This window comes from Sporofaciens sp. SGI.106 (genome assembly GCF_050314255.1).
Lineage (GTDB): Bacteria > Bacillota > Clostridia > Lachnospirales > Lachnospiraceae > Claveliimonas.
This window is the reverse complement of sequence record NZ_JBNPMZ010000008.1, coordinates 57,112-114,782: the sequence shown is the minus strand read 5'-3', so window position 1 is coordinate 114,782 and position 57,671 is coordinate 57,112. Positions and strand designations below refer to the sequence as shown.

General features: G+C 44.4%; 60 protein-coding genes, 1 other RNA gene and 1 pseudogene (2 of these 62 only partly in view). 8 read left to right on the top strand and 54 right to left on the bottom strand.

Annotation, left to right across the window (positions count from 1 at the left end):
- A protein-coding gene (locus tag ACQRCC_RS08220) for a B12-binding domain-containing radical SAM protein (RefSeq protein WP_427850324.1) crosses the window boundary here: on the bottom strand, positions 1-1,646 show its 5' portion. It extends 127 nt beyond the left edge of the window; the window shows 1,646 of its 1,773 coding nt (coding positions 1-1,646); it begins with the start codon at positions 1,644-1,646; its stop codon lies beyond the left edge, outside the window.
- A gap of 91 nt (positions 1,647-1,737) precedes the next feature.
- Here ACQRCC_RS08220 and ffs point away from each other — a divergent pair.
- Positions 1,738-1,999, top strand: an RNA gene (gene ffs, locus ACQRCC_RS08215) — signal recognition particle sRNA large type.
- Between the two features lie 28 nt (positions 2,000-2,027).
- Here the strand turns inward: ffs and tadA are convergent.
- The 15 genes from tadA to ACQRCC_RS08140 all read right to left on the bottom strand — a co-directional run bounded on the left by tadA (position 2,028) and on the right by ACQRCC_RS08140 (position 17,002).
- Complete coding sequence (gene tadA / locus ACQRCC_RS08210; RefSeq protein WP_427850323.1) at positions 2,028-2,522, bottom strand: tRNA adenosine(34) deaminase TadA; 495 nt, start codon at positions 2,520-2,522, stop codon at positions 2,028-2,030.
- A 25-nt stretch (positions 2,523-2,547) separates the two neighbouring features.
- Positions 2,548-3,459: a hypothetical protein gene (locus ACQRCC_RS08205; RefSeq protein WP_427850322.1), complete on the bottom strand. Its 912-nt coding sequence runs from the start codon at positions 3,457-3,459 to the stop codon at positions 2,548-2,550.
- Positions 3,460-3,520: 61 nt separating this feature from the next.
- Positions 3,521-4,945, bottom strand: coding sequence for a deoxyguanosinetriphosphate triphosphohydrolase (locus ACQRCC_RS08200; RefSeq protein WP_427850321.1), 1,425 nt, complete (start codon positions 4,943-4,945; stop codon positions 3,521-3,523).
- A gap of 28 nt (positions 4,946-4,973) precedes the next feature.
- Positions 4,974-6,290, bottom strand: a complete 1,317-nt coding sequence (locus ACQRCC_RS08195; protein ID WP_427850320.1) for a hypothetical protein — start codon at positions 6,288-6,290, stop codon at positions 4,974-4,976.
- 154 nt (positions 6,291-6,444) lie between these two features.
- Positions 6,445-7,077, bottom strand: a complete 633-nt coding sequence (locus tag ACQRCC_RS08190) for a 4'-phosphopantetheinyl transferase family protein (RefSeq protein WP_427850319.1) — start codon at positions 7,075-7,077, stop codon at positions 6,445-6,447.
- 73 nt (positions 7,078-7,150) lie between these two features.
- Positions 7,151-8,950 (bottom strand): glycoside hydrolase family 2 protein, encoded by a 1,800-nt coding sequence (locus ACQRCC_RS08185; protein ID WP_427850318.1) that lies wholly within the window; start codon positions 8,948-8,950, stop codon positions 7,151-7,153.
- A 282-nt stretch (positions 8,951-9,232) separates the two neighbouring features.
- The gene (locus ACQRCC_RS08180) at positions 9,233-9,655 is read right to left on the bottom strand and encodes a hypothetical protein (protein ID WP_427850317.1); all 423 of its coding nucleotides are present in this window, start codon (positions 9,653-9,655) and stop codon (positions 9,233-9,235) included.
- Positions 9,642-10,337, bottom strand: coding sequence for a DUF3990 domain-containing protein (locus tag ACQRCC_RS08175; protein ID WP_427850316.1), 696 nt, complete (start codon positions 10,335-10,337; stop codon positions 9,642-9,644). The genes ACQRCC_RS08180 and ACQRCC_RS08175 overlap by 14 nt, the downstream gene beginning before the upstream one ends.
- A gap of 32 nt (positions 10,338-10,369) precedes the next feature.
- The gene (locus tag ACQRCC_RS08170; RefSeq protein ID WP_427850315.1) at positions 10,370-11,152 is read right to left on the bottom strand and encodes a tRNA1(Val) (adenine(37)-N6)-methyltransferase; all 783 of its coding nucleotides are present in this window, start codon (positions 11,150-11,152) and stop codon (positions 10,370-10,372) included.
- Positions 11,142-12,053 (bottom strand): PSP1 domain-containing protein, encoded by a 912-nt coding sequence (locus ACQRCC_RS08165; protein WP_427850314.1) that lies wholly within the window; start codon positions 12,051-12,053, stop codon positions 11,142-11,144. Before ACQRCC_RS08165 ends, ACQRCC_RS08170 begins: the two co-directional genes overlap by 11 nt.
- A gap of 4 nt (positions 12,054-12,057) precedes the next feature.
- Complete coding sequence (holB, locus tag ACQRCC_RS08160; protein WP_427850313.1) at positions 12,058-13,047, bottom strand: DNA polymerase III subunit delta'; 990 nt, start codon at positions 13,045-13,047, stop codon at positions 12,058-12,060.
- Complete coding sequence (locus tag ACQRCC_RS08155) at positions 13,034-13,621, bottom strand: guanylate kinase (protein ID WP_427850312.1); 588 nt, start codon at positions 13,619-13,621, stop codon at positions 13,034-13,036. The genes holB and ACQRCC_RS08155 overlap by 14 nt, the downstream gene beginning before the upstream one ends.
- Complete coding sequence (locus ACQRCC_RS08150) at positions 13,614-15,065, bottom strand: aminotransferase class I/II-fold pyridoxal phosphate-dependent enzyme (RefSeq protein WP_427850311.1); 1,452 nt, start codon at positions 15,063-15,065, stop codon at positions 13,614-13,616. Before ACQRCC_RS08150 ends, ACQRCC_RS08155 begins: the two co-directional genes overlap by 8 nt.
- Before the next feature lie 89 nt (positions 15,066-15,154).
- Complete coding sequence (locus ACQRCC_RS08145; protein ID WP_427850310.1) at positions 15,155-16,156, bottom strand: hypothetical protein; 1,002 nt, start codon at positions 16,154-16,156, stop codon at positions 15,155-15,157.
- 153 nt (positions 16,157-16,309) lie between these two features.
- Positions 16,310-17,002, bottom strand: coding sequence for a 5'-methylthioadenosine/adenosylhomocysteine nucleosidase (locus ACQRCC_RS08140; protein ID WP_427850309.1), 693 nt, complete (start codon positions 17,000-17,002; stop codon positions 16,310-16,312).
- 371 nt (positions 17,003-17,373) lie between these two features.
- Between ACQRCC_RS08140 and ACQRCC_RS08135 the strand changes: the two genes are divergently transcribed.
- Positions 17,374-17,616 carry a TIGR03905 family TSCPD domain-containing protein gene (locus ACQRCC_RS08135; RefSeq protein WP_427850308.1) on the top strand — a complete coding sequence of 81 codons (243 nt, stop codon included), beginning with the start codon at positions 17,374-17,376 and terminating at the stop codon, positions 17,614-17,616.
- Between the two features lie 240 nt (positions 17,617-17,856).
- Here the strand turns inward: ACQRCC_RS08135 and ACQRCC_RS08130 are convergent, their stop codons facing one another.
- Positions 17,857-18,357 (bottom strand): hypothetical protein, encoded by a 501-nt coding sequence (locus ACQRCC_RS08130; RefSeq protein ID WP_427850307.1) that lies wholly within the window; start codon positions 18,355-18,357, stop codon positions 17,857-17,859.
- Positions 18,358-18,429: 72 nt separating this feature from the next.
- Positions 18,430-19,293 carry a DUF4367 domain-containing protein gene (locus ACQRCC_RS08125; protein ID WP_427850306.1) on the bottom strand — a complete coding sequence of 288 codons (864 nt, stop codon included), beginning with the start codon at positions 19,291-19,293 and terminating at the stop codon, positions 18,430-18,432.
- Positions 19,294-19,391: 98 nt separating this feature from the next.
- On the opposite strand from ACQRCC_RS08125, the gene ACQRCC_RS08120 reads away from it, so the two are divergent.
- The gene (locus tag ACQRCC_RS08120) at positions 19,392-20,459 is read left to right on the top strand and encodes an undecaprenyldiphospho-muramoylpentapeptide beta-N-acetylglucosaminyltransferase (RefSeq protein WP_427850305.1); all 1,068 of its coding nucleotides are present in this window, start codon (positions 19,392-19,394) and stop codon (positions 20,457-20,459) included.
- Positions 20,460-20,497: 38 nt separating this feature from the next.
- Here the strand turns inward: ACQRCC_RS08120 and ACQRCC_RS08115 are convergent, their stop codons facing one another.
- Positions 20,498-21,046, bottom strand: a complete 549-nt coding sequence (locus tag ACQRCC_RS08115) for an RNA polymerase sigma factor (RefSeq protein WP_427850304.1) — start codon at positions 21,044-21,046, stop codon at positions 20,498-20,500.
- A gap of 54 nt (positions 21,047-21,100) precedes the next feature.
- On the bottom strand, positions 21,101-21,511 hold the full coding sequence (locus ACQRCC_RS08110) for an HIT family protein (RefSeq protein ID WP_427850303.1): 411 nt from the start codon (positions 21,509-21,511) through the stop codon (positions 21,101-21,103).
- A gap of 88 nt (positions 21,512-21,599) precedes the next feature.
- On the opposite strand from ACQRCC_RS08110, the gene ACQRCC_RS08105 reads away from it, so the two are divergent.
- A complete protein-coding gene (locus ACQRCC_RS08105) occupies positions 21,600-22,355 on the top strand; it encodes a sensor histidine kinase (protein WP_427850302.1) in 756 nt (251 codons plus the stop codon).
- On the opposite strand, the gene ACQRCC_RS08100 is transcribed toward ACQRCC_RS08105, so the two are convergent.
- The 23 genes and pseudogenes from ACQRCC_RS08100 to ACQRCC_RS07990 all read right to left on the bottom strand — a co-directional run bounded on the left by ACQRCC_RS08100 (position 22,336) and on the right by ACQRCC_RS07990 (position 41,292).
- Positions 22,336-22,941 (bottom strand): rhomboid family intramembrane serine protease, encoded by a 606-nt coding sequence (locus ACQRCC_RS08100; RefSeq protein ID WP_427850340.1) that lies wholly within the window; start codon positions 22,939-22,941, stop codon positions 22,336-22,338. The genes ACQRCC_RS08105 and ACQRCC_RS08100 overlap by 20 nt on opposite strands.
- A 93-nt stretch (positions 22,942-23,034) precedes the next feature.
- The gene (locus ACQRCC_RS08095) at positions 23,035-23,559 is read right to left on the bottom strand and encodes a hypothetical protein (RefSeq protein WP_427850301.1); all 525 of its coding nucleotides are present in this window, start codon (positions 23,557-23,559) and stop codon (positions 23,035-23,037) included.
- 17 nt (positions 23,560-23,576) lie between these two features.
- Complete coding sequence (locus tag ACQRCC_RS08090; RefSeq protein ID WP_427850300.1) at positions 23,577-24,368, bottom strand: DUF6382 domain-containing protein; 792 nt, start codon at positions 24,366-24,368, stop codon at positions 23,577-23,579.
- Entirely contained in the window at positions 24,368-24,769 is a 402-nt protein-coding gene (locus tag ACQRCC_RS08085; protein ID WP_427850299.1) for a TadE family protein, read from the bottom strand. The genes ACQRCC_RS08090 and ACQRCC_RS08085 overlap by 1 nt, the downstream gene beginning before the upstream one ends.
- A gap of 16 nt (positions 24,770-24,785) precedes the next feature.
- On the bottom strand, positions 24,786-25,226 hold the full coding sequence (locus ACQRCC_RS08080) for a prepilin peptidase (protein ID WP_427850298.1): 441 nt from the start codon (positions 25,224-25,226) through the stop codon (positions 24,786-24,788).
- Complete coding sequence (locus ACQRCC_RS08075; RefSeq protein WP_427850297.1) at positions 25,214-26,047, bottom strand: TadE/TadG family type IV pilus assembly protein; 834 nt, start codon at positions 26,045-26,047, stop codon at positions 25,214-25,216. The genes ACQRCC_RS08080 and ACQRCC_RS08075 overlap by 13 nt, the downstream gene beginning before the upstream one ends.
- A 69-nt stretch (positions 26,048-26,116) precedes the next feature.
- Positions 26,117-27,559 (bottom strand): DUF5702 domain-containing protein, encoded by a 1,443-nt coding sequence (locus ACQRCC_RS08070; protein WP_427850296.1) that lies wholly within the window; start codon positions 27,557-27,559, stop codon positions 26,117-26,119.
- Positions 27,525-27,701: a Flp1 family type IVb pilin gene (locus tag ACQRCC_RS08065; protein WP_427850339.1), complete on the bottom strand. Its 177-nt coding sequence runs from the start codon at positions 27,699-27,701 to the stop codon at positions 27,525-27,527. Before ACQRCC_RS08065 ends, ACQRCC_RS08070 begins: the two co-directional genes overlap by 35 nt.
- Positions 27,702-27,728: 27 nt before the next feature.
- Positions 27,729-29,003, bottom strand: a complete 1,275-nt coding sequence (locus ACQRCC_RS08060; RefSeq protein ID WP_427850295.1) for a hypothetical protein — start codon at positions 29,001-29,003, stop codon at positions 27,729-27,731.
- The gene (locus tag ACQRCC_RS08055; RefSeq protein WP_427850294.1) at positions 28,940-29,728 is read right to left on the bottom strand and encodes a type II secretion system F family protein; all 789 of its coding nucleotides are present in this window, start codon (positions 29,726-29,728) and stop codon (positions 28,940-28,942) included. Before ACQRCC_RS08055 ends, ACQRCC_RS08060 begins: the two co-directional genes overlap by 64 nt.
- The gene (locus ACQRCC_RS08050; RefSeq protein WP_427850293.1) at positions 29,643-30,854 is read right to left on the bottom strand and encodes a CpaF family protein; all 1,212 of its coding nucleotides are present in this window, start codon (positions 30,852-30,854) and stop codon (positions 29,643-29,645) included. The genes ACQRCC_RS08055 and ACQRCC_RS08050 overlap by 86 nt, the downstream gene beginning before the upstream one ends.
- Positions 30,784-31,767, bottom strand: a complete 984-nt coding sequence (locus tag ACQRCC_RS08045) for a hypothetical protein (protein WP_427850292.1) — start codon at positions 31,765-31,767, stop codon at positions 30,784-30,786. Before ACQRCC_RS08045 ends, ACQRCC_RS08050 begins: the two co-directional genes overlap by 71 nt.
- A gap of 281 nt (positions 31,768-32,048) precedes the next feature.
- Positions 32,049-32,249 (bottom strand): pro-sigmaK processing inhibitor BofA family protein, encoded by a 201-nt coding sequence (locus ACQRCC_RS08040; RefSeq protein ID WP_427850291.1) that lies wholly within the window; start codon positions 32,247-32,249, stop codon positions 32,049-32,051.
- 131 nt (positions 32,250-32,380) lie between these two features.
- Complete coding sequence (locus tag ACQRCC_RS08035) at positions 32,381-32,869, bottom strand: deoxycytidylate deaminase (RefSeq protein ID WP_427850338.1); 489 nt, start codon at positions 32,867-32,869, stop codon at positions 32,381-32,383.
- Positions 32,870-32,940: 71 nt separating this feature from the next.
- Positions 32,941-33,990: an L-threonylcarbamoyladenylate synthase gene (locus tag ACQRCC_RS08030; RefSeq protein WP_427850290.1), complete on the bottom strand. Its 1,050-nt coding sequence runs from the start codon at positions 33,988-33,990 to the stop codon at positions 32,941-32,943.
- Between the two features lie 273 nt (positions 33,991-34,263).
- The gene (locus tag ACQRCC_RS08025) at positions 34,264-34,833 is read right to left on the bottom strand and encodes an N-acetylmuramoyl-L-alanine amidase (RefSeq protein WP_427850337.1); all 570 of its coding nucleotides are present in this window, start codon (positions 34,831-34,833) and stop codon (positions 34,264-34,266) included.
- Between the two features lie 77 nt (positions 34,834-34,910).
- Entirely contained in the window at positions 34,911-35,564 is a 654-nt protein-coding gene (rbr, locus tag ACQRCC_RS08020) for a rubrerythrin (RefSeq protein WP_427850336.1), read from the bottom strand.
- 60 nt (positions 35,565-35,624) lie between these two features.
- Positions 35,625-37,007, bottom strand: a pseudogene (locus ACQRCC_RS08015) (glutamate synthase-related protein); the annotation flags it as partial.
- A 78-nt stretch (positions 37,008-37,085) separates the two neighbouring features.
- Positions 37,086-38,696: a recombinase family protein gene (locus tag ACQRCC_RS08010; RefSeq protein WP_427850289.1), complete on the bottom strand. Its 1,611-nt coding sequence runs from the start codon at positions 38,694-38,696 to the stop codon at positions 37,086-37,088.
- Entirely contained in the window at positions 38,665-38,808 is a 144-nt protein-coding gene (locus tag ACQRCC_RS08005) for a hypothetical protein (protein WP_427850288.1), read from the bottom strand. Before ACQRCC_RS08005 ends, ACQRCC_RS08010 begins: the two co-directional genes overlap by 32 nt.
- A gap of 45 nt (positions 38,809-38,853) precedes the next feature.
- Positions 38,854-39,003: a hypothetical protein gene (locus tag ACQRCC_RS08000; protein WP_427850287.1), complete on the bottom strand. Its 150-nt coding sequence runs from the start codon at positions 39,001-39,003 to the stop codon at positions 38,854-38,856.
- A 91-nt stretch (positions 39,004-39,094) separates the two neighbouring features.
- On the bottom strand, positions 39,095-40,891 hold the full coding sequence (locus ACQRCC_RS07995) for a glycosyl hydrolase family 18 protein (RefSeq protein WP_427850286.1): 1,797 nt from the start codon (positions 40,889-40,891) through the stop codon (positions 39,095-39,097).
- Between the two features lie 185 nt (positions 40,892-41,076).
- The gene (locus ACQRCC_RS07990; protein ID WP_427850285.1) at positions 41,077-41,292 is read right to left on the bottom strand and encodes a hypothetical protein; all 216 of its coding nucleotides are present in this window, start codon (positions 41,290-41,292) and stop codon (positions 41,077-41,079) included.
- Between the two features lie 413 nt (positions 41,293-41,705).
- Here ACQRCC_RS07990 and ACQRCC_RS07985 point away from each other — a divergent pair, with 413 nt between their 5' ends.
- Positions 41,706-42,452, top strand: coding sequence for an adaptor protein MecA (locus ACQRCC_RS07985; RefSeq protein WP_427850284.1), 747 nt, complete (start codon positions 41,706-41,708; stop codon positions 42,450-42,452).
- 59 nt (positions 42,453-42,511) lie between these two features.
- Here ACQRCC_RS07985 and ACQRCC_RS07980 read toward each other — a convergent pair whose 3' ends face one another.
- The gene (locus ACQRCC_RS07980) at positions 42,512-42,727 is read right to left on the bottom strand and encodes a DUF1858 domain-containing protein (RefSeq protein ID WP_427850283.1); all 216 of its coding nucleotides are present in this window, start codon (positions 42,725-42,727) and stop codon (positions 42,512-42,514) included.
- 492 nt (positions 42,728-43,219) lie between these two features.
- Positions 43,220-44,161 carry a C40 family peptidase gene (locus ACQRCC_RS07975; protein ID WP_427850282.1) on the bottom strand — a complete coding sequence of 314 codons (942 nt, stop codon included), beginning with the start codon at positions 44,159-44,161 and terminating at the stop codon, positions 43,220-43,222.
- 283 nt (positions 44,162-44,444) lie between these two features.
- Between ACQRCC_RS07975 and ACQRCC_RS07970 the strand changes: the two genes are divergently transcribed.
- Positions 44,445-44,843 (top strand): Fur family transcriptional regulator, encoded by a 399-nt coding sequence (locus tag ACQRCC_RS07970; RefSeq protein WP_427850281.1) that lies wholly within the window; start codon positions 44,445-44,447, stop codon positions 44,841-44,843.
- A gap of 126 nt (positions 44,844-44,969) precedes the next feature.
- A complete protein-coding gene (locus ACQRCC_RS07965; RefSeq protein WP_235397767.1) occupies positions 44,970-45,512 on the top strand; it encodes an NADH peroxidase in 543 nt (180 codons plus the stop codon).
- Here the strand turns inward: ACQRCC_RS07965 and ACQRCC_RS07960 are convergent.
- On the bottom strand, positions 45,509-45,940 hold the full coding sequence (locus ACQRCC_RS07960; RefSeq protein WP_427850280.1) for a hypothetical protein: 432 nt from the start codon (positions 45,938-45,940) through the stop codon (positions 45,509-45,511). The genes ACQRCC_RS07965 and ACQRCC_RS07960 overlap by 4 nt on opposite strands.
- Before the next feature lie 97 nt (positions 45,941-46,037).
- Here ACQRCC_RS07960 and trhA point away from each other — a divergent pair, with 97 nt between their 5' ends.
- Positions 46,038-46,703, top strand: a complete 666-nt coding sequence (trhA, locus tag ACQRCC_RS07955) for a PAQR family membrane homeostasis protein TrhA (RefSeq protein WP_427850279.1) — start codon at positions 46,038-46,040, stop codon at positions 46,701-46,703.
- Between the two features lie 51 nt (positions 46,704-46,754).
- Here the strand turns inward: trhA and ACQRCC_RS07950 are convergent, their stop codons facing one another.
- The 8 genes from ACQRCC_RS07950 to ACQRCC_RS07915 all read right to left on the bottom strand — a co-directional run.
- The gene (locus ACQRCC_RS07950) at positions 46,755-47,003 is read right to left on the bottom strand and encodes a GIY-YIG nuclease family protein (RefSeq protein WP_427850278.1); all 249 of its coding nucleotides are present in this window, start codon (positions 47,001-47,003) and stop codon (positions 46,755-46,757) included.
- Positions 47,004-47,128: 125 nt separating this feature from the next.
- Complete coding sequence (locus ACQRCC_RS07945; RefSeq protein WP_427850277.1) at positions 47,129-47,902, bottom strand: murein hydrolase activator EnvC family protein; 774 nt, start codon at positions 47,900-47,902, stop codon at positions 47,129-47,131.
- 120 nt (positions 47,903-48,022) lie between these two features.
- Positions 48,023-48,904: a SpoIID/LytB domain-containing protein gene (locus ACQRCC_RS07940; RefSeq protein WP_427850276.1), complete on the bottom strand. Its 882-nt coding sequence runs from the start codon at positions 48,902-48,904 to the stop codon at positions 48,023-48,025.
- 65 nt (positions 48,905-48,969) lie between these two features.
- Positions 48,970-51,459 (bottom strand): glycogen/starch/alpha-glucan phosphorylase, encoded by a 2,490-nt coding sequence (locus tag ACQRCC_RS07935; protein ID WP_427850275.1) that lies wholly within the window; start codon positions 51,457-51,459, stop codon positions 48,970-48,972.
- Positions 51,460-51,487: 28 nt separating this feature from the next.
- Positions 51,488-54,634: an isoleucine--tRNA ligase gene (gene ileS, locus ACQRCC_RS07930; RefSeq protein ID WP_427850274.1), complete on the bottom strand. Its 3,147-nt coding sequence runs from the start codon at positions 54,632-54,634 to the stop codon at positions 51,488-51,490.
- Positions 54,635-54,989: 355 nt separating this feature from the next.
- Positions 54,990-56,396 carry a D-alanyl-D-alanine carboxypeptidase family protein gene (locus ACQRCC_RS07925; RefSeq protein WP_427850273.1) on the bottom strand — a complete coding sequence of 469 codons (1,407 nt, stop codon included), beginning with the start codon at positions 56,394-56,396 and terminating at the stop codon, positions 54,990-54,992.
- On the bottom strand, positions 56,393-57,574 hold the full coding sequence (gene nagA, locus ACQRCC_RS07920) for an N-acetylglucosamine-6-phosphate deacetylase (protein ID WP_427850272.1): 1,182 nt from the start codon (positions 57,572-57,574) through the stop codon (positions 56,393-56,395). Before nagA ends, ACQRCC_RS07925 begins: the two co-directional genes overlap by 4 nt.
- Positions 57,575-57,588: 14 nt before the next feature.
- On the bottom strand, positions 57,589-57,671 hold the end of the coding sequence (locus ACQRCC_RS07915) for a hypothetical protein (RefSeq protein ID WP_427850271.1). Its footprint extends 115 nt past the window's final position; only the last 83 of its 198 coding nucleotides appear in the window; the start codon falls outside the window, past its right edge — the gene reads right to left on this strand; its stop codon occupies positions 57,589-57,591.

Genomic DNA, 57,671 nt, shown 5'->3' with positions numbered 1-57,671 from the left:
TCCAGATGGGTCATCCTTCTCACCTGGTTCCGGTCATATTTCCCGTAATCCGGTAAATACCGGCGGCTTTCCGCCTCCTCTTCATAAAATAGCCGCACCTCTTCCCTGCTCAGCTGATATTCTCCCGCAAATTCCGGTCGGGTCTTTGCATTCTCCCGCAGATAATAATCATAGATCAGAAGTTCTCGATAAATCTCTGCATTCTCCGGTTTCTTCTTTTGGATAAATTCTAAAAGTATTTCGTATCTGGACGCTCTGGCATGGCTGACTTTATGAAGGCCGCATACTGTATAATATTCCGCCAGCTCCCGGTACATTCCAAACGCAGAAGAAAATTCTTCCTCCAGCTTCCGGATCGTCCTCGAAAATTGTCCGCTGTTGTAATATATTTCCACCATTTCCTCTACCCCTTTCAGGCAGAGAACATCGTCATAAGAGAGCCATTTAGTACAAAGAACTTCATAGGGCGGCGTATCCTTACAGATCAGGCCATATGCTTCTTGGTTCTGCTCCATGAAGGAGCCCTTCAGCACCTTCAGAAATCCCAGCTGAAGCTGCTCCGGTTTCAATGCATAAACATCATTAAATGACTCCTCAAACCTCTTCAGGTTCTCATATGGCAATCCTGCGATCAGATCAAGATGCTGATGGACATTTCCGTTTTTCCCGACGGAACGCACTGCCTCCGCCACTTTCCCAAACTTCATGGTACGCCTGATCTCCCGGATCGTTTCAGGACAGGTGGACTGCACACCGATTTCCAGCTGAATCAATCCCGGACGCATAGACTGGATCATCGCAATCTCTTCCTCATTCAGCAGATCCGCCGATATTTCAAAATGAAAATTCGTGATTCCCCTGTCATGCTCTGTTATATATTTCCATATTTCCATGGCATGTGTGTGACTGCAGTTAAAAGTCCGATCCACGAATTTTACCTGCGGCACCTCCCGGTCAATGAAAAACTGCAATTCCTTCTTCACCAGTTCTACATCCCGGAACCGAAGTTTCTTATCTACTGATGAGAGACAGTAGCTGCAGGAAAACGGACACCCCCTGCTGCTTTCATAATATATGATTTTGTTTGCGAAATCTGTCATATCCTGGTAGATAAACGGAACTTTATTCAAATCCATCACTTCACGCCAGGGACGTTCTATAATCCTTCCCTCCTCATCGCGAAACGTGATGCCCGTCATCTCCTGTTTACATTCTCCCAACACAAGACGGGCGAAAGTCTCCTCTCCCTCTCCCTTCATCACACCGGTCACCTCCGGCAGCTCCTCCAGTACACGAACGGCATCATAAGACACCTCCGGCCCTCCAAGCCATATCCCGGCATCCGGCAGAATCTTGGCCACCTCACGCACGATCTCTCTTACATACTGTATATTCCAGATATAGCATGAGAAACACAGCATGTCCGGATGACGCCTGTAAATATCCATCAGTATCTCGTCCGTCTGCTGATTAATGGTATATTCCGCAATATCAATTTTTACTTTTTCTTCATCGTCTTCTTTATTCTCTCCTGCATTCTTTCTCTCCAGGCACTCATTTGCATAGGCCCTCAGACTGTAAACTGCCAGATTAGAATGAATGTATTTTGCATTAATTGCCGTTAATAATATCTTTTTTGTTTCCATAGTACTTGTTATTCTACAATAATTTTATAACTTTTACAATTGATGTTCTGCTTCCATTGACATTTTCGCAAAAACAGGTTACAATATAGACTCGTGCAGCCGGGGTGCTAGCGGTACCTTGTACCTGCAATCCGCTACAGCAGGGGTGATATTGCGCAGAGGGCGAAAGCTGGTAAAGCTGCCTTTGGTAAGTGACGTTGATGTTTGGGTCTCACGCGACGGGAATCCGTGAATCGTGTCAGGTCGGGAACGAAGCAGCACTAAGCGGAACCTTCCGGGTGCCGTGAGGGTGCCTGGGCTGAGTTAACTGCCAGAGTAACGTTTATTGGCCAAGTTCGAAGCGCAATGCACGAAAAAAAGGATTTTAACGGAGAGTGTATTTTAATTCTGCACTTCTCCGTTATTTTTTTCCGTTTTCTTTCTCATTCTGAGTTCTTTAAAGAACTGTTTCATTAATCCACTGCATTCTTCCTCCAGAACTCCCGTGGTAAGTTCTACCTGATGATTGAACTCCTGCATATCCAGAAGATTTAAAACCGACCCCGCACATCCAGCTTTGGGATTCATACACCCTACTACCACTCTGGTCATCCGGGACTGCACAATAGCACCGGCACACATCTGGCATGGCTCCAGAGTGACATACATGGTACAGCCCTCCAGCCGCCAGTCTCCTATTTTGCGGCTTGCTTTTCGAATGGCCGCAATCTCCGCATGTGCCAGTGTGTTTTTATCCGTATTCCGTCTGTTATATCCCCGCCCGATTATCTTTCCCTCATAAACGATGACACATCCAATGGGCGTCTCATCCAGAGCATACGCCTTCTTCGCCTGCTTTATCGCTTCTTTCATATATTTTTCATCTGTTGTGTACACTAAAAGCCACTCCCTTCTCCCGGGTTCAATCTTTGTCTCCTCTGCGGCGCACTTTCCTGCACCAGTAGCCAAAATCCTCTCCCCAGTCTTCTTCCCCCATAGTTTTCCCGGCTATATCTTCTCCTAATTCTTCCTTCAGACGGACAAATCTGGAAAAGCCAAAGCTTTCCGCCGCCTTTGCCTCCCGCCGATGATAAATGCCCGGAACTCCCAGCCACAACACATCACCCTCGTCCAGAAGAATCAGATGATGATAATTATGGCATCCATGCAGCAGAAAGCTGTTGTTGGCAAGCCTCCACTCACAGCGCGGAAGTCTGGCAATGTCCTGACGGCAGATTTTCTCCACACGGGGAGTGCTCGGCGGCAGATATGTATCCACCTCTGTTTCTTCCATAACCATATCTTCCTGTCGGGATTCCTTCGGTTCTTCCGAAACTTCCTTTACGGATTCTCCTGAAGGTGCTCCCTCAGTTCTTTCTTCCGCAGGTTCTCTCACCGGTGCCTCTGCATCCTTCTCCGGTGACGCTTTCACCCGGTCTTCAGTGGTCTGCTCGCGCCACTCTACCATGCCATCCACATCCACCGGCATATCATCCCATCCGGCAGCAAACTTCCGTTTTCCTTCGTGCTCCAGAATCACTCCGTCAATCCACGGATAATATTCCGGTTTTCCCGTATCTTCCGCCGTAAAGGCCAGTCGATAATTCACCGCCGGATTGATCTGCTCGATATCTCCCTGCCAGATCCCCCGGCAGACGCCATTTTCACGGAAGAAAATATACAATCGCAGCTTTCGCTCTCCCGACAGCCGTAGTCCTTTCCCGTGAATGTGCACGACGGTGGAAGTATCATCCTGATCCACCCGGACAAATCCCACATTCCGTGCTCTCTGCCCATCCCGGTATTCATATAAGTAGCGAATAAATCGTTTCAAATTACCACATCCATTCCTGTGTTATTCATCACAATCTATTCGCTACCCGTTCCTAAAATTCCTATATTATTGCTTTTAATTCCTGATAAAACCGCTTGGCATAGCTATCCGTCATTCCACAGATATAATCTGTCACCAGAAGAAGCCTCAGATACAGCTTTTCCACATCATCCTTGCCTCTTGCATGATAGTGGTATGCATTTTTATAATTACTGGAAATGAAAGACACCATCCGCTGATCAATGGCATTCATCTCCTCCTCTTTGTCGTCATATCCGATTACCGCACCTACAAACCGGTCCATCAGATAGTCTATCATAACAGCTTCCGTCACTTCCATACGATAAATGGCCTCTGAGGTGAATACCCGGCGATATGCCATATCTCCCAACAGATCCATCAGACGCTGAGCATAGGTCTGATAAAACAGATCATGCTTATAGGTTCCCGCCATAATGGCCTCATAATTTGATGTAAATCCATAAGTTGCACAGGTAATCAAAAATCCCTGCACCCGGACGATCCAGTTCTTTATGGCATATTCCTCCGGACTTTCCATATGCAGATACCTTCCCCTGTCATAAAGCTCCTTTAGTTTTCCCGACGGACTGAAGCTGTTTCCCTCCTGGGCATAGCGCTCCTCCATTTCCGTCAACTCTTCCAGCAAATCATGATAAGAAATAAATCCCTTTACAAAGGCATCCTCGATATCAGCCGTCTTGTAAGCGATATCATCCGCCGCCTCCAGAATAAATGTAAGAGGATGTCTGCAGCCGTTGGTTCCGGTTGCTTCTTCAATTTCCCGGAACATTTCCTCATCCGCATAATAGTATCCCAGCTTTTTATCCTTAATATCCCCTGATCTTGTATTAATCTCCAGGGAAGACACCGGATACTTGATCATCGTACTGAGCAGAGCATAAGTCAGATTCATTCCCCGCTCGTCCACCAGAAAATGCAGCTTCGTCACAAGCCTGAATGCCTGCGCATTTCCTTCAAAATGATAAAAATCCTCCCGCATCTGAGGTGTCAGCACCTCAGAAACAGGCTTTCCGCGATAAGTCAGCTTCGAAAGATTCCTTCCGAACCAGTCGCGGATCGCTTCCTCACCAAAATGTCCGAATGGCGGATTGCCAATATCATGTATCAGTCCCGCACATTGCAGAATGTTGCAGATATCTTCCTTCATCTGCACTGTAAAATCCGGATCTTTCCTGTATGCAAGAATATTTTCTCCAATGTTCTGTCCCAGAGATTTCGCAAAGGAAGACACCTCCAGGGAGTGAGTCAGTCTGGTACGAATGAAATCACTTTTATCCAGAGGAAATACCTGCGTCTTGTCCTGCAGCCGCCGAAAAGATGCGCTGCCGATAATCCGGTGGTAATCCTTCTCAAATTCACTGCGAAGATCGGTAGCCCTTGTATATCTGGTCTTACCCGATCCGTTTCTTTTTCTCTTCGTTGATAATAATTGTTCCCAGTTCAATCCTTACCAGACTCCTTTGTATGCCGTATTAATCCAGATAAATCGGCGGTTCGTAATCCTTGCCAAGCAGAGCTTTCTTGCGCTCCTGATATCCCAGGAATGCCCACTCTGTCATATCTGTCCACTGATGATTGCTTCTGTCATATACCTGTACATAACCAATCCGCTTCGGATGCATCCTCACACTGTTAGTCTCATACTCATGACCGGTATATGGATTCCGCTCGCCTCTCTCCAGATCTTCTTCATCCTCTCCGGAATCTCCGGGCATCATCTCTATAACCTCTTCCTCCATCACCGGCTCTTCCTGCATCACCGGCTCTTCCTGCATCACACCGCTGACATCTGAAGCCTGTTCCACAGGATTCTCTGCCCACTCATTAAATTCTTCTTCCACTTTTGGCTCTGTATATACCGTACGGGGCTCTTCCTGTTTTGCCTTTTTCGGGCGGCGCTGGAACATGGCACGCCATCCCCGTGCCTTCTTCTCTTCATGTTTTTCTTCATGTTTTTCCGGCTCCGGCTGTGGTTCTGCTTCCTGCACTACTGCCTGCTCCTGCAGCTCTTCATTAGTTTCTGTTTCTGCAGGCTCCTCTGTAAAGTTTTCTGTTTCTTCCGCGGATGGTTCTGTAAAGTTTTCTGTTTCCTCTATACTTTCTTCTATGATCTCTTCCTGATTCTCTGCAGATTCCTCAACAGCTTCTGCAAGTGCTTCCTCCGTTTCAGCGGATACTTCCTCTGAAAATTCTACCTCTTCGTTCACTGGCTCCGAAGCTTCTGCTCTCTCAGCTTCATGGAAGTTTTCGTCCGCCTGGCTATCAAATTCAGCTGCCATTTCTTCTGCGGACTGCTCAGTCTCCTGATCATCCTCCTCGACTGCTTTGTTAAGGCTCTCCAGTTCCTCGAGTCTGACATGGATATCTACCAGCTCTCCTATGGTCATATCTCTTTCTGACTCCGTAACCTTAGGTGCAATCGTATCGTCTGCAGTCTCCTTCTCTGATTCTGCCGCTTCCGGCATTTCCACCTTCTTCGCCTTCCGCTCTTTCGCTCTGGCAAGCCTGGACAATTCATGTGCTGTAGGCACAACATCCTCTATATTAGATGCCCGCTCTACCTCATTGATATCCGCCAGAATACTCAACTGGAACGGACATCCCAGGATATCCGCTATCATACGCATATCCTGCTCCTGGAAATTGTCACGTCCAAGCCTCTGTGTCAGATTCTGGCGGGACATCTTCTTGCCAGTCCTCTCTTCAATTATCTCTGCGAGTTCCTTGATTGTCATGCCTTTCCGGCTTAAGATAATTTTGACTTGCTCTCCGAATGTAAGATCTAACATGATTCTCCTCCTTATTCAATTACATATACTCACCCTACAGATTTATGTTTGTAAACTTTATAATTTCTTCATAAACCTATATTTTTCCCTCTTATTATTTTAGCAAAACTCTTTTCGTTCGTCAATGCTATACTTTTACACTCTTAATGTGCATTTACAGCATTTCTATATGAAGCTTCTCTGCAAATATTTTTTCTGTACTGCACACTGCGATGCGCGCCTCCCGGTTCAGTTCCGGATATTCCTTATAGTAATAATCCCTTGCCATTTCAACGGGTTTCTTCATCAGTACAGGGACATCCTTTTCATCAAATCCAATCTCAAAGCTTCTCATATCCAGCCCCATTCCCAGTCTGGTCGCCTTCATAAAGCTTTCCTTCAACACCCAGTAACGGTAAAATGCCTGATTACGTTCTTCTCCCTCCGGCCTTCCCATAATATACCCCGCCTCTGCCGGACAGAAGAAACGGCGGGCAATTTTCTCACCCGCTGTGCCAACCATTTCTACATCGCATCCCAGCTTCACCTGTTTTTTCCCCGTATCCTCCACGGAACACAGTACATACTTCCCGGAATGAGACAGATTAAACACTGCCTCATCATCAATCTCATAAGTTTCCTGCATCCGCTGGTACAGCACCCATGCTCCGATGCTCTGCGCCCTGTCCCGTTCAAACCGGATCCGATCTGCCTTATTCTGGCGAAACTGAGGTACCGTATTATAATATTTCTGATAAATTTCTTCCTCAAGAAGCGGAGTAATGTCCGCCGCCCATGTCTGAATCATCCTGATTTTCCATATCCTTTCTTTTCCGGCACGCCTCAGCGTACCTGCTGCGAGACAGACGTCTCATCTGCGTTCATGATGATCTTTCTGCCGCTTCTGTCAGCACTTCATTCCATCGCTGAATCGTTTCTTCCTCTATCTTCAACATTTCACGATCATAAGTATAAAAACCATTCACTTCCTCTTCAATATCCGAAAGCTGTGTGTAGATTAACACATCGATTCCTTTTCGCACATTCGGAAGGATTTCATTTTCCATCAGCTTTTCGTACCCTTTTGTAATCTCCTGCTTCCCGTGAAATGTCCGGTATCCGTACACTTTTTCATACATGCTGTGTCCAGGGACATTCCAGGAATAGCCGCCAAATTCCGTAAGTGCCGCCACTCTCTGTTCCGGTTTCCATTTTAAAGAGAAGAAGTATTCATGAATGCTCAGGAAATCTCCGCCTTTCTGGTCAAACCATCCACTGGCCTGGTCGATTAACCGGGTGGCGTCCTGCTCCCTGGCAATCCGGGTCATCCGTTCTGCGTCGAACTGTCCCCATCCTTCATTGAAAATAACCCATGTCACAATAGAAGGATGATTATAAAGAACCCGTATCGTTTCCTTCATCTCGGCGACAAACTGCTGCCGTCCTTTCTCATGTCTCCTGGATAAAAGACCATAGGTCCAGTCTCCCGGGCGAATATTCAGCCGTTTAATCGCCGTTGCCAGATAGGTAACATACCATTGATGATAGCCGGTTCCTCCACATACCATGTCCTGCCAGACCAGCATCCCCAGCCGGTCGCAATGATAATACCATCGTTCAGGCTCTATCTTAATGTGCTTTCGAAGCATGTTAAATCCCAGCCGTTTCATTTCTGCAATATCAAATATCAAGGCTTCATCCGTGGGAGCCGTATACAGGCCATCCGGCCAGTATCCCTGATCCAGCACTCCTTTTTGAAAACATCTCTGATTATTCAGCATAACTCTTGGAATTCCATCTCTGTCTTTAGAAACGGATATCTTTCTCATCGCAAAATATCCCGTAACTACATCCTGCTCCATCTGAACTCTGATGCTGTAAAGGAAGGGATCTTCCGGACTCCATGGATGCATGTCCGGAACCGGAATACGGATTACCTGCCCGATGCTTCCTTCCACCTCCATTGCCTGTGTTTCTTCTGACCAGATTCTAATAGACACTCTCCTTTTATCTCCGGTCACATCCGCGCTGCCTGCGGCTATTATCTCCACAGCAACAGCCCTCTCATCATAGAGAGGCGTAATCTTCATCCTCTCAATATATTTCTCAGGAACCTCTTCCATCCATACCGTCTGCCAGATACCGCTCTGCGCCGTATAGAACATTCCGCCCCGCTCCAGCTTCTGCTTTCCCCGGCTATAATAAGAATGATCTGTAAAATCCCGGACAATCACAACCAGCTCATTCTCTCCATCCGTCAGAGCTTCCGTCACATCCGCCGAAAACGGCAGGTATCCTCCCAAATGCCTGCACACCAGCTTACCGTTCACATAGACAGCAGCAAACTGATCCACTGCCCCAAAATGAAGAAGCCAGCGGCTGCGGTCTCCCTCTTCCTGATGTCCACGCACTTTGGCTGGCAATATTCTTCTATACCACAGAAACTGTCCCGGCTTAAGCTGCCTCTCCACACCTGAGAGCGGAGCCTCCGGGGAAAAAGGCACCAGAATCTTACCGTCGTACTGCTCCGGCTTTTCTTTATCATTCGTAATCGCGTAATCCCACATACCATTCAGATTCACGTAGCTCTCCCGGACCATGGAAGGTCTCGGATACTCCATATGCACCCGATCCGGATGCTCTCTGACCTCTTTTGTCCATCTGGTTTCCAGCATTTTCATTCTATCACCTGCTTTCATTTCTCTAGTATACACTGCTATTAACAGATAGTTAAGAAGTTCTTAAGAAATTTTCGATTTCTTTTAGAGTTTGAAAACATTTTAGACACATTTATCATTTATACTAAAGTCAGATAGTTGATAGAAGTCAACTATCTCCCCCCCTCATAAAGTAAGAACACCGAGGGCAGCGCCCTCCGGTGTCGCACTTTACTCTCATTCCTTTAGATAACTATAAAAACAACGAAACCCGTTAGCCGAAAGGTTAGCGGGTTTTCGCTGTGATTACAAGTCATATATTTTCACCAATTTATCTACTGCATTTTCCAATGAGGCCTCATGCAAGGGATAATATTTTGTATATAAATCATCTGGTTTGATTTTATCCGAAATCAACCTTGACGAAATCCCATACTTCCACTGCATATAAGTATAGATATCAGCCATCCATTCTAAAATGAATTCATCATATCTATCACTTATTTCCGATACCAACTCCACCCTAATTCCCATTTCTCCAAGGATCTGTTTCGGGGTTTTGTTTAGATACAAAGGATTTCCTTCATCCATGCGTTTTCTATAATCACAACACAGATAAGTTTTGATGACAGTGAATGCATTATTTTCACAGTATCTACCTATCAATTTGAACAGATATCTATGTTTTTTTATCATGCTGTCTAAATAGCATTCATCATACGCTGGCATTTCCATACCCTCCATTCCCCTGATAAATCAATCTGTTCTGAACAGCATAACGCGCAGTGATTCCTGTTGGTTGGAACCCGTCCAGCAAAATTGCTTTCATTCTTTCAGACAGGAATCTACCAACTTCCCTTCTTGCAAACAAATCTGACTGCCTGTCTTCTTCTGTTATACTTACCGAATATGCTTCTATCCACCGTATGTTTTCAAAAGCCTCTTTAGATTTTAAAAAAATCTGATTTCCCAAAGAGCCTTTATAAAATAATCGTTCCACTTCATACAAGTTAATCTGGTTCAGCAAAAAAGCTTCTATGACCTGCGTATAACTGTCGTCTGCCCGGTATCCTTTTATAATATCAGCCTGTGAACTATCTGGCTTGTACAATTCTACCAGCCTTTCACCGATAATGGCAGCATTCTCATCACTAATTCCCCGATTAGCAACGACTTCCGCAATCCATGCCAGTACACCTTTTTCATTCAAATCTAATACGTTTAGATTATTTGAATCCAATTCATATACATTTACAATTGACTTTTCAGGCATTCCGTTTAAAACAGCCCAGCTTCTGGCTCTATCTTCATATTCAGTTGTATAGAATCCATTCCCATAATCATTATCTTCTTTTCCACCAAGATACTTTGGAAGTTTGATAACATGATCCGAACCATGATATACTTTCATCTTATTCATCACCTGATTTATGTGTTTTCTATTTATCCAAGACTCGCTCCATCCATCCCATACACCCGAAGCAGCTCCTCCGTATATCTCCCGTCCTTCTCATAGACAATAAGAGGAGGCTCCACCTGCATCCTCGGTCTGCCGCCGCGCAGGCCTTCGATCAGAACCATATTCGGCTCTTTGTCAATATGTGGATAGACCAGGCGCATTCTCTTGGGCTCAATTCCATACGCCATCATCCGGCTTAATATTTCCGGCAGGCGAAATGGCCGATGAATCATATAGAACCGTCCTTTTGGCTTCAATATCCGCGCACTTTCCCGCAGGATATCCTCCAGTGTACACAGCACCTCATGACGCGCGATAACAAGCGCCTCTTTGTCATTCTTAAGTCCGTGAGTTCCTATCATATAGGGTGGATTGGTAGTGATCACTTCAAAAGACGCAGCTCCGAATATTCGGGAGGCTTCTTTGATATCTCCCGTCACGATTTCCACCTTTTCCTCAAGATGATTGTGCCGGACACTGCGTCTTGCCATCTCCGCACTCTCTTCCTGTATCTCAAGCCCGGTATAATGCTCCCCCCGATTCTTTGCTTCCAGAAGAATCGGCAGGATTCCTGTTCCTGTCCCCAGGTCCAGGGCACGTTCCCCCGGTTTTACTTTTACAAATGCAGAAAGCAGGACGGCATCCATTCCGAAACAGAACCGTCCCGGATGCTGGATAATTTCATATCCATTGATCTGAAGATCGTCCAGACGTTCCCCTTCCCGCAAATCTGCCTGCCCTGCCTGTATTTCCTGATTATTCATCATCTAATTTAGACACTCCATTCTTCTCTTCCAGTGCCTTCAGCTCTTTCAGCTCTTCCTTGGAGAGCTTCACATCCTTCTTCCGGCGTCTCGGCTTAAAGCGAAGTTCTTCCACCTTGTACTCCCGAATCTCCTTCTCATCATTGTCGAGAGTAACTACTACCTTCACAAGCTGACGCAATACATTTACAGAATGTACCTCGCCTTTCAGCTTCTCCGGCGTTGTCACACTGTCTCCGATAGAAGGAAGACGACTGTTCAGCTCCTCATAGGTCTCCTCCTCGTTGGTGAGGCAGCACATAAGCCTTCCGCATACACCGGATATCTTTGTTGGATTCAGTGACAGGTTCTGCTCCTTCGCCATCTTAATGGACACCGGTGCAAACTCGGTCAAATAAGTATGACAGCACAGAGGACGTCCGCAGATACCGATTCCCCCGCGAATCTTCGTCTCATCTCTCACCCCGATCTGGCGCAGCTCAATTCTGGTGCGGAACACGCTTGCCAGATCCTTTACCAGCTCACGGAAATCAATTCTTCCGTCTGCGGTAAAGTAAAATAATACTTTATTATTATCAAATGTATACTCAGCATCGATCAGCTTCATCTCCAGCCCGTGCTTGCGTATTTTCTCCAGGCAGATTTCAAAAGCTTCCTTCTCCTTCTCACGGTTCTTCTCTTCCTTGCGGAAATCTTCCTTTGTGGCAACCCGGATCACCGGCTTAAGCGGCTGCATGATCTTCTCATCCTCCACCTCTTTTGGTCCGGATACAACAGAACCAAATTCAACGCCCCGCGCTGTTTCCACAATTACATGATCTCCCACCTTAATATCAAGCTGCCCCGGAGAGAAGAAATAAATCTTTCCCGCCGTGCGGAATCTTACTCCAATTACGTTTGCCATAGAATTAATTCTCCTTTATCGTCAATAACAAAAGCTCCATAACCAAATCAAAATTCACATTTGCCTTGAGCCTTGCCTTTGCTTTTTCCAAACTCTTCAGGATCGTCTCAATTCCTTCATAAGAGCTCTTTCTTGCGCGCTCCTTAATATACTGCATCTGATCCCTGAATACAACCCGGTCCATATCTTTGGTTGCTTTATAGATTAACACATCCCGATACCATATCATGATAATATCAAGATAATCGTTGATTTCCAGTTTATATGCACCTACCCGCTTAATTGCCTTCACGATCTCGGAAAGTTCCATATCGTCAATATATTTCAGAAGCTGTACGGCCTCCTCCCGAATCTCATTAAAATGCTCAGAGGTTGCCAGCATAATCGCCCGTCCCATATTCCCCTGTGCAAATGCGGTACACATATCCGCCTTATAATCCGGCACATGCATGGTTTCCATCAAATATTTCTTAATCAGAGCATCCTTGATGTTGCGCAGCTTCAGCATAACGCATCGGGAGGTAATGGTCGGCAGCAATGCCTCCGCATTCTCTGTCAGAAGGAAGATCACCGCATACTCCGGCGGCTCCTCAATTGTTTTCAGCAGAGCATTCTGCGCCTGTGGTGTCATCAGATCCGCCTCAGAAATAATGTAGATTTTATATGGTCCCTGATACGGCTTGATTAAAATATCATTATTTACCTGTGTACGGATATCCTCCACACTAATCGTATTCGGCTTTTCATGCTGTACCCGGATAATATCCGGATGATTTCCACTCTCCGCCTGTATACAGGAATGGCATACATTGCACGGATCCGGTCCGCCCTTCTCACACTGAAGCGTGGTGGCAAATAAAGTAGCCAGCATTTTCTTTCCGGATCCCCTCTCTCCATTCAGTATATAAGCATGTGAGACCTTATTCTCCTTTACTGCATTCCTTATATAATTAATAATATCTTTGTGTCCTACCACATCCTTAAAGCTTCCCATGATCTATCACCTCAATTATTTCCTCTATACATCGTTCTTTATCTGCATTGCAGAATCTTCTCTTTATGTTCAAACGTTCCAGATTCTCTTCCGAAAAATCCCTGGAATCTGCCAGAAATCTCCGGCACATCTCCTGGTACTTCGGATGTTCCTGCTTCCGCTCTCTCGCCAGAGCCCTCGAAAGCCGTTCTCCATCCTCCACCTCGATATAAATGGGAACCAGTGCATCCACACCAAAGTATTCCCGCATCTTTTCATAGGATTCCAGTGTTCCTATCATCAGATAATCCTGATCTTCCAAATGAATCTGACCGTCATCTGCCGTAAAATAATTCCACGGACCGTGGACCGTATCGTACGTCCGAAGCTCAATCACCTTTCCGGCTTTCTTCATCTCGGAAAGACGCTTCTCATCCACGAAAAAATATTCTACTCCGTCCCTCTCTCCCTCACGGACAGGCCGTGTCGTATAAGGAACCACGGTTTGAAGTCCGGGCATTCTCTGGCTGATATCCCTGAAAAGTGTATCCTTTCCCGATGAACTTTTCCCCATCATATAATATATCTTACCCATCAGCCCATACCTTTATATAATCTTCTTTTTGTAATCCTTCTATATGAAAATCCAGTTTTCTGTAGCAAAGCATCGTATCCACCGCCTCTTCGGAAATTCGTTCACCCGGCACAAGAATCGGAATCCCCGGCGGATAGAGATATGCATATTCGGTGGAAATATAACCTGCACTCTCTTCCCATCGCAGATGACGCACCCTATCACTGTCAGACTGCGTATCACCTTCCCATGCATCCTCCAGAATTCTCTCCATTTCTGCACTGGTAAATACCTGCTCCACCGGAGCAATCCTGCCCAGAGTACCCATATCTGTCTGATTTTCCGCTTCTGACATCCGCGCATCGCATTCCTGATCAATTTCTGTCAGCGCCGTCCAGAGTCTGTCAAATCCTTCCTCCGTATCTCCCACCGATGTCATGGCAAGCACATATGTCCCACTCACCATCTCCATCTGCAAATGATACCGGTTCAGCAATGTTTCGTACAGCTCCCGACTGGTTATATCAGTATCTTTGACGGAAATTACAATCTTCGACGGATCGAAATGCTCCGTCCGGATCACACAAAGCCTTTTCAGCTCTTCTGTCTTCTCCCAAAATTTTTGGAGCTGTCTTACATAAGGATCGAACAGTTCCGCTCCTTCTTCCAGCATCCGGATACATCCATCAATACTTGCCATCAGAACATAGGAGGGACTGCTGGATTGCAGCATATCCAGATATCTTCGAACCTTACGTCGATTTGCATAAGGTCCGTTCATATGCAAAAGTGCCGTCTGCGTCAGGGACGGAAGTGTCTTATGCAGGCTGTGGATAACCACATCTGCTCCCTGCCGGTTGGCATTTTCACCAAAATACGAATGAAATCCAAGATGAGCCCCATGCGCCTGATCCACGATCAGCGGGATCCTATACTCATGTACCACATCCGCAATCTGCCCAATATCTGATATAACTCCATCATAAGTCGGTGACACCAGAATGACGGCACGGATATCTGAATGCTCTTTAAGCGCAGTTTTCACTGCGCTTACGGAGATTTCCGTATTCAACTGAAGCTCTCCGCTGAACTCCGGATAAAGATATACCGGCTTCAGCTCATTTATAAATATCGCATGGTACACAGACTTGTGACAATTCCTTGCCACAAGCACCGTGTCTCCCTTTTTTGTATTTCCAAGAATCGCACTTAAGATTCCCACCGTACTTCCATTGACCATAAAATAAGTCTCATCGGCGCCGTACACTCTGGCTGCGCTCTCCTGAGCTTCTTTCAAAATACCGGAAGCATGATGCAGATCATCAAAGCCTTCTATCTCTGTAATATCGATCCGGCATGGAAGTTTCTCATCCATCATGCTGCCGTTCCGCTTATGCCCCGGCATATGGAATCCGTAGTAATCCGATTCACTGTACTCACATAACTGACGATACAAATTCCCCATCTGTTAATCCTGCCGTTTCTTCTGAACTTCCCTTCTTGTTTATGTTTCTCCAACATTATCTTTTATTCTACCAGTTTGGGACTCCAGAATCAAGCCAAAAACTCTTCCAGTATCTCTCTGATCAGGACTTCCTTAGAAATAGGCGGATGCTCCTTTCCTTTTCCCTCCGCATCTGACTCGCTCAAAAGTAATTCTTCGGATGTGTCCCGGAATGTCTCCGTCTTCTCCTGTTTTCTTCGATTCTTCCGATTTCTGACCGGACTTATCGTCTCTTCCCGAAGATTCTGTTCTACAGCTGTTCCCGTCAGATAGCCATCATCTCTGGCCTGAACAATTCCCGAAGCTGAATCCGCTTGAACAGCCGGGCCCGGCGTACGTTCCGGTGCCCGCACAGGCTCCGGTGTTCTCCCAGGTTCCGGCATCCGTACTGGTTCCGGCATAACCGGCTCTGATATCTCCGTGGAATAATCCGGCGCCGGAACCTCTTCTCTCGGACGCGGTCTCTCCGGATTCTCCAATTCTCTTCCTCCATTCTTCTGTTCTGCCTGGGCCGTCTTCTGCTCCCGCTGTGCCGTCTTCTCATACCGGTGTGCACAGACATTTTCCAGATAATCCACCATATAAGTTTTTACTGCTTCCAACTTATACTTCTCGTCCGTCAGCATCTGCAACACCGTCAGAATAACGGCGCCTCCCACTCCAGCAGCCATTATCTGCAGAGCCTGATCCGCTGCCGCATCATTCCGATACGTCACAAATGACCCTGCAAGTCCTGTCACCAGGCATAGCCACGCACTTCCTCTTCCGATTCTGCACAGGGTATGTAACCGGATACCCAAAACCTTGTATTCATACAAATATTTCTGTGCAAACACATCCACATTCTGCACCCGGTCACTGATCATGCATGCATGCTCAAATTTTGCCCGCACCAGCCGGATCAGAGGATGCGAGCTCTTACTCATATTGCCCGCCGCATTTACCAGACGCTTCAGCGTAACCCCCGCCACCAGCTTACTCACTACTCCCGCTACTGTGAAAATTCCCATCAGAATATACGGAATACGATTGTCCATGATTGCTTCTACCATAATAAAAACCCTCCTTCTTGATTCGATTATAGCGGAATCTAAGAAAGAGGGTAGAAAAACCGTTCTCCACATTTCGCAGTAGAAATGGCAGATTCTGTCAGCATTTATCAATTCTGTCAGATTCGCCTCCTCTGCCTGTACCGGAAGCTTTAGCTAAATTCTTGGCAGCAGATTCATCACAAGTCTGACACTGTGGGCAATTGCCTGCTTTTCGAAAGTCGGATAATCCATATCCGCACTGTTATCTGCCTTGTCCGAAATTGCTCGAACGATGACATACGAAACTTTGTTCAGGTATGCTGCATGCGCGATACCCGCTCCTTCCATCTCTGTGCAGAGAGGATGAAAATTCGCAATGATTTTATTCTTCGCTTCCGTCGAAGAAATGAACTGATCTCCGCTCACCACTCTTCCAACAAAAGTATGAATGTCCGGGTTCGCCTCCTCATTGGCCTCCTTAGCCAGTGCTATCAGACGCTCATCTGCCGGGAATGACAGGGTATCCATCCTCGGCACCTGTCCCACGGGATCCCCAAAAAGAGTTGCATCCATATCGTGATGCAGCGCATCCGTAGAAATCACCATATCTCCAATATCAATCCGGGCATCCAGAGAACCGGCGATTCCCGTATTGATCAACGCCTCCACCCCAAACATATCTATAAGGATCTGTGCGCAGAGAGCAGCATTCACCTTGCCAATACCGCTTCGCACAACGACAACATCCTTCTCACAAAGCCTGCCCCTGCAAAATGTCATGGACGCCATCACTTTGACCTCCTGAATCTCCATTGCTTCTTTCAAAGCAGCAACTTCTTCTTCCATTGCTCCTATAATTCCTATCATCACTATCCCTCCTGGATTATATATATTTTCTATAAAAATGTCTTGCTTGTTACTATTCACAGCCACCCACATGCGCACTCGTCGCCTCTTCGAGGCTTCAGTTCCACTCCTTACGGAGCTAAGACTGCTTATGTGAGTGGAGTCCCTGCTTCGCAGGTTCGATATGGATTCGCGGACCGACTCTTACATGCAAGCATGACGAGTCGGTCCGCGAATCCATATCGGCTGCGAATAGTAACTCTTGCTTATCAGTATACCAAATATTTCTTCCGTAACCTAGCTTTTTTATTGGGATTTTGTTATAATTCCTGTGAAATCATAGTTGGGGTTTTGATTCCAACATCATATACGTAGAATCGGAGGTATAGAATATGCAGTATAGACCGAAGGGAGTCTGCTCCCAGTTGATTGACGTAGAATTAGATGGAGACACGATCAAATCCGTACACTTTCTCGGTGGATGTGCCGGAAATACCATGGGCGTATCGCAGTTGGTAAAGGGCATGCAGGTGGACGAAGCCATCTCCCGTCTGGAGGGCATCACCTGTGGTTCCAAACCCACATCCTGCCCGGATCAACTGGCAAAAGCATTAAGACTGGCTAAACAGGGATAACTTTTTCTTTGCGGTGCGGGTTAGCCAGACCCGCACCGTACATTTGAAGTTTCCCCGAAAGGGACTATCATAACCATCACCTGGAGACGACTTTAGTCCAATGGACCTTTGACGGCTTTCAATGTAAGGAAACTGTTTTTTTAGTTTCTCTGTGCGCCTCTGGGTAATGGTTATGATAGTCCCTTTCGGTTTTTTAGACACTCACTGCGGTTACAGCTCTCCTAAAAAATTGGAGAGGGGTTATGGTGTTGAAGACGATGTCGGTGATGAAACATAAAGACCGTCAGTATATGAACTACTCATGTCTCCATCAGCAGAATGAGTACATCTCACTCGATAATACCATCCTCCTTCTACTTCCATCCTCTTATTTGCACTCACCAGATCAGCATTCGTGTTTTCCTTGTGCCATCCATCCACAAAATGCCACTCATCCTCATCTTCTCTTGCGCGTTCCACAATTACTGTTACCTGCACAGACTCCACTGTATGATCAGCAATTGTAGTTCCACCCGCGTAAATGACACCAGGACCCAACCGAACCAGTTTGGAATAGCCTTCCTGAAGGTTGGCCCCTCTCGTCATCTGAACACTCTGCCCGATTGATTCCGTCTCATGAGTCAGATAGGACCCATCTAACATTGGCACACTATCAGATGCCTCCACCTCTGCTCCAGTACTCCATATGAGTCCTAAGATCAATGCAAGGGCACAAAATGCAGATACAATTTTCTTCCTCATCTTCTGTTTCCACAGCTCTCCTGTCTCCCTCATATATAGAGACACACTTCTTTACAAAAACCGTCGCTTTTTTTAAGAAAAATGTAAAGAATTCAAAATTTTCATAAACTGCTCTTCTTCTATGGTAGCAGCAAGACGATAATAAACCTTTTTGTATTCAAAAATTGCCACATATCTTATTTCCCCAGTTTCTTTTATCTCATACTCCCTAATTATCGCTTGAACCTTGTTTAATGGATACTCATACTCTTTTAACAACTGATCCTCCATATCTATTGCCCAAGCATCATCAGCATATGTACATTGCATAATGTAAGAAATATTTTTCCCGCTTAAATCATAAATCATATTAACCGTCTGCAAATATTCATCCAACTCCATAAACTTAAATTTCATCGTATCAGGACCGACTGTAATTTTTACTGGTTCAAATCCAAGTTTATCCTTTATTTCTTGATAAGCTTTTTCCTCCTCATCTATCTGCGACTCTTTTACACTCTCTTCCTCTGATACTGATGCCACTTTATCCATCTTTCTCCCACCAATTACATGTTCCACAAACGTTGCCACCCGCTTCGGTCCCCCAACGCTGGTAATTCCCACGCTTGCCACAATGACCACCACTGCCGCAGCCGCAACCAGCCGCTTCCACATTCCAGCTTTCCGACGCTTTTCCCTGCGCTTCTTTTCTTCTTCTTTTTCTTTTCTGACCTCTCGTCCAAGCAGAAGTGCTTCACGATCCTCCTCCGACAGCTGGCTGATGACCCGCTCACGCTCCATAGCTTCGATTTTGGCATCTATCTTTTCCTTTAAGCTGTCGCTTGCTTTTAGAGAGGCAAGCTCCGGATGCTTCTGTAGTTCCCGCTCTATCTCTTCCGCTTCCCTTTCCAGCTCTTCGTTTATGAATTTTTCGAAATCATCAAATTGCTTCTGCATAATTTCCCCTTTTCATTCATTACATTTATGACTTTTTCTTGACCCATGCCCCGCTTGCGTTTACAATTATCTTATCAATATTGAATCGGAGGCATAGTATGAAACGTATTATCTTAACCGGCGGCGGTACTGCCGGTCATGTCACTCCTAACATCGCGCTGTTACCGCGCCTGAAAGAGCTTAATTATGATATTCACTACATCGGTTCCTACAACGGCATTGAGAAAGAACTCATTGAGGCTTTCGGCATTCCATACCATGGAATTTCTTCCGGAAAACTTCGCCGCTATTTTAGTTTGCAGAATTTCACCGATCCCTTCCGTGTTATCCGGGGATTCGGAGAAGCCAAGAAGCTGATCAAGCTTCTGAAACCGGATGTTATCTTTTCCAAAGGCGGATTTGTATCTGTTCCGGTCGTCCTTGCCGGAAAGAAGTGTAAAGTTCCTACCATCATCCATGAGTCTGACATGACTCCCGGGCTTGCGAACAAACTTTCCATTCCTTCTGCCACAAAGGTCTGCTGTAATTTCCCGGAGACGGTGGCCGAGCTTCCTGCTGACAAAGCAGTACTGACCGGTTCTCCGATCCGCCAGGAATTATTATCCGGAAACAGGCAGAAAGCCCTTGATTTCACCGGATTTTCCGACTCGAAACCTGTCATCCTGGTTATTGGCGGAAGTCTGGGAGCTGTTGCCGTGAATGAGGCTGTCCGCAGAGTACTTCCGAACCTTTTGAAAGATTTTCAAGTGATCCACCTTTGCGGAAAGAATAAAGTTGACCCATCTTTAAACGGACTGGACGGCTACGTACAATATGAATATATTAAGGACGAACTGAAAGATCTGTTCGCTCTTACCGATATTGTAATCTCACGCGCCGGTGCCAATGCCATCTGTGAACTTCTTGCTCTGCATAAGCCGAATCTCCTGATTCCGCTTTCCGCTAATGCAAGCCGCGGTGACCAGATTCTGAATGCCCGTTCCTTTGAGCGCCAGGGCTTCAGCCTCGTGTTGGAGGAAGAAGAAATTACAAATGAAAAATTCCTTACCGCTATTCACGAACTGTATGATAACCGCGCAAAATATGTAGACGCTATGGCAAAATCCAATCAGCAGGATTCTATTGATACCATCATTGACCTGATTGAAGAAGCTGCCCGTTCATAAGTTTATACAGCGTAAAAAGGTGTCGAAACGACACCTTTTTACGCTCTGTTGATATGGTCGTATTCTTCCCGATAATTATTCTCTATCCAATTTTTTGCCCTTTTCAGTATTCCCTGAACTGCATCTTCTGTAATTCCCATACATTCCCCGGCATCTTTCTGAGTTAGTCCCATACAATAGACACTTGTTACCACTTCATACCATCTGGAACTCTTTTCGTATAATGCATCCATCACTGTATCAGAATACTCCAGAGTCTCCATTTTACATATTTTATTAAAGAAGTGCTCTTCCATACTTTCTCCATATCCGAGAAGTAGGTCTCCCTCTTCCTTAATATCCACCGGTATCTCGTGTTTTGCTTTTCTGTTATAATTGAACGCCGTATTTCTGGTTGTAACCATCAGCCACGCTTTTAAATTCTTTACTTCATTATGACCGATAAATACATAATATTTCAGAAATACATCCTGCACAACGTCTTCTGCTGCAGACAGATTCCGGGTATAAAGTGCAGCCACCTGAAGCATAACGTCGTGATACTGATTATATGCATCATCAAATCTGGCTTTTCTTTTGGATTCCATACCCACACTCTTATACCTTTTTCTTTTGTTTTTTTCTATTCAATATCTGCTATATTACTCGGCCAGCTTTGCCAGGATCTCATCACGATCCGCATCTGTCAGCTCGCCCATCTTCCATCCAAGTCCCACCTGATCTCCCTCATAACGGGGGATCATATGCAGATGGAAGTGGAAAACCGTCTGTCCTGCTGCCGATCCATTATTCTGAACCAGATTGTATCCGTCACAGCCCAATACACCGGTAAGCTTGGTAATCATCTTCTTCGCCAAAATGATTACTTTTGCCGCCAGCTCATCCGGAAGCTCATAAAGATTCGCATAATGTTCCTTCGGAAGAATCAGGGCATGTCCTTTGGATGCCGGTCCCAGATCCAGAATTACCCGGAAGTCATCGTCTTCATACAGCGTTGCTGCCGGAATTTCTCCATTCGCTATTTTACAAAAAATACAGTTCTCATCCTTCATAATTTTTACCTTCTCTCATTCTCATTTTTTGATTGAATATTTAAACCGCCTGTGTTAAACTGCTAGACCAGAAAGGCGGTAATATCACATGTTTACAGATACAGATTACGACAAATTAAGACAATTAATGGCACAAAACCCGGGAAATCGAGCACTGATTCAGAAGCTGCTCGACTCCCACGAGGAGACACTGCGCACAGTCAGTCACGAAATTCGCAACCCTCTCACTTTAGTTTACAGCACCCTCCAGCTTATCGAAGCACAGCATCCCGAAGTCACCACATTCAGGCACTGGGATTCCCTGCGCGACGATATCATTTACATGAAAGAGCTGTTAGAAGAACTCTCCTCATACAATAACGGAAGCGCTCTTTCTGTAAAATCCATGAACTTCCGAAAATTCATGGAACAGATCGTCCTGTCCTTTGCGACCTCTATTGCTGATTCACCTGTGGAATTTTCTTCCTGCCTCGATCCGGCGTTCCCACCATTTTGCGGTGATCCCATTAAGCTTCGGGAAGTGTTCCTGAATCTTCTCCGCAACGCTGCAGAAGCCACGGAATCTACTGGCGATTTGAATCCTGAAAACCGGAAAAATAACATACAACTTCATGCTTTTTCCAAAAATGGCAATATCATAGTGACCATCACGGATTCCGGCTGCGGCATTCCAGAAGAGTTCCTGTCAGATATTTTCCAGCCCTTTGTCACTCACAAACAGGGCGGAACCGGTCTTGGACTTGCCATCTCCAAACGAATCGTGGAATCTCATTCCGGTCAGATTAGCGTACAATCCACAGAGGGCATGGGCACTACCTTCACCATTACGCTTCCGATAAAGTAGACTTCCTGCGTTTCCGGTAAAGAAGGATTCCCGCAGCAAAACCCATGATAAGGCCTCCAATATGAGCCATATTATTTACTCCCATGTTAGTATAGCCATGATAGAGGGTTAGCACTACCATAAACAAAATTCCTTTGCCGGAAACATTGCGAATCCTGCCATGATTTCGAATTGCAATGTAAAGCAATGCTCCGATAATACCGAAAATTGCTCCCGATGCTCCTACAGATACCGCATACTCATTTGCGTGAATCTCCTGCAGCATAGAGAGCATATTTCCGGCAATACCACTCAGAAAATAAATAAGCAGATATTTTATCTTTCCCACTTCCAACTCCAGCTGCCATCCTAAAGCACCCAGAGTAATCATATTATTCATTAGATGATTCAGATCAAAATGCATAAACATACTGGTAATCATACGGTAATACTCGCCCAGTTCCACAATGTATGGTACATACATTGCCCCATGGTCCACCATAAATACCGCATCTTCAGTCATCCCCTGGAATGCCAGAAAGAAAAAAACTGCGATATTAATCACCACTAGCCCAATTGTACACGGTGCCTTCTTCTGATACATAATCTGCTCCTGTCGGGCAGATACAAAACTCACTCTGCCCTTCATGCAATAATTGTTTCGCTCATTATATCATATATTTTACCATTTGCAAATTACTTAGTAGTAAGCATTACAGCAGATATATACTACCTCTGACCATAAACTGCAGGTATCATTTTCCCCATGCGCGCGCACCCGCACAGTTGCATCGCCACTGCTGCCATCCGTTTTTTCATTCAAACAACCTTTAATGAAATCATCTGTCCATTCACTCAGGAACATGTAGTTCCTTTCAGCTGTATAAATCTTCTTTGTTCCATCTGCTTTCGTTATCTCGACGGAATAAGACTGCGCATCTTCTACCGGATTCCATCCGAGAATCAGATGTGTTTTTGTGCCATAAATATAATTCCCATGCCAGCATGTCGACTGAGTAATGACCGGCCTTTCCAGTATCGTTTTTTCTAATTGTTCTTTTACTGCATTGTCTACCGCTTTTTTCGTAGCATCAGACAATTCTACATGAATATCCGGTATCTTCGGCATGGATACCGAATACCTGGGTGTAAACGCAAATGCCTGTATGGAACAGCTAATCGTCATAACAAACAGTAGTAAAACCGCTATTAATTTTTTCATCATAGTAATTCATTCCTTCCTTAGAAATCTTCTTCATCAATATACAGTCCATCCCAATCTCCCCATTTTGGTTTTTTGTGTTTCTGCAGAAAACGCCTGACCGGTGTCCACATATTGTCAGTTTCCCGCATAATTTTGTTTCCCATCTCCTGATTGGTAATCCAGTCCTGGTCTGCCACATCAAAGACCGATGAAGATTCACACTGTGTATTTTCCTCACATTCCTGCATCGATTCTGCTTCTTCCTGACCTTTTCCATCTTTCGTTTCCTCTTCCATCTGTATCATTTTATCCATTATTTTTTTCAGACTATAATTCTCCTCCATTGTTTCTTTGTGCAATAAAAATGCCATCTGTACGCTTGGTATGTCCTGATAATCCGTCCACTGTACAAAGCTGTCCATCAGTTTATGAAAAGACACCCAGATATCATCCTCACATTGGGGAACATAACAGAAGTAATACTGATCTGTTTCCCAAAATATATATTCAGGATCCATAAGCAGACAATTTACGTTCAGCAAATGGCATGTAACCCCAGATATTGCATTTAAAACCTGTTCAAGAAATAATTTCATTTCTTCTGCTGTGATTTTCTTTTTTTGAAATCTGTTTTTCAGAGATATCTTTCCACTTATTTCATACTCATAGAAAGTTTTTTCATCTATCCCCTGTCCCCGCATTTTCAGAATGCCCGGTATCTGATTTTCCTTCAGCATCCGTACCTGATAGTCTTCCCTGTACGGCCCCTCCTGCTCAATCCTTAGTAGTGTCTGATTTAATTCACGCTTTATTTCAGCCTTATAATTCATTATTTCCATCTCCTGTGTCTGATATAATCTTCCGGTTCTGTCACCGCAGCGGTGTGCACTACTGACACTTTCATAGCATGTCTGGATGCCGTTGCCTGCACTATAATCTGATTCTCCCCGGTCCTGACCCGGACAGATGCTCCGGAAAACAGAATACATTTTCCCCTTAGTCGTTCCTGAAAAGCACGTTCCAATGTCTCCGGAGTGACTCCGTCCTTTTCTCTGGATTTGGTACTCCCAACTACTGCTGTCTCATAAGCACAGGAAGATATCACATTCTTATCATGATAATAAAAACATCCTACGATACAAAAGTGCAGTACTAATATAAACATTGGTAACAAACAAGCCGTTTCTACTGTAAAACTTCCCTTCCATGTTCTGCATTTTTCCGCATTCATCTTTTCTTCCTTTTTTTCACATAAGTCCTGCCAGTTCTGTCATCCACATACCCAGGTACCCCGTCAATAGAAACGGTATAAACGGAAACGTAAACTTTCCTGATTTCCTGCTCTTTACAAACGCGACTACCGCCGCTATCAGAAGAAGACTCCAGACAGTCGCTAAAACTTCCATTAATTTCCCAACCCCGAGATAAATTCCCAGGATACACAGAACCCAGCTGTCACCATATCCCAACGCTTCCCTGGTAATCATACTGACTCCCACAAATACTACACCAACTATAAATCCTGCCAGGCACTGCTTCCAAAAAGCATTTCCTGTCATAATCGTTAGGCCTACTGCCAAAAAGCTTCCCATAATTAAAAATGGTTGCGGCAATCTCCGAAAACGCCAGTCTATAACTGACAACGCAGCCAGATACCCAAACATTATTACCCTGCTTATCTGCAGCATTTGGAACACGCTCCCTTCCCGATCGCTTCTTCCAGCGGAATTGCATAAATAGTCCGTTTAATACCTCTGCACTCCAGTGAACTATGATATCTGTCTCCGTAATCTGTAATATATACCCCTCCGTCTACCGCACCATGCACGCAGTGCTCACAGGGATGATATTTTCCCTGGTTTTTATTGCGAAGCTGTTCTAATTCTGAAGACGGCACCATTCGAATGGACAATTCCAGATAATTGCAGGAATAATCTTTGTGATATACCATTCCGGTCTCTGTGATATATACTGTCTGATCTTCTTCACGAAATCCAATATTTCTAATATATCCATTCCATCCTTTCATCCGCATTGATTCTTCCATCGGTACTGTCACTCCGGCAAACATGGGAACTGGCAATCGTACTTTATATTTTACCTTCAGTTCCAGAATCCCTGTGATTAATGACATTCTTGACTCATGGCAGTGAATTCCTCCGCTTCCGTCAACCACAACGCTTCTATCCAGCCTTCCACTTCCCACTGCCTGGACAATGTCTGCCTCCAGTTGTCCCGGTGTAATCATGGGTTTCAGATATACAGACTCAGCAGCAGTTTTTGCTGCATACTGCATTCCACTTCGTATGCTGGTCCGAACTGCCATAACCTCCATCATATATATGAGGCTTATAACAGCCAGGAAAAAAATCGGAAGAGACAATGCTGCCTCTACCGTAACGCTTCCTTTTCTTTCGCCAGAAATACAGGAGGATGTCCTTTTGGAAATACGATGAGTATGACTATGTAAGATTTGGATATAGAAACTTCTTTTTTCTGGAAGTATCATACGAAACTCCTTTCTGTATTTTTATTTTTAGGGATTTGTCAGGGTCCAAAAGGACATCCTCCCGTATTTCTAACGATAACCAAAATAGGTTTGAAACTGATATGAAATTCCCCGCCGCAGGCTGCAGCTGCTTCTGATTTCCATTCGGCTGATACAGGAATCCGCATAAAACCAGGTCAGCCCTTTTTCTGTTCTGAGTCGCAGTTCAATCATATCCAGTGCCCTCATTGTCTGCGTTTCTTTTTGACCAAGAAAGAACATTATTCTAAGATATTCCTTATACGTTAATCCGCTTTCAGTATCCAGTCCTTCCGACTGATCCTCTTCTGTTCCCAGAGTAAGCAAAGCTGATAATTGAAGCTGCCAACTTTCCTGGTTCTTTAAAAGAGGAACTCTCTTTCCATCCATCAGCGAACGAATATCCATGATACTTTCTCCGAATGCCCATCCCAGCAGAAGCACCTGGGTAACTGCCTCTGTAATTTCAGGAGCAAGGATCAGGGAACACAGGGTCAGAGCCATCGCCTCTGCCTCTGCCCGTTTTTCTGCATCATTAGATACAAATGCATAATTTGGCACAAAACGTATCAAAAGCAATTTTTTTGTGACTTCTTCCAGGTTTTCTCTATCACTTGACCTGCCTCCAAGGATATATTCCAGCTCATAATCCAGTCCTCCGCCATTTACCGTTTCCGATTCATCTGCCACACATCGAAAATGTCTCAGCAGATATTCTCCAAATGCCAGAGTTGACACAGATTTTTCTTCCTCTACATCATCAAATGTCCCATAACCCGTCTGACGTTCTCTTCCTGAAACAAGATTTTGTATCTCATACTGTTTCCCTGATACCATTTTATTTTTCGGCATAACCAACTCCACCAGTGGTTTGCGCTTCATGGCTGAAATATTCGTAAGCGGATTATTCTCCGTCGGGAGTGCTTCTTCATTCTCCATCAAAAGTCTGTCCAGATTACGGTTTGCCTCTTCTTCTTTTCTCTGATAAGCATCCGACTCTTCTTCCTGCTGTTTCCACAGTCCTGTATTTCCCAGCAGGTTATTCAATGATTCCAGACCATATCTTTCCTCCACATACCGGGCCGCCTGTTCCCGAAAAGCCTGTCCGTCGTGATCCGTCAAAAGCTGTATTCTTCGGATCTCATTGTCTATCTGAGCCGCTCCATAATAATCCAGACGCTCCAACACGGCCTCTTCCGACCAGAACCCACTCTCATAACTTCCATCCATACCAAATACATCAAATTCTTCCAAAAGCTCTCTCTGGTATTCTGCAAACACACTTTCCATCGCCCGGTTCATGTCTGCTCTGCGGTAATTCTTTGCCATCTGAATGGAAGCCCCTTCCATCAGACTTCCGATAAATGAAACCAGCAGAATAAAAATCAATGCCAGAAATACTGTGATTTCTCCGCTCAGGTTTTCTGCCTCCTCATAATATCTCTGGCAGTATTGCTGACTATATTCCTGCGCTTTCACTGGTAATCTTCTCAAAAATGGTTTCCACCAGACTGGTCAGCTGCGTTTTGAATATCAGTACCAGGGCAATCAGAACCACCAGTATTAATATAACTTCTACAACTCCGACTCCTTTTTCTTCTTTCATAACCTGTAATGCATATTTCATTCTCCACATCATATTTGTCTCCTCCGTTTATATTTGTTATATCCGAATGGATAAAAATGCCGGTACTATTACGATAACCAATACAACGGCCAGCATCCCAAACATGGGTATCAGAAGTCTTGTCCCCGCTTCTTCTCCCTGCTGTCTTGCCAGAGCCTTGCGTTCTTCAAAAGCCTGTATTGCCTCCAGATGTAATAGCCCTGTGATTCCCTTCGTACCTTTCCTCAGATTTTGGGAAAGCAGCGCCCCAAGTTTTCGATATGCCCTTACTCCGCACCGCCTTCCAAACCGCTCATAACACTCTGCTTCCGTCACACCACTCCTCATTTCATGGCAAGTCGCTTCCATCTCCTCATAAGCATATCTTATTCCCAGCTTATCCTTTTGTTTCTCATAATCCTCCACAATTCTTCTCCAGGCATTTTTTACCGTCATCCCTGCTCCAATCAGAAGCATCAGCTTATTGACAATGCCCGGATAATCTCTCATCATCTGCTCCTGTCTCTTTTTTTCTTCATCCCGGTCATTCTGCTTTTCCAGGCACCAGAGCAACGCACAGACTGCCACTCCCGCCACCATCAGCACAACTCCCCGGGTATTCATAGACGTACGATAAATAATATGTTTCCCATTCACCTTATTAGGCAACTCAAAGCTTTCTTCCGTCCGTGATTTCGTTTCAATTTTCTCTATTTCAGCTTCTATTGTATCAAACAGATTTTCTGTCGCCGTCCGCTTTGCAGGGCATGCTCTGACAGTCATCTCATGGACTGCCTCCTGCTTCTCATCTTCCGTGTATTTGAGATATGCTTTCAGATGAATCAGAACCCCATCCTTCTCACTTTTCAGATTTTTCCGATTCAGCTCTCCGTATACATTCATCACATCATATCGATCCAGTTCCCACTCTACCTCAACAGGCTCGCCCGGAATACTGGTAATCAGGTTCAGATCTTCACATACCTCATCCATGCTCTCATTTTCCGCCAGCACGATTCTTTCCAGTTTCTGAATAGAACGACGAAACACTTCCTGCATTTCTTTCTGTGTGTACTGCCGTTCACCTACAGTAATCTCAGTCTTTTCTTTCAGTTCTGTCCCTTCAACCTCGATTTCCAGTTCTTTCGTAAACCATCCATCACCATAAGCATTTCTCTCAATCCGGATTACTTCGTCTGCCGACTTTCCCGCATCAATGAGTAAAAGAGCTCCGGCTCCTACAAGAGTTAACACGCCGGTTGCCAGTATTAGACCTCGATATTTACAATTCTCACCCCAAGATAATATGCACCGATATAGATTGCCAGACACAGGCTCATCACCCCGATTCCGATTACATTTCCATACAATATGTTCATAAATTCCGGGAAACTGAGCTTCATATAAGCAATAATTCCAAAGGGAACGACTGCCATAACCCGGAATTCGTATTTCTTAGCGGCAAGCAGCGTACCTATCTCCCGCTGTACCTCCAGCTTTTCCCGAATCTGCCCGATAGAATCACAGATAATCCCAACCATATCGCCTCCGCTTTTTTTCGCCATTATAAATACCTGAACAAAATTGCGCACATCCTCCTGATCCACTCTGTCTGCCCACTCTGCGAAAATCTGTTCCATGGGAATCTGTATATAAATCTGGCGGATCATATATGTAAATTCCCGCTGAATAGCCGTCTCGGCACTATACAGTACATCCAGATCCTTTTTTACCTCCTTCATGGCATTCTCCAGAGAATAACCTACATGAAGGGACGCAGACAGACTCTGAATCGCTTCCTGAAACTGCTTTTGAAATTCCTGTTTCTTCTTTTCCACACATTCTTTTTCCCACTCTCTGAAATACAAGACACCAATAGGCACGCAGACCACTGCCGCCCAGAACGATTCATAGAACAGATATCCTATTGTTCCCATTAAAAATCCGGTCTGTAAAAATGCGCCTGCATATTCACGGCGTCTGATATCCTGCCGAAAATAATTTTCCGGTGTTCTGAAGTGTGTGAATCTTTTTCCAGTCTCCCTGGATTTTTTCACCTTTTCTTCCGGTCTCCTGAAATTGATACAGAACCCGGGTCTCAACTTCGTTTTCTCCAAAATCCAGCACCTCCACGATTTCCAACACTTTCCTGCTCTTGTCCCATAATCTTCCGATATGTACAATAATATCGATTGCCGATGCAATCTGTCTCTGGATTGCCGGCAGCGGGATATCCATTCCCATCAATATCATCGTTTCAAGTCTGCGAAGCATATCCCGCGGACTATCCGAATGACCGGTACTTAGGCTCCCTTTATGTCCGGTAGACATGGCCTGAATCATATCAATCGTCTCTGATCCCCGGACCTCTCCGACAATAATGCGATTTGGACGCATTCGCAAAGCAGCCCGGATCAGCTCCCGAATCGTAATCTCTCCGCTTCCTTCCACATTTGCATTACGGGCTTCCAGTTTTACCAGATTCGGTACTCCCTGTATCTGCAGTTCCGCATTATCCTCAATGGTAATAATTCTTTCATCCTTCGGAATAAACTGCGAAAGCGCATTGAGAAACGTAGTTTTTCCAGACCCTGTCCCGCCACTTATAAAAATATTGTAGCCTGCGGCCACCAGCAATTTTAAGAAATCTGCCACTTCATGGTTCAGAGAACCTAAGCGGATCAACTGGTTCATAGTAATCTGTTCTTTGGGAAACTTTCGTATGGTAACTACCGGACCATTTAAAGCAATTGGATACAGCACCACGTTAACTCTGGATCCATCGGGAAGTCTGGCGTCTGCAATGGGTGACGACTCATTTACCAAACGATTAGACCCCGCCACAATCTGCTGAATAACATCTTCCAGCTTTTCTCTGGATGCAAATCGCTTATCCGTCATATACAGCCGTCCACCCTTTTCAACAAAAATATTCTGCGTTCCATTAATCATAACTTCCGTAATCTCGTCATCTTCGATAAGTTCCTGCAAAAGATCCAACTTACGGAATGCATTAAACAATTCTCTGCCCAAAGAAGCCTTTCTTTGAAGCGGAATATAATCTCTTCTACTTTCCTCCTCCAGAATCTGAAGAATCAGCTCCATCAGTTCCTCATCTTCGATTTCTCTCGACAGGTCCAACCTGTCCAGTATCTTTTCCTGTAATTGTTCTTCTGATATCACACCGTATTATCCTTTCTGCTACTTCACCATAACCGAGCTGGCGAAGGACATCCTCATACTGGGTTATCTTTGCGGCAGCCACCCTGTCATCTGCCACCGGCATATAGACGGTATCGCAAAAACGCAGTATCTCATACAGACCACAAATGCATTCTCCCAAATCAAGAATCAGTACATCATAAATACTATTCTGCAGAATCTCCCGAAAAAGCCAGAGCCACTCCTTCGCTTCCAGCGCCTTAAGGTCTTCCGGAAAAATAACCGGCGGAACATAATCCAGACCTTCCATTTGCCGCACGAGCGTAGTCAGAATCAATCCCGGATTCCCGGACTCCTGCTTGGCATAATATAAAAGAACTGCGAGAGTTTTCTCACGTTCTTCCGGGAAATATCCTCCAAATCCTGCATAAGTTTCCAGATTGATATACAGGACATTCTCATTTTTCGCAAGCTCTTTTCCCTTTTGGATTGCAAAATCTGTCTGTCCCACCCGATGTACCGGAGAATAAACACCAATGATTCTACCCTTTTCCTTTTTTCTGACACGCCAGAAACCATCCATATTCTCTGTTGCACAGATTTGGATAATCTGCGTATAAATTTCTTCTCCGGACTGGTATTTATAAATACTGTCCGTCTTACCGGAATTTTCACTATCTCTCTCCCGATCTGATAAAATAATAATTCTGGCTGTCCCCACATCTTTTTGAATCTCTTCTATTTCTTCTCCTGCAAATACTTCATTTAATAAAAGAAGAGCCGTCGACAAGTCACCACAGACTGACCGCAGTTGCCTGGGACTGCTGCATATTTTTACTTGAAAGGCAAGTTCCCGTTTCCCGCTTAAGAATGCGGCAAGTCTTGAGGCGTAATCCATTTCCGGATCACAGATGACCAAGTTATTGCTGCTCACTTATAACCCCCCTGCTTTAATTTTTTTCTTTACTATTCAGTTTTCTTGTTTTTGAATTCCAGGCCGAACCGGCTTAAATTACAGAAACAATTTTCAGACTTCCAACAAGATTCAACAATTCAGATACAAGCCCGACATGGTTGTCATAACTTGTATCTGCATTATATCTCTCCGTTCTGTAAATGTCCAGAGTTTTATTTCAGATATGTCAACTTTATCAGATTCTCACAAATTTACATAAGATATTATGACTGTTTTTCTGTACTATTTTACATAAATTATCAATACAAAACAATTCCATATAAGAGAGCAATTCCCGGAAGTCCCAGAACACCGGATACCAGGAAACTAATCCCATTTAACCCTACACTAACATCTAATCCCCTGGCAGCCAGGACTTCATTTACAAAGAAAATCAGAGCCATCCCCGTCAAAGCACGTACCAGAAAAGTTACAATCCTGCCCGAGCGGCGTTCCTTCATTTTGTTTTCCTCCAATATCTTTTTATTATATATACTAAAAATCCACATGATTATGCCTGGAAAAGGAGACCTGTAGTACAAAAAAACAGGACCGCATCGTGTCCTGTTTTCCATTCGTCTTCTATTCTTTTTTACAGGTCAATCTCTATCGTCCGTCCCGTCCGATGATACTGATGATATCTCACGCCAGCCGCATCGAACATCCGCATGGATGCCTGAACAGACGCCGTATCCTGATATTTATTGCAGTCATAAATAACCTCTTTGATTCCGCTCTGGATAATTGCTTTTGCGCATTCATTACACGGGAAAAGGGAAACATAAAGCTTCGCTCCTTCAAGACTTCCGCCCCGGTAATTCAGGATCGCATTCAGTTCGCTGTGAACCGTGTAGACGTATTTTGTTTCCAACGGATTGTCTCCCTCACGCTCCCATGGAAATTCATCATCCGAACATCCCATGGGAAGCCCGTTATATCCCATGGAAAGAATCTTATTATCCTGACTCACAATACAGCAACCCACCTGCGTATTCGGATCCTTTGACCGCTTTCCTGACAACATTGCTACTCCCATGAAATACTCATCCCAACTAATATAATCTCTGCGCTTGTTTCCCATAATGGTTTCCTCCGTACCACTTTCCCTGCGTTTTCCCATTTTTACTCCTTTCAAGATAATCCCTTTAACATTTACAGACGAATCACATGATGTCCCGCTGCCTTTAGCAGCCGGTTCATCACCGCACTCCCAATTCCGCCCGCATCAAAAGACTCACTGTAAATAAAGTCTACTTCATCTGCGTCAAACTCACGCAGTATGCCGTATAACCGACCCGCTATCGTACTTTCATCTTCGCGGGTTCCAATACATTTCACATCTCCACAATGATAATGCTCTATAGTTTCCGTGGTTCCGATTATTCCGATCCGGTATCCCTGCGCAATTTTTTCACCGGCTTCCCGATTAATATAGGAAATGACATCTTCCAGCTTACCTTCTACAATGCTTAAGCTGGCCTTCGGTGCATAATGGCGGTACTTCATTCCCGGAGCCTTAGGGACAATCTTACTGTCTGCCTCGATCAGTGTCCGATCCACTTCCACTTCCCCAATCAATTCCTCCAGCATCTCTTTAGTCACAGCGCCCGGTCTGAGAATCATAGGCGGAGTTACCGTCATGTCCAATATCGTAGACTCTACGCCAATATCCACTGCTCCTCCGTCCAGAATCATTTCAATTCTGCCATCCAGATCCTCAGCCACATGCTCGGCCGTCGTAGGACTCGGGCGTCCGGAGGTGTTGGCACTTGGTGCGGAAATATATCCGCCTCCGGCCAGAATCACCCTCCTCGCGATCTCATCACTGGGCATTCGTACCGCAACCGTATCAAGCCCTCCCGTTGTTCCATAAGGAACCAGATCACTTTTATCAAATATCATCGTAAGCGGTCCAGGCCAGAATGCTTCTGCAACTGTCTTTGCCACCTCCGGCACATGAGTCGTAATCGCTTCCAGATCCTCCATTCTGGCTATGTGTACGATCAATGGATTATCCGACGGTCTGCCCTTTGCCGCATAGGTCTTTTTTGCCGCTTCTTCATCCAGCGCATTGGCCCCCAGACCATACACCGTCTCCGTAGGAAATGCTACCAGACCTCCATCTTTCAGTATCTCACCTGCAGCCTGAATGGATGCTTCACATATTTTATTCTTATCTATTTTATCTATTCTCGTCTTCATATTCTACCTGTATCCCAATTCTTCCAAATGCTCGCAGCGCTAACTCGATTCCGCTTCGCCGGGCAGTACCTCAAAACGCGCTGCGTTTTTCGGTCGCTTCGCTCTGCCGATGATTCGCAGCGCTAACTCGATTCCGCTTCGCTCCATCTCGTTCACGGGCATTCGCCCTATCAAAATGCACGAGAATAATTGCGCCTGTAAACAGTCGCTTTATTCCCATGCATTTTGGCACTGCTCATTGCTGTCATGTACATTATACATCAGCTAGCTGGTTTAGTCCACTCCCAGATATGCCGTGACTCCGTTGCAGATTGCCTGCGCCACCTGATTCTGATAGTCTTCTGTCACCAGAAGCGCTGCCTCTTCCTGATTGCTCAGGAATCCACATTCCACAATAATAGTCGGGGACTCCGTGCGCTTCAAAAGATAATAGGTATCATTTGCTTTTGCCTGCCGATGATTATCTTCATCAAATAACAGCAACGCATGCTGCATAATTTCCGCAGCTTCCTTTCCTTTTTCCGAATGACTGTAGTAAAAGACCTGTGCTCCGGAAACATTTTCCTCATGATAACTGTTCTGATGAATACTGACTACCAGTTCCGGAAGTTCCCTGTCAATAATCTCCACTCTTGCCTTCATATCCTCTGCTTTTTTATTCTGCGCATCCGATTTTGCCAGCATACTGTCATCCGTTCTGGTCATAACAACATCCACTTTCTTTTTTTCTAAAAGCTTTACTACTTTTTTTGCTATGGTAAGATTGATATCTTTTTCTTTCGCATCATTTACTCCCACTTTTCCCGGATCGGCTCCTCCGTGTGCAGGATATAAATTGCGCAGGTAAGTTCAACTCACCTGCGCAATTTTTTCGCTGCCATGCATACGCCAAAAAGGTACAGTTGACCTTTTAGCCCGTATTAGTAATTTTCTTCGTGAATTTCAAAATAGCTTTGAGGATGTGCACATACCGGGCAAATTTCGGGAGCCTTTGTACCCACAACTATATGTCCGCAGTTTCTGCACTCCCAAACCTTAACCTCACTCTTTTCGAATACCTCTGCCATCTCTACATTCTTAAGCAGGGCACGATACCGCTCTTCGTGATGTTTTTCAATAGCGCCCACCATACGGAATTTATGAGCAAGTTCCGGGAATCCTTCTTTTTCAGCCGTCTTTGCAAAATCTTCATACATATCTGTCCACTCATAGTTTTCTCCTTCTGCAGCAGACAGAAGATTTTCAGCTGTATTGCCAATACCGTTCAGTTCTTTGAACCACATTTTTGCATGTTCTCTTTCATTTTCTGCAGTCTTGAGGAAAAGTGCAGCAATCTGTTCAAATCCCTCTTTTTTTGCTACAGATGCAAAGAACGTATATTTATTTCTGGCACCAGACTCACCTGCAAAGGCTGCTTCCAGGTTTTTCTCTGTCTGTGTTCCGGCATATGGGCTGTTTTTTTGCTCTGTAATAGGTTCCAGCTTATCTCCTGTTGATTTGCAAAGAGGACAAACCGGTGTTTCCCCTTCCTTCACTTCAAATACTTCTCCACACACTTTACATTTATACTTCATCATATTATCCTCCTTTTTACTTTCCTGTTTTTTGATTATATCGACGGTCGGCTCACCAATATGCCTGATATCCGTATAATCGGCGATATCTCTGTCCGTTGTCACAAGATTATCCACCGAAAGACCGTGCACAGAATAATTTCCTGTTACTCTGGCGAAGGTTTTCAGTTCTTCTGTAGATACATTTAAATAATTTGCTACTCTCTGAGCGGCAGCATCTACTTTCAGCCTTGCTCTCAGTTCCGGATCCTGGGTTGCAATACCTACAGGACATTTCCCACTTCCGCATATCCGGTATTGCTGGCATGCTGCTGCAATCAGTCCCGCACTGGCAATCGCAACAGCATCAGCACCCATTGCCAATGCCTTTGCAAAGTCTGCAGAAACACGAAGCCCGCCTGTGATAACAAGATCAATATCTGCATGCACAGAATCCAGATATTTTCTTGCTCTTGCCAGAGCATATATTGTTGGAACTGAGGTTGCTTCTCTTAGGAAAAATGGACTTGATCCAGTCGCACCGCCTCTTCCATCAATCGTGATAAAATCAGGACGCGCAAAAACACAGTACTCCAGATCCTTCTCAATTCTTCCTGCCGCTATCTTAATTCCGATCGGTCTGCCCTCAGAACGTTCTCTAAGCATATCTACCATGGTGCGCAGATCTTCTTTGCTCTGAATCTCCGGGAATTTACTCGGGCTCTGGATATCCTCGCCTTTTTTCTTCCCACGTATAGCCGCAATTTCTTCCGTCACTTTCTCTCCCGGCAGATGTCCGCCCATCCCCGGTTTTGTTCCCTGTCCTATCTTGATCTCAATAGCGTCCGATGTCTTCAGATTCTCATCTGTAACACTATATTTATTCGGAATATACTCGAAGATATATTTGTATGCAGCTTCTTTTTCTTCCGGAAGGATTCCTCCTTCACCGCTGCACATGGCTGTTTTTGCCATGGCAGATCCCTTCGCCAGGGCCACCTTTATCTCTTTAGATAATGCACCAAAAGACATGTGGGATATGTAGATTGGACTTTCCAGCACCATTGGCTTTTTAGCATGCTTCCCAATAACAGTTCTGGTATCCACTTCTTCCCCATCATTCAACGGCGGTGGATTAAGCTGCGCCCCGAGCAACAGAATATCATCCCATCCGGGCATCGGCATCTTTGTACCCATTGCTCCGCCAATAGATTTTCCTGTAACCGCCATTTGATGTATCTCTCCCATATACCGGCAGGATACATCTTCCCGCGCTGTAGCAGCATCATAATCCAGTTCACCTTCATAAGTCTTCAGAGTTTCCTTTTCACCTTCTTCCGATACTAATACAAACTTTGAAACCGGCTGTTTGCATATGGGGCAGCATGAAATTTCCGAAAATGGTTTTCCTTCCCTGATTTCATCATAAATTGCGCCGCATACACCACATTTGTAAATTGCCATAAAAGCACCTCCTTTGTATAAATTTTACTATTTTAATATTAGTAACTGTTACTATTATTAAACATTTTCCTTAATTTGTCAAATGAATTTTTTGATTTTCTGGTATTCTAAATTTCCTTTTGATTCAAAATTATAAATTATTTTGATTCTGTGATTTTCATAAATCTCTATGCCACCAATCATTTCCACCACAATTTCCCGATCCAACTCTTTAATTTCTTTTAAATCCAGAAACCTCTTAAGCCATGGTTCCTCAAAAATAATTTCTGGCACATCTCCTCTCTTCCTACTTTTCACTATCTCCAGCTGTTTGAAACAGATTTCTTCTTTTTTCTGATAATCCTGACGGTAAGAAAGGAATTCTTCTTTCGAAATCAGGGAATCCCTATAATCTTCATACAAGCCTTTTTTAAGCTTTTTTATACGTTCCAGCTCGGATTCTGCTCTGACACATTCTTTTTCATTTATCTTCCCACCTTTGAAAACTGCCAGACCCAAAGGTTTCAGAAGTCCTCGTAAATCGTCAATACTTTGAATAATTATTTTCAGGTCGCTTAATATAATTTCTTCCAGAACAGCTACAGGAATCGCATGTGGTGTGCAGTATTCCTTCCCATTTCTGCGATAAGTCCCACAATAGAGAGTATATACTTTACTCCCATCTGCACGCTGCCACGTATTTTTTGCCATTGCCCTTCCACAATCACCACATTTTATAAAGCCGGCAAAAATATCCTTATTTCTTTTCGGATTCAACTCCCGTGTTCTCTTCCCCAAAAGAACCTGCGTCTTCTCCCATGTTTCCTGATCTATAATCGGTTCATGGGTATGCTCCACAATGATCCACTGCTCCTTCGGCACCTTTCTCTGCCTGCCTCTCATACATTGATGTTTCGTTCCCTGCACCATGTTCCCAACATATATTTCCTTATGGAGAATACTGTTGATCGTAGAATATGACCAATATGCCGTACTTTCCAGTCGATGACTGTTCCTGTATTTGTCCCCGTTAACCCGCTTATATTCTGACGGACAAAGAATCCCGTCTGCGTTCAGTATTCCTGCAATTTTCTGTTTTCCATATCCCTGTAAATATAAAGAGAAAATTCTGCGTACAACCGCTGCAGCATATTCATCAACTACCAGTTTATTTTTATCAACTGCAGATTTTCTATATCCGTAACTTGGAAATGATCCGATAAATTCACCTGCCTTTTGTCTGGTTTTCACTGATGTCTGGACCTTTTTTGAAATATCTTTCGCATACTGTTCATTGAAAATATTTTTGATTGGAAGCAACATATCATATGCCTGTTTCATACTGTCAATATTATCTGTCAGAGATATAAAACGCACGCCCAGCTCAGGAAAATATCGTTCCAGGTATCTTCCCGTATCAATATAATCCCGTCCGAATCTTGACAAATCCTTTACAACAACACAATTTACCTTCCCATCTTCAATATCCCTGATCATCCTTCGAAACCCGGGGCGGTTGAAGTTGGTGCCGGTATATCCGTCATCAATGTACATATCATACAGAATGCAGTCATCCTGATTTAAAATATAATCCGTAAGGAGCTTTCTCTGATTTCCCACACTGTCACTTTCTTCTTTATCACCATCTTCTCTTGACAATCTGATATACACAGCCACGTTAAATATGCTCTGAATCTTCATATCCATCATATGCCTTTTCTTTCAGATGGGATTTGATAATACGGACAAGTAATTCTTCTACGGAAATCTTCGATAAAAACTCTCTTTCCACTACGTATGGAATCTCTTTTTTTTCCCTCAAACCTTACCACCCTCCACGCTGAAATATTTTTCTCAACCTGCGCAATTAAGCTCCTCCGTGCCCTGCATCTACGACAACAACTGCTTTCCTGTCTTCCACCTGAGCTGACGAGACGTATTTTCCTATACTTCTGCTGGCCGCAATCAACCCAAGTAAAAACAGCACCGACAATAACAGCTCTACCCTCTGACGCAAAAAAACATCCCCTGTCCATACATATATCGGTTAAATATATGTACAGAAGGGGATATTTATTAATACATCTCATCCTGCATCGCAGGTCTCATTAATTCACATACTTTAAAATCAGTTCCCACACTTCCGGCTCTTCCTGTCCCAGACGCCATGCTGCTGTTCCTGCAAGCCCGTAATCCTTCATAAGCTGAAGCTTCGGTTCAAGTGAACTTACATCCTCCAACCATACTTTAAATGTACTTCCTTCCGCTTCCCATGTGGCAAAATTCTGTTTGGTTTCTTCATCCCAGTTTGCTGTTGCACCTGCCTGTGCCACTACAGCCGCTGCTTCTGCCATGGAATAAGCCGTACTTTCTACATTATCAGGATACTCTGCAGCCTCTGTTCCGGCCTGTGCACTCAGTTCCTCCGCCGTCTTCGGTGTTTCCTTCCACACTCTTGTAAAGAACGGAAGGGCACTGATCACCTTGGAAGCAGGAACTTCTTTTAGCGTATTCTCAATTCCGCTTCTCACGAAATTATAAGAGGAAACGGAACCGGCAACAGGAGATCCGCCATAATGCTCATCATATCCCATGATTACTACATAATCGGCAAATACGCCCTGTTCTTTTCTGTGGTACTGGCGGTTATACTCCTGAGGAACATAATTATCCACTGAGAGCACCAGACCGTTCTGATGACATTTCACAGACAGTTCCCGAATAAACTGAATATAATGTTCTCCACATTCTGCTGAAATCTTTTCAAAGTCTACATTAATGCCATCTATTCCAAGCTGCAACGCTGCCGCGATCAGCTGGTTCGTCAGATTTTCGCGATTCGAAGTCTTACTGAGCATCGCATAAGACTCTTCAGCAGAATTGATTCCTCCATCAAAATCGCGAATTGCAGCCCACACCTCTATGTTGGACTGATGTGCATAATTCACATAATCCGCGCTCGCGATAGAATCCATATTACCCGATATATCCTGCACATGGAACCATGTTGGCGAGATTGTCGTCAAACCCTTACTTCTGGCTATCATCTCCAGCACACTGCTGTTTGCCTCCGCATTGGTTACATTATGCCATGCCATATTAATCGTATAGTCTCTGGTAATACCGGTATACTGAGGTGCATCGAAATTCCGGCTGATCACTCTGGTCTCAGCTTTTTTCAGAGCACTTTTCTTCACATAACCGATAAATCCATCCTTTGTTCTGACCTTCTCCCAGTCACCTTCACTCTCAATAACTGTTACTTCATCTTTTTTACTGATCTCTGTGAGAATCGGACTCTTCACACCGCCCTGATATCTCACCTGCGTATCTTTTCTGGCCTGTGCCACCTGAGTTTCGCCAGTCTCCGTAACAATCATCACCCGGCTCGGATCATCAAATACTTCATATTCCATATCCGTATACTTCTGCACAAACTCAAGAGCGATATATGCTGTATTTCCCTCTGTTTTTAAAATGACGTAGTCTTCACTGTTCTTCTCTTTGGAAACCGTATAATCTTTGCTTCCCACACCTACCGTAATCACATCACCGGGCAACGTGTACAGCATAATATTTTCATTCGGATCCCAGTAAAATCTCTCGTTAATGTAATCCCGGACTGTGCCGTACTCAATATACGCTTTTCCCTCGGAAATCATTCCTTTAGGCTCAAGTACTCCATTATTGATAATGACAGCAAGCTGATTCTCATTTTGTATTCCATAATATTTATCGAGATCTGCCTTCTCCTTTGTCGGACCGTAACGCTTCCATAAAAACAGGCCTGCAACTGTTCCTACTACCAATATAATAAAGAAAATAATCTTGAGCATCAGATTTCTTTTCCGTCTTCGTCTGGATTGAGGGCGCCTGCGACGGCGTTTTCTTCGTCTCTGATCCATATTGTACCTCCTAATTCGATATACCCAACCACTTCGAATATCCATCTCAGGAGCTTTACTCGCTGATGTCCGAAGTTATATATGTAGTATATCAACAATTTACAACTCCGTCATTATTTATTTCGACATTTGTTTATATTTTTGTAATAAGAGGGGCATTTTTTATGACAAATCATGGATATCTGTCATATTTGAATACGATAGAAATACAGCGCCATTAAATCTCCCTTGTCATTCAATACATAATCCCGCATGTACTCGGAATCCTCTTTTATCATATGCGCCTTCACAATCTGTGTGGGACTTGCCGGATTCCCTTCCATCTCCATGTACACTCCTTTTTTCTCGTATCTGTTCAATTCCTGGAACAACTCCTGATACTTCTTTTCTTCCTCCGGCATAACTGCCTCCTTTTCAATGTAATAACATGATGACCGTTGATTATTATATTCCTAACTGACATATGACCTTGGAAGTGCCTGTGATATATTTCCATATGCCTTCAGGTACAGAAAACAGACCCTACATTGATAATGTAAACTTCTGCTAAATTTTATTTTTCTGATTTTTGTTGAAATCCTGCTGAAAAAATGTTATATAAATGCTGAAATCTTCTGAATTGACTCTTGTTGAAAATAATTGACCAGTTACAGATACTCCTGAAGTCAGAATATAAGACACAGTCATCTGGGAATACTATTTTCTGTATGAGTTATTATAGCAGAATATTTATGTAAACACAAGGTTTTATTTTTATTTTATTGAACTCTTATTAAGCACTATGCTATACTGATAAAAAGGAAGTGATAAGATTATGAAGATAGAAAAAATCAATGACAATCAGATACGCTGTACTCTTACACGCGCTGATTTGGCTGACCGCCAGCTTAAGCTTAGCGAACTGGCCTATGGAACCGAAAAAGCAAAATCACTTTTCCATGATATGATGCAGCAGGCAGCCCATGATTTTGGCTTTGAGGCCGAAGACATTCCATTGATGATAGAAGCAATTCCTGCTTCTGCGGACTCTATTGTGCTGATAATTACTAAAGTAGAAGATCCTGATGAACTGGACACTCGTTTTTCCAAGTTTGCACCGTTCCCCGGAAGTGACTGGGATTCAAAAAAAGAAGCTGTACTCGAAAAGCTGGAAGGTGCCGAAGAATTTCTCGATCTTCTGGGAAAGGTAAAAGAGAGCATTGCCGCTCTTCCTTCTGACAAAACCGTCAAAGAAGAAACTACAAAAGAGGCAGATGCAAAAAAGAAACCTATGTTCCGTCTTTTTTCCTTTGCTACTATGGATGGTGTTATTAACGCTGCGCACCTGCTGAAAAATATGTATCACGGTTCCAATACCCTGTACAAAGATCCCGTTGCCAATCTATACATCCTGGCTCTGACTCAGTCTGACCTGTCCACAAAAGATTATAACCGGATCTGTAATATGCTTTCAGAGTATGGTTCTCTCGAAAAAGCTTCAGGTGCTGCACTGGCATTTCTGGAGGAGCACTGTGAGATTCTGATTTCCAATGATGCGGCGCAGAAGCTGGCATTAATTTAAAGTATTAAAAAATGGTGTAACCTTTATTTTGTAGGGCTACACCATTTTTTCATTATTTCTTACACTTCATACAGCACTGCATTCAGTTTTTCAACTAATAACTCAGCATCCATTCCATGTACCATAGCAGCCTCTTCAATAGACTCACCCTGTGCACTTGGACATCCTACGCATCCCATTCCAGCTTCCTGAAGAACCTGAACGATCTGTGGGCATACTGCATAATATGTGCTAAGCAATTCACCAATTGTCATCTCTTTAGATACCTTTGCCATTTTTTGCGCCTCCTTCGTAATTGAATAACGCTTTTTTCTATCAGCGTAATACCTATTATATCCACTTTCCGTCATTGTGTAAACATTTAAAAGAAATTTATTCATAAAATTTGACTATTTAAAAGTCAATATTTCTTTCTATTTTTTTCGACAAAAAATCATTTTTATTATATCTACACAAAACGTCCGTTCTTTTATTTACCCCGAGTAATCAACCAAATTTGATGGGTTTTGTGTTGATAATGTTGATAAGTTTTGAAAAATACCAGTTTTTCCACCTTTTTCGCTCATTATAATGTTGATAACTTTGATAAATGAAATTTACATTATTTTGCAGGTTTCGACATTTTTGTCTATTTTGTACATTGTTTCGATTTTGCTCCTGTTACATAATTTTGATTTCCTCTTCCACGAATTCCTCATATGCTAATATCGAAAAAATCCCGGGAAATTATTCCCGGGATTCGTCCAAAAAACTATTGTCAAACAATATTACAAAACTCTTCTAACTGTTTTAATATTCATGCAGGTAGCCGGAATAATTCCAATTCCTTTTGAGGCATTAATTGCATTTACAATTTGCCCGTCTCCCATGTAAATTCCCACATGACCTTCATATAGAATCAGATCACCGGGTTGAGCCTCCTCGTAGCTGATGCCTGTTCCCGCATACTCCTGATCCCAGGTTGTCCTCGGTAAGCTTATGCCGAAATTTGCATACACCGACTGAACAAATCCGGAACAGTCCGCTCCGTCTGTCAGGCTGGTTCCGCCCCATACATATGGATTACCGATAAACTGACAGGCATAATCCACAACTGCCTGTCCCAAAGATGAAGCATTCTGTGCTCTTTGCAATGCCTGTGCTGCTGCCTCTTCTTCTGCTGCCCTGGCCTCCTCCTGAAGTCGTCGGGCTTCCTCTTCTCTGGACTCCGCATAATGGAATACGTCTTCCCCATTGATGGAAGACTCTGCCTGTCCGCTTGCCTCAGCCGCTGTCCTGACTATCTCTTCTGCCTTCTGCTGTGCAAGATTTCCTATAGTAATGTACTTCGTGCAAACGTAGCCGGTCACTGTCCCAGACTGCACTTTCGTCCACTCACCCACCGGACCCATAATCTTTGCCGCGTAATCCGGATACAGTTTTCCGACCCATTCGCTTTCTTTCGTAGGTTCGCTTCGCACAAACAGAAATGTATCTGCATCCACGTTCGCGAACGCCATATCTAAATACTCTCCTTTTTCTGTTGGCACTAAATAACTTTCTACATTCAACTCCTCTTTCGCATTATAACAGTCATTTAATACCTCTTCAATTCCCACGCCAGGCAACAACGCCGCTTCTGTATCAGCTGCAAATGCCTTCTCCCCGGAAACTGATACCACTCCAATCACAGTAACGAGAAACAATCCTTTTTTAAGATTCGAACTCATAAACAACCTCCTTCTTTTCGTTTATGTTTTCTTATCTTTTGTAAATATTACAGAATTGTTACAAATGTTACGTTCTTATTATATCAATGCTTTTTTTACATGTCAAGGCATCCTACCCTGGATTCGTTCGACGTATTCTTATGCTTTTCTTATATTTTTCTTAAGTCAAACATTCTCCGATGTCTAATTATGATATGGGTAAAAACAGATTGACATTTTCTATGATATATTGTAATATGATTTTAATAATTATTATCGTTATTAATTGAAGGGAGGATAGCACATGGCAACTCTAAAATACAGCAAACAGAGAGAATCTATCAAAGCATTCCTTGCCAGTACTAGCGACCATCCCACAGCCGATACCGTTTATCTACATGTAAGGGAAGAATTTCCCCACATCAGTCTGGGAACCGTGTACCGAAATCTGAACCTGCTCGCCGATATCGGTGAAGCGGTCAAGATTACAACCCCTGACGGGGGTGATCGATTTGACGGTATCACAACTCCTCATTATCATGTATTATGTACAAAATGTGGACGGCTAATCGACCTGGAGATGGACAATCAGGATTCCTTCAACCTGCTTGCCAGCGAGAATTTTAACGGACAGATTGATTCTCATACCGCTCTTTTTTATGGCATTTGCGAGGACTGCCTGAAAGAAGGAAATCCTAATTAAGCCGGATAGCAGCTTCCGGAAAATACAAAATAGGGCTTGACAAAAAGGAATGACAGCAGTAAAATAATATTAGTAATTATTACTGATATTTAAAACAAAATATATAAAGAAAAGGAGATTATCATTATGAAAAAATTTGTATGTACAGTATGCGGTTATGTTCATGAAGGAGATGCAGCACCGGAAAAATGTCCAGTATGTGGTGTTCCGGCTGAGAAATTCAAAGAGCAGGCTGGCGAGAGAGAATGGGCTGCTGAGCACGTTGTAGGTGTTGCTAAAGGTGTAAGCGAAGACATTCTTGCTGATTTGAGAGCTAACTTTGAAGGAGAGTGCTCAGAGGTTGGTATGTATCTTGCAATGGCTAGAGTTGCTCACAGAGAAGGATATCCGGAAATCGGATTATACTGGGAGAAAGCTGCTTACGAAGAGGCAGAGCATGCTGCTAAATTTGCAGAACTCCTTGGCGAAGTTGTAACAGACAGCACAAAGAAGAACCTTGAGATGAGAGTTGACGCTGAGAACGGTGCTACAGCAGGTAAATTTGACCTTGCAAAACGCGCTAAAGCAGCTAACCTTGACGCTATCCATGACACAGTTCATGAAATGGCAAGAGATGAAGCTCGTCACGGAAAAGCATTCGAAGGTCTGTTAAAGAGATACTTTGGCTAAGCTACAAGCCATGTAAAATGGTGAAAATAACGCCCTACAAGTTTACTTGTAAGGGCGTATATTTTTGCCATTTTATACGGCGACAGCCGTCCACTGAGATGAAGCGCAGCGAAATCGAAGTGGCGCATGGCTTGTAAAGCAACAAAGCGACAGCCGACAGCGAGAAGCAGCGTAGCGGATTCGAGCTGGCTTGGCGTAACATACTCTCCGGCGACAGCCCAACATGAAATAGCCCGTAGGGCTATGAATGGCTCGGCGTAGCTTTCAAAATGGTGAAAATAACGCCCGGCAAGTTTACTTGTTCGGGCGTTTATTATTTTTCTATTATTCGGCGACAGCCGTCCACTGAGATGAAGCGTAGCGGATTCGAAGTGGCACATGGCTTGTAATTTATAATAAAAATTGAATTCCCCTTGATTTTTTGTCATATCTGATGTAATATTCACATATACTTAATATAGTTTTTAAAACTACATGCAAGAGTAACTCGAATCACTTTGGTATTGTAATCAAGGAGGTATTTTCATGAATAATTCAACAAAGATCCGACATATCAAGGATCCCGGCAGCGCCATCACACATTTTATCGGCATGCTGATGGCTATCTTTGCAGCCGTACCGCTTCTAATAAAAGCCGCACATGAGCCTGGAAAGATTTATATCATTTCCATCGCAATTTATGCTGCCAGCCTGATTCTTCTGTATGCGGCCAGCACCAGCTACCATACATTTAACATTTCCGACAAAATGAATACAATTCTGAAGAAAATTGACCATATGATGATCTTTGTGTTGATTGCCGGAAGCTATACGCCAATCTGCCTCCTGGTTCTCGGCGGAAGAACAGGCCTGATTCTTCTGAGTCTCGTATGGGGAATCGCGATCATAGGAATTTTAATAAAAGCGTTTTGGGTATACTGTCCGAAATGGGTTTCCTCGGTTCTTTACATCGGCATGGGATGGACCTGTGTTCTCGCATTTACCCAGATACTCAACTCCATGAGTCCTGCAGCTTTTGGATGGCTGTTGGCAGGCGGTATAATCTACACCATCGGTGGAGTAATATACGCACTTAAGCTTCCGATTTTCAATATGAAGCATAAGAACTTTGGAAGCCACGAAATTTTCCACCTTTTCGTTATGGGCGGAAGTGCCTGCCATTTCATTGTGATGTATGCATTTGTGCTGTAAATATTACACGGTATCTCTAACCCTGATTTATACCGGAATATGCATCTTGATTTAACTGTTTCCGGCATAAATCAGGGCTTCTTTTTTTGCTCTTCCCATATGCTTAATTGCATACTCTCTTTTCATAGCTTCCTGCTTTGTCTCAAATATCTCATAATATACCAGCTCCACCGGCGTTCGGCTTCGCGTATACTTCGCGCCGCGACCGGCATTATGCTCCCGTATTCTCTTCTCTATATCATTTGTCCACCCCGTATACAGGGTGCCATCCGCACATTTTAATATATATGTATAGTTCATCTTTCTCTCCCTTTGCTCATCATTATACCGCATAAAATCATTTAGGGACAGGGTAAATGTCAAATGGGGACACCACAAACGTTAATTGAGGACGTAGCAAAATGCATTTTGCTACGTCCTCAACATCACTCTGCCATGTAATCCATGGGATTGACCGGTCTACCATCCTTTCGCATCTCAAAGTACACATTGCACCCTTCCACGCTGTAATACTTGGTAGGCTGACTCACATATCCGATGACTGAATTTGCTGCCACATAATCACCCACCTGCACCGGCACTTCCTTGAGCTGTCCGTATAACAGCTCATATCCATTTCCCAGATCCACATTGACCGTAGTTCCGGTCTGTGCTGTTACGTCTATGGATTTTACTACTCCTGCCGCACCGCAGATAACCTGATCTCCCTCCGCACCGGAAATGATCAGTGCCGGATTGTATTTGTATTGATCCAATGTTGAGAAATACACGGTCTTATCCATGCTGTAGTTTAGAAGTACGTTGCCATTTACCGGCCACAGCAGCTGACTGTCTTCTGTGAAGTTTAATGCTGTACTCTGACCCGCTGTTCTGCTGATTGAGCTTTCGGATTGTCCCTGGGTGTTCTGAGAATCCGAAGTTCCGGCTTCATCCATATCCTCTGTATCCTGCCCGTCTGCATCTTCTTCATCGTCTTCCTGATCAATGACCAGCTTGTCTGTGTTTGCCTCCTCGGAAGGCTCTTTTGTTTCGTTCTGCGTATTTTCCGCATCCTCTGTCACGTTCTGCTCATCATTCTGGGATTTTTGATACTCCCTGAGCGTATATGTTCCTACCATGGCAACTGCTGCAATAAAGCAGATTGCTATTCCGACAGCGGCACTGCGTCTTCCCTTTGAAGGTTTTTCCTTCTTATTCATATTCATCACCTCTGACCATATTTTTGCCAGAAGCCTGATTCCTTATTCACTGCCTTGCGCATTTTATAACATTTCAAAATTCAAGACTCGTTCGTGGAGCGTATATCAAATGAGATATGATTACTCCAGGACAATGTCCGCTACCTCTTTCATTTCTGTTCCCTCGAAGAAATATGCCAGTATTTCTTCATAGGATTTTCCTTCTTTTGCCATTTCATTTGCCGTGTACTGGCTCATGCCCAGCCCATGACCCACGCCCCGTGTTACAATTCGGAGCTTTCCATCGTATTTCTGCAGGGTAAAACAGCTGGAGGCAAGTCCCTGAGCAGTTCGGAATTCCTCTCCGCTCATCTGTTCCTGCCCTACTCTTACGCCAGTCACATAGCCTGCGGTGTCGGTGGCGGTGATCTCCGCATCCATATCGTCCACTACCGTTGTCTGTATCTGTTCCTTTGCCTCGATGTCCAGCGGACACTCCCGGATTTTCAGATAAGGATAATCTTCGCTTCCCAGGACTTCTTTTCCATCTCTGGTATTTCCATTAGTGAGACGGCAAAATGGTACATTGGCAAGATTTTCCCCATACATAAGAACCTGTCCATCCGTATCTTCCCACGCTTCTTTAAGCTTCCGATAATTCTTACCGTATCCGGGCATTCCCCACTGCTTCTGCATTTCTTCAACAGTCCAGAATTCATCCCCAAACACTGCACTGCTCCCGTTCTCGCGAATTTTCTGATATACAACCGTCCTCACCAGCACAGCCTGGGCCTTCAGTGCCTCTGATTTGTAGGAAACGGGGATCTCCTTTGCCAATTTACCGATACAGTACTCCTCGATGGATATTTCTGATTCCTTTCCATTATGTTCTGCTTTAATCCGGTTGCTGTCTGCAGAAACGGACGACTCTGCTTCCGGTCCATTTAGAAATACTGTTACCACGTAAGGCAATAATATAATTATAATAAGATAACATCCCAGCTGTTTTAATTTCTGACGCATAAAAAGCCCTCCCACACAATACTCAAGTTCGCCTTTTTGAATATTGTATGAGAGGGCTTGTTTCTTTATTCTAATTCTTCTACAGGCTCTTTCACTTCAACCTTAACCGGATCCAGATGCCAGATATCATTTACATATTCCTGGATTGTTCTGTCGGAAGTGAATTTACCACAGCATGCGGTGTTAAGAAGTGCTTTCTTAGCCCATCCTTCTCTGTCGATGTAAGCTGCTTCTACACGCTTCTGTGCCTCTGCATATGCGCGGAAATCCTTCAGAATGAAGTATACGTCTGCACGTCCGTTACCCTGTGGATTCAGAAGAGAGTTATACAGGTCACGATACATCTCTCTGTCGCCATGTGCATAGGTTCCGTCTACCAGCTGGTCTACTACGCGGCGGATTTCCGGATCATTGTTGTAAATGTCTCTCGGATAATATCCTCCGTTCTTTTCATAATTAATAACCTCATCAGAGCTTAATCCAAAGATAAATGCATTCTCGATTCCTACTTCTTCTACGATCTCAACGTTAGCTCCGTCCATGGTTCCCAGTGTCGGTGCACCGTTCAGCATGAACTTCATGTTACCTGTACCGGAAGCCTCCTTGGAAGCTGTGGAAATCTGCTCGCTGACATCTGCTGCCGCAAAGATCATCTCTGCATTGGATACACGGTAATCCTCGATGAATACAACCTTCAGTTTGCCGTTGATACTTCTGTCGTTATTTACCACCTCTGCTACGGAGTTGATCAGCTTAATGATCTCTTTCGCACGGACATAACCTGCACTTGCCTTGGCACCGAAGATAAATGTTCTCGGATAGAAGGACATCTCCGGATGCTCTTTGATCTGGTTGTACAGATACATTACATGTAAAATGTTCAGAAGCTGACGCTTATACTCGTGGAGACGTTTTACCTGTACATCGAAGATAGAACGCGGATCAACCTCTACTCCGTTATGCTTCAGGATGTAGTCTGCAAGTCTTTCTTTATTCTTGTATTTGATTTCCATGAACTCTGTCAGAGCCTTCTGGTCATCTGCCAGCGGTTTTAATTTTGCCATCTGAGACAGATCTGTTACCCATGCATCGGATCCGAGTTTTTCGGTTACCCAGTCTGCAAGAAGCGGATTGCCGTGCAGAAGGAAACGTCTCTGAGTGATACCATTTGTCTTGTTATTGAACTTCTCAGGCATCATTTCATAGAAATCTCTAAGCTCCTGAGCTTTCAGGATCTCTGTATGAAGTCTTGCAACACCATTTACAGAAAATCCTCCGACGATTGCCAGATGAGCCATTCTTACCTGTCCGTTGTACAGGATTGCCATCTTGCGTACCTTTTCCTCGTTGCCCGGATACATTTCACGGATCTTGATCACGAAACGGCGGTCAATCTCCTGAATGATCTGGTATACACGTGGAAGCAGTCTTGAGAACAGGTCGATCGGCCATTTCTCCAGAGCTTCTGCCATGATGGTATGGTTGGTGTATGCACAGGTCTTTGTGGTAATATCCCACGCTTCATCCCATTCCATTCCCTCTTCATCCAGAAGGATACGCATTAATTCACCAACTGCAACGGTCGGATGGGTATCATTCATCTGGAATGTAACCTTCTCCGGCAGCTTGTGAAGATCATCGTGTGTTTTCTTAAATTTAGCAATTGCTGCCTGAATACTTGCAGAAATGAAGAAATACTGCTGTTTCAGACGCAGCTCTTTTCCGGCATAGTGGTTATCATTCGGGTAAAGTACCTCTACGATAGTCTTAGCCAGGTTCTCCTGCTCTACTGCCTTGTGATAATCACCACGGTCAAAGGACTCAAGCTGGAAGTCAGTGATGGCCTTTGCATCCCAGATACGTAAGGTATTTACCACGTGATTGCCATATCCCACGATTGGCATATCATACGGGATTGCCATAACAGACTCATAGTTCTCCTGTACGAAATGAGTCTTGCCTGTGTTTACATCATACTCTACACGGATATTTCCGCCAAAGCGAACTTCCTTCGCATATTCTTCACGACGAAGCTCGAACGGATTACCTTCCTTAAGCCAGTCATCCGGAGTCTCGATCTGATAGCCGTTTTCAATCTTTTGTTTGAACATACCGTATTTATAACGGATACCACAACCATATGCTGCGTAGCCCAGAGTTGCAAGGGAATCCAGGAAACACGCAGCCAGACGGCCAAGACCGCCGTTACCAAGTGCTGCATCCGGTTCCTCATCCTCCAGGACATTTAAATCAATGCCCATCTCATCCAGCGCTTCTTTTACTTCCTTGTACGCTGTCATGTTAATCAGGTTATTACCCAAAGCACGACCCATCAGGAATTCCATGGACATATAATATACTGTCTTCGGATCATCCTTTTTATACTGATTCTGAGTTGCAATCCAGTCATCGATGATTGCTTCTTTCACAGCATAGGACACAGCCTGAAATAACTGCTGCGGTGTCGCTTCATCTACTGTTCTTCTGTAAAGAGATTTTACGTTGTTTTCAACCTCTTTTTTAAATGCCTTCTTGTCAAATCTTGGATTATACATGCGAAATTCTCCCTCTTTTATCGGTTTGTTATCTTTCTACACCAATCGTCACTTTCTCTCCATTGATGCCCCATTCCTTGGTGTATCCTGTCGGCTCTGCCTTTGTCACGGAAACTGCCAGCGTCTCGCTTCCAATCTCTTCTGCGTGATCGGCAAATACTTTCTCTGCCTTCTCACTGCCGGTATAAGTAACGCGAATCTTATCAGTCACTTCAAAGTCTGCTTCCTTACGCATCGTCTGAACTTTACTGATGATCTCACGCACAAATCCTTCTTCCAGAAGCTCTGCTGTCAGATTGGTATCCAGTACAACCGTGATGCCATTATTATTTTCGGATACATAGCCTTCCATCTGTGCAGTATCGATGAGCAGGTCCTCTCTGAGAAGTGAGATCGCCTGGCCATTTACCTCAAGCTTCAGCGTTCCATTCTGATTCAGCTCATCCATTGCAGCATTTCCGTCAAGTCCATCCAGCGCAGCCTTGATTCCACCCAACATTTTACCATATTTTGGTCCGACTGTCTTTAGCTGAGGTTTAAAAGTATAGGATGTAAAATCTCGTACGTCTTGTGTAAATGTTACAGTTTTTACATTTAATTCTTCTTTTACGATATCCTGATAAAATTCCGGAAGTTCGAAATCTGCCTTAACGAACATCTGACCGATCGGCTGTCTGTTCTTGATATTTGCGGTATTTCTGCAGGCACGTCCCATTACAACCAGCTTCAGGACTTCCTCCATGTTAGCTTCCAGCTCTTTATCGATCATCGTCTCATCTGCTACCGGGAAATCGCACAGGTGGATACTCTCCGGTGCATTTTCGTCAATGCTTCTTACCAGATTCTGGTAAATCTCCTCCGTCATGAACGGAATCATCGGAGCGGCAACTTTCGCTACCGTAACCAGAGCAGTGTACAGAGTCATGTATGCATTGATCTTATCCTGCGGCATTCCCTTTGCCCAGAAACGCTCTCTGGAACGTCTTACATACCAGTTACTCATATCATCCACAAACTCCTGCAGAGCTCTTGCTGCTTCCGGAATTCTGTAGTTTTCCAGATGACCGTCCACTTCTTTGATCAGTGTATTCAGCTTGGACAAAAGCCATTTGTCCATAACAGGAAGCTTATCATACTCCAGACTGTATTTTGTAGCGTCAAATTCATCAATATTTGCATAAAGCACGAAGAATGCATAGGTATTCCACAGAGTACCCATGAACTTTCTCTGTCCCTCTACGACTGCTTTTCCATGGAAACGGTTCGGCAGCCACGGAGCACTGTTTACATAGAAGTACCAGCGGATCGCATCTGCGCCATAGGTCTCCAGTGCATCAAACGGATCTACCGCATTTCCTTTGGATTTACTCATCTTCTGTCCGTTCTCATCCTGCACATGGCCCAGTACGATAACGTTCTTGTACGGAGCCTTGTTAAAGATCAGGGTAGAGATAGCCAGCAGGGAATAGAACCATCCACGTGTCTGGTCTACCGCCTCGGAGATAAAATCTGCCGGGAACTGCTGCTCGAACAGGTCTTTATTTTCAAATGGATAATGGTGCTGTGCAAACGGCATGGAACCACTGTCAAACCAGCAGTCAATAACCTCCGGCACACGATGCATCGGCTTTCCGCACTTCGGGCAGCGGATCGTTACTTCATCAATGTACGGACGGTGAAGTTCAATATCATCCGGACAGTTGTCGGACATTTCCTTAAGCTCTGCAATGCTTCCAATAGAATGCTGATGTCCGCATTCACACTCCCAGATATTTAACGGAGTACCCCAGTAGCGGTTACGGCTGATGCCCCAGTCCTGTACATTTTCAAGCCAGTCTCCGAAACGTCCCTTACCGATACTTTCCGGAATCCAGTTAATTGTATTATTATTTGCAATCAGATCGTCTTTTACATCTGTCATCTTGATGAACCAGGACTCACGCGCATAATAGATCAGCGGAGTATCACATCTCCAGCAGTGCGGATAACTATGCTCGAAATTCGGTGCTTCAAATAACAGGTTCCTCTCTTCCAGATCCTTTAATACCAGCGGATCTGCTTTCTTTACGAAAATTCCGGCAAAAGGAGTCGTCTCTCCCATGTTACCCTTCTCGTCTACAAGCTGAACGAACGGCATATCGTATTTGCGTCCAACCTTCGCATCATCCTCACCAAATGCAGGTGCGATATGAACCACACCGGTACCATCGGTCAGAGTTACGTAGGAATCACAGGTCACAAAGAATGCTTTCTTATTCTGCTTTGCCGCACAGTCATATGCACACTGATAAAGCGGCTCATACTCTTTATATTCCAGATCCTTTCCAAGGTATGTCTCCAGAATCTCATATGCCGGTTTGTCTTCCTCTGCAAGCTTGCCAAGAACCGTATCCAACAGTGCAGTTGCCATATAGTAAACAAATCCGTCTGCGCATTTTACCTTCGCATATTCTTCATCCGGATTTACACAGAGACCGATATTGGACGGCAGTGTCCATGGTGTTGTGGTCCATGCAAGGATGTATGCATCCTCATCCTTTACTTTGAATCGTACAATAGCGGAACGCTCTTTTACATCCTTATATCCCTGAGCAACCTCCTGAGCGGACAGCGGCGTACCACAGCGCGGGCAGTAAGGAACAATCTTAAATCCCTTATAAAGAAGACCTTTATCCCAGATCTGCTTCAGAGCCCACCACTCGGACTCAATAAAGTTATTATCATAGGTTACATACGGATTATCCATATCAGCCCAGAAACCAACGGTGTTGGAGAAATCCTCCCACATTCCCTTGTATTTCCATACGCTTTCCTTACATTTGTTGATAAATGGTTCCAGACCGTATTCCTCGATCTGCTCCTTTCCATCCAGTCCCAGAAGCTTTTCCACTTCCAGCTCTACCGGAAGACCATGGGTATCCCATCCTGCTTTTCTCGGAACCATGTATCCCTTCATAGTACGGTATCTCGGGATCATGTCCTTGATTACACGTGTCAGCACGTGTCCGATATGCGGTTTTCCGTTTGCTGTCGGAGGTCCGTCATAAAAGGTATAGGTCTCACCTTCTTTGCGGTTCTCCATACTTTTCTCAAAAATATGATTTTCTTCCCAGAATTTTTCTGTGGCTTTCTCACGATCCACGAACTTAAGATCCGTAGAAACTTTCTTATACATCTTTCAATCCTCCTTTTGCCAGGTGTGGTTTCCTATAGAGTAAAAAAAGCTCCCATCCATATAGGACGAAAGCTATAATTCGTTTATAAACCACCTAACATACTATCATATGCTTTCCATATAACGGCGGACACCGTCGATTCTTAATCAGAATACTGCTCTTTTCAGAAATCGAAACTCTGAAGTGATATTCAGACACACTCTACTCGTACCGGACTCCCACCAACTCCGGCTCGCTGTAACTTTCCTGTCTGTCCTACTGTCTTCGTCAACGTCTTTGTATATTGAAAATCTTACCCCTGCATTATAACTAAAAACCGGTTCATAAGTCAAGGGCTTTCTTTTGACTTTTCTTCTATCTTCTGCGTCTTCTTCTGCGTCGTTTTCGTTTTTTCAGCTGATTGATCCTGAACCAGAGTATCAATATGATAAGAAGGGAAACGATTCCAACCACAATAAGTGGTTTGCGAATATCCTTTTTCCCCTCCGGCTGATTCATTTTATCTGTATCCACCTCACTGAACACGACTTTCCCGGTATCTTCCAGCGAATCACTGACCCTCACCTGCGCGCTGCCTACCGGCATATCCTGATAGGTATAGGACAGAGTTGCCAGATTTTCTCCCTTTTCATCCAGTTCAAGTGTTTTCTCCAGACTGTCGAAATTCACACCCTCCGGCAACAGAACATAGGCCTCCTCCGGGATTTCTTCCACCTCTTCTATAGATTCCTTTTCCACAATGGGAATCTTTTTGAAGCTGCTAAATCCATAGTCCAAAAGCGCTCTGGTATCTGAATACACATGCCCTGCATAAGTCCTGAACACAACGCAGATTAAAGTTCTGTCGCCATTATCTGCAAATGTGATCAGAGTATTGTTCGCCTCTGTCGTATATCCCGTCTTGCCGCCGATTGCATATTCATAATAATCGGAATCTCCGGGTAAAAGCATGTTATGTTTCTGCTGAAATACATGTTCTTCCGTAGTGGCTGATGCCGGAATCACATATTGCTGAGTCTGACAGATTTCAAAAAACTGCGGGTACTGGCAGATCGCTCTTCCAATCAGCGCCATATCTCTGGCACAGGTCAGATGATTCTCCTCATGAACCCCATTTGTATTTACAAAATTCGAATGTTCTCCTCCCAGTTCTCTGCAGGTTGCATTCATCTGCTCCAGAAACCATTCGTAGCTCTGTCCCTGACTTTGGGCTATGGTCTCTCCGATCGCGCAGGCCACCTCATTAGAGGAGGCAAGAAGCATGGCATACATTGCCTGCTCCATGGAAATAACATTCCCTTCCTGCAATCCTATAGACGCATATCCCGAACCAAGACAGTTCATACACTCCGGTGTAATCACAACCTGAGCTGCCATATCGCCGTACTGAAATGCCAGAAGCGCCGTCAGTACTTTCGTAATACTCGCCGGGAATTCCTGCTTATCAATATTCTTAGCATAAAGAATGGCTCCGCTGTCCGCGTCCATCACAATAGCGGAATCTCCGTATGTCCCCGGTCCCTGCGGCCATCCTTTCAATTCATTCGATTGTACCGGAAGATTATAAACAGCTTCCAGCTCCTTCTGGAGCGCTTCCTGGGCTTTTTCTTCTTCTGTTTTTTCTTCCTCCGGTTTTTCCTGTGTCGCTGTTTCTCCTTCAGCCCGAACCTCCATCCGGCTCACCGGTACAGCGGCCATTAAAAATAATACTGCCAGAATTCCTGTCATCACACGAAGACCGAATGGCAAACGGTGTCTCATTCGCTTAGTCCTCCAAAAATTACCTTTCCGTCTTTCACAACGCACTTTAATTCCAGTTCTTTACCCAGCAGAACAATGTCTGCCTTCTTTCCCGGTGTAATAGAACCATACTCATCATAAATACCCAGGCTCTTTGCCGGATTCGCTGTTACACATGCAACTGCCGTTTCCAGTGGAATTCCCATCTCTTTTACCGCCGTTCTCATACAATCCGGCAGTGTAGTTGCTGACCCTGCCAAAGCTCCGTCCGAAACAAGAGTCGCACGGTTGCCCTTCACATCTACATCCAGACCTCCCAGAGTATATCTTCCGTCCGGCATTCCGGTTGCCCGCATAGAATCACTGATAAAAATAATTCTCTCAGCCCCCAGCATTTTAAATGTGGTGCGTACTACCGCCGGATGAATATGTACACCGTCGCAAATAAGCTCTGCCATCACATGTCCGCTGTCAGCCACCGCTCCTATCACACCGGGAGCACGGTGCGTGTAAGCAGGCATTGCATTATAAAGATGCACTGCATGGGATGCCCCCGCATCATAAGCAGCCTTTGCCGTGTCATAATCCGCGTTGGTATGTGCCAGGGATACTGTTACTTCATCCTTCACTTCCTGAATAAATGTCTTTGCATCTCCTTCTTCCGGCGCGATACCAATATATTTCACCAGCCCCTTTGCCGCATTCTGAAATCTGCGAAATACTTCCGCATCACAGGGAATGATATTCTTCTCATCCTGTGCCCCTTTCTTTGCCGCACTGATAAACGGGCCCTCCATATTGACACCCACCAGATCAGCCTGTATCCCACAATCCTTTTCACTCTTTTCAAGACGATATGCTGCCGCTTGCGCCAGTATCCGCTCCAGCTCCGGCACCGGAAGAGTCATCGTCGCAGGTGAGATAGCCGTAACTCCAATAGACGCTTCATATTTTGCAATTTCCTCAAAGGCCTCTCTGGTTCCGTCGCAGAAGTCATATCCTTTACATCCATGAAAATGAATATCAATCATGCCAGGAATTGCATATGCACCTTCTCCGTCAATGACCTCCGAATCCTCCACATTTCCTGACTTCGTTCCATCTATAATGACTTTAGAAACTTTTCCGTTTTCCGTCTCAATCTCTCCGGGCACAAACACACCCTCTTCTGTGTATACCTGTACGTTTATAACACGCATGATATCCTCTCCTCTTACTTCTTATCCTTCTTGATATTCTGAAGCCCAAACCAGATACAGAATGCACACGCAACTCCTATCCCAACATTATCCCACA

Coding starts and splice junctions, on each gene's coding strand:
- ACQRCC_RS08065 (WP_427850339.1), bottom strand. CDS start 27,701: ATGTGGAGAATGAAATATGCATTACAGGTTATGAAAGAAGAAAAAGGA.
- ACQRCC_RS08150 (WP_427850311.1), bottom strand. CDS start 15,065: ATGGGGAATTTGTATCGTCAGTTATGTGAGTACAGTGAATCGGATTAC.
- ACQRCC_RS08030 (WP_427850290.1), bottom strand. CDS start 33,990: ATGAAGACGAGAATAGATAAAATAGATAAGAATAAAATATGTGAAGCA.
- ACQRCC_RS08130 (WP_427850307.1), bottom strand. CDS start 18,357: ATGAGGAAGAAAATTGTATCTGCATTTTGTGCCCTTGCATTGATCTTA.
- rbr (WP_427850336.1), bottom strand. CDS start 35,564: ATGAAGTATAAATGTAAAGTGTGTGGAGAAGTATTTGAAGTGAAGGAA.
- ACQRCC_RS08085 (WP_427850299.1), bottom strand. CDS start 24,769: ATGAATGCGGAAAAATGCAGAACATGGAAGGGAAGTTTTACAGTAGAA.
- ACQRCC_RS08035 (WP_427850338.1), bottom strand. CDS start 32,869: ATGGGAAACAAGCGCAGAGATTATATTAGTTGGGATGAGTATTTCATG.
- ACQRCC_RS07950 (WP_427850278.1), bottom strand. CDS start 47,003: ATGAACTATACATATATATTAAAATGTGCGGATGGCACCCTGTATACG.
- ACQRCC_RS08195 (WP_427850320.1), bottom strand. CDS start 6,290: ATGTTAGATCTTACATTCGGAGAGCAAGTCAAAATTATCTTAAGCCGG.
- ACQRCC_RS08110 (WP_427850303.1), bottom strand. CDS start 21,511: ATGAAGGATGAGAACTGTATTTTTTGTAAAATAGCGAATGGAGAAATT.
- ACQRCC_RS08145 (WP_427850310.1), bottom strand. CDS start 16,156: ATGGTAGAAGCAATCATGGACAATCGTATTCCGTATATTCTGATGGGA.
- ACQRCC_RS08165 (WP_427850314.1), bottom strand. CDS start 12,053: ATGGCAAACGTAATTGGAGTAAGATTCCGCACGGCGGGAAAGATTTAT.
- ACQRCC_RS07940 (WP_427850276.1), bottom strand. CDS start 48,904: ATGCGTCAGAAATTAAAACAGCTGGGATGTTATCTTATTATAATTATA.
- ACQRCC_RS08105 (WP_427850302.1), top strand. CDS start 21,600: ATGTTTACAGATACAGATTACGACAAATTAAGACAATTAATGGCACAA.
- ileS (WP_427850274.1), bottom strand. CDS start 54,634: ATGTATAAGAAAGTTTCTACGGATCTTAAGTTCGTGGATCGTGAGAAA.
- ACQRCC_RS08175 (WP_427850316.1), bottom strand. CDS start 10,337: ATGAAAGTATATCATGGTTCGGATCATGTTATCAAACTTCCAAAGTAT.
- ACQRCC_RS08140 (WP_427850309.1), bottom strand. CDS start 17,002: ATGATAGGAATTATAGGAGCAATGGAAGAAGAAGTTGCTGCTTTGAAA.
- ACQRCC_RS08115 (WP_427850304.1), bottom strand. CDS start 21,046: ATGGAATCCAAAAGAAAAGCCAGATTTGATGATGCATATAATCAGTAT.
- ACQRCC_RS07935 (WP_427850275.1), bottom strand. CDS start 51,459: ATGTATAATCCAAGATTTGACAAGAAGGCATTTAAAAAAGAGGTTGAA.
- ACQRCC_RS08075 (WP_427850297.1), bottom strand. CDS start 26,047: ATGATACTTCCAGAAAAAAGAAGTTTCTATATCCAAATCTTACATAGT.
- ACQRCC_RS07925 (WP_427850273.1), bottom strand. CDS start 56,396: ATGAGACACCGTTTGCCATTCGGTCTTCGTGTGATGACAGGAATTCTG.
- ACQRCC_RS07995 (WP_427850286.1), bottom strand. CDS start 40,891: ATGGATCAGAGACGAAGAAAACGCCGTCGCAGGCGCCCTCAATCCAGA.
- ACQRCC_RS07945 (WP_427850277.1), bottom strand. CDS start 47,902: ATGAATAAGAAGGAAAAACCTTCAAAGGGAAGACGCAGTGCCGCTGTC.
- ACQRCC_RS08010 (WP_427850289.1), bottom strand. CDS start 38,696: ATGATGGATATGAAGATTCAGAGCATATTTAACGTGGCTGTGTATATC.
- ACQRCC_RS08180 (WP_427850317.1), bottom strand. CDS start 9,655: ATGCCAGCGTATGATGAATGCTATTTAGACAGCATGATAAAAAAACAT.
- ACQRCC_RS08120 (WP_427850305.1), top strand. CDS start 19,392: ATGAAACGTATTATCTTAACCGGCGGCGGTACTGCCGGTCATGTCACT.
- ACQRCC_RS07990 (WP_427850285.1), bottom strand. CDS start 41,292: ATGCCGGAGGAAGAAAAGAAGTATCAGGAGTTGTTCCAGGAATTGAAC.
- ACQRCC_RS08090 (WP_427850300.1), bottom strand. CDS start 24,368: ATGAATTATAAGGCTGAAATAAAGCGTGAATTAAATCAGACACTACTA.
- ACQRCC_RS08185 (WP_427850318.1), bottom strand. CDS start 8,950: ATGAAAATGCTGGAAACCAGATGGACAAAAGAGGTCAGAGAGCATCCG.
- ACQRCC_RS08080 (WP_427850298.1), bottom strand. CDS start 25,226: ATGCTGCAGATAAGCAGGGTAATAATGTTTGGGTATCTGGCTGCGTTG.
- ACQRCC_RS07975 (WP_427850282.1), bottom strand. CDS start 44,161: ATGAGTTCGAATCTTAAAAAAGGATTGTTTCTCGTTACTGTGATTGGA.
- ACQRCC_RS08170 (WP_427850315.1), bottom strand. CDS start 11,152: ATGATGAATAATCAGGAAATACAGGCAGGGCAGGCAGATTTGCGGGAA.
- ACQRCC_RS07970 (WP_427850281.1), top strand. CDS start 44,445: ATGGCAACTCTAAAATACAGCAAACAGAGAGAATCTATCAAAGCATTC.
- ACQRCC_RS07965 (WP_235397767.1), top strand. CDS start 44,970: ATGAAAAAATTTGTATGTACAGTATGCGGTTATGTTCATGAAGGAGAT.
- ACQRCC_RS08040 (WP_427850291.1), bottom strand. CDS start 32,249: ATGAAGGAACGCCGCTCGGGCAGGATTGTAACTTTTCTGGTACGTGCT.
- ACQRCC_RS08135 (WP_427850308.1), top strand. CDS start 17,374: ATGCAGTATAGACCGAAGGGAGTCTGCTCCCAGTTGATTGACGTAGAA.
- holB (WP_427850313.1), bottom strand. CDS start 13,047: ATGGGAAGCTTTAAGGATGTGGTAGGACACAAAGATATTATTAATTAT.
- ACQRCC_RS08125 (WP_427850306.1), bottom strand. CDS start 19,293: ATGCAGAAGCAATTTGATGATTTCGAAAAATTCATAAACGAAGAGCTG.
- ACQRCC_RS08095 (WP_427850301.1), bottom strand. CDS start 23,559: ATGATGAAAAAATTAATAGCGGTTTTACTACTGTTTGTTATGACGATT.
- ACQRCC_RS07985 (WP_427850284.1), top strand. CDS start 41,706: ATGAAGATAGAAAAAATCAATGACAATCAGATACGCTGTACTCTTACA.
- ACQRCC_RS08190 (WP_427850319.1), bottom strand. CDS start 7,077: ATGATTCAGACATGGGCGGCGGACATTACTCCGCTTCTTGAGGAAGAA.
- ACQRCC_RS07960 (WP_427850280.1), bottom strand. CDS start 45,940: ATGACAAAAAATCAAGGGGAATTCAATTTTTATTATAAATTACAAGCC.
- ACQRCC_RS08155 (WP_427850312.1), bottom strand. CDS start 13,621: ATGGGTAAGATATATTATATGATGGGGAAAAGTTCATCGGGAAAGGAT.
- nagA (WP_427850272.1), bottom strand. CDS start 57,574: ATGCGTGTTATAAACGTACAGGTATACACAGAAGAGGGTGTGTTTGTG.
- trhA (WP_427850279.1), top strand. CDS start 46,038: ATGAATAATTCAACAAAGATCCGACATATCAAGGATCCCGGCAGCGCC.
- ACQRCC_RS07980 (WP_427850283.1), bottom strand. CDS start 42,727: ATGGCAAAGGTATCTAAAGAGATGACAATTGGTGAATTGCTTAGCACA.